Raw genomic sequence first — 56,102 nt, forward strand, 5'->3', positions numbered from 1 at the left:
CGGCGTTCTGACCGTCGAAAGATTTGGTCAGGTTACGGATTTCCAGCAGCGGGGTCAGCGCTTTACGGGTTTTCGCCTGCGGGCGGGGGATCGCGTCGTTCACGGGGTGCTCTCCGGCATCAATCAAAATGGTGCAGGCGCACCAGAACGGTGCGCCTGTAGCCGGGGGCGCTGGGCTTTCCCGGCCTGGGACAAACGTTTATTTACCGCTTTTCACTTTGGTCCACGCGCGGGTACGCACGCGGTCGATCTTCGGCTCCTGCACGCTCAGGGTAAACATCTTGGCGCGCACTTCAGCCGGTGGGTAGATGCCCGGATTATCACGCACTTCGGCGCTGACCAGTTTGGTGGCCTCTTTGTTGCCGTTGGCATAGAAGACGTGGTCAGAGATGTGGGCGATAACCTCCGGACGCAGGAGATAGTTCAGGAACTGATAGGCTTCGTCTTTGTTTTTCGCATCAGCCGGCATGGCGAAGACGTCGAAGAAGGCCATCGCCCCCTCTTTCGGGATTGAATAGGCGATGTTCACGCCGTTTTTCGCTTCTTTAGCACGGTTAGCCGCCTGCCACACGTCCCCCGCCCAGCCGATAGCGACGCAGATATCGCCGTTCGCCAGGTCGTTGATGTACTGGGAGGAGTGGAAGTAACGGATATTTGGACGCAGCTTCAGCAGCAGATCGGTGGCCGGGCCGGTGTAATCATCCGCTTTGGTGCTGTTCGGATCTTTGCCGAGGTAGTTCAGCACGGTGGCAAAAATCTCTTCCGGAGCATCGAGGAAGGAGACGCCGCAGCTTTTCAGTTTTTCCAGATTCTCTGGCTTCAGCACCAGATCCCAGCTGTTGACCGGCGCATCGGCACCCAGCACCTGCTTCACTTTTTCGACGTTATAGCCGATACCGGTGGTGGCCCACATATACGGCATGGCGTATTTGTTGTCAGGATCGTGTTTAGCGATAAGCTTCAGCAGCTCAGGATCGAGGTTTTTCCAGTCCGGTAGTTTGCTTTTATCCAGCGGCTGAAACACGCCGGCGGAGAGTTGACGTTCCAGGAAGCTGGCTGAAGGCACGACCAGGTCAAAGCCGGTGCTACCCGCCATCAGTTTGCCTTCCAGAACTTCGTTAGAATCGAAGACGTCGTAGACGACTTTAATCCCGGTCTCTTTTTCAAAATTGGCCACCGTGTCCGGGGCAATATAATCAGACCAGTTGTAGATATGCAGCGTTTTTTGCTCTGCCGCCAGCGTACCTGCGGAGACCGCCATCAGCGCGCCCGCAACCAGACCCGATAACCATTTTTTATTTAAAGCGATCATAGCGTTAATCCTTCTGAAAGCGCGTTAACAAACGCACCAAAAATGAACACTCTTAGTCTATGCAAGAAACGTGCATGATTTATCACTCCGCCAACAGCAGAAGATGTTACTCAGGTGGCTGTATCTGCTCGCGTTTAACGGCATCGCAAGAATAAACTGTAGCTTGTCTCCGTAGCTATAGCTCAGATTAAAAAACGCCTTTTAACAATTTTTTATGCAAGAAGTATCTATGTGATAAGCCGAATTGGCGGGATGGCGGTGAATAATTCTTTAAAGAAAGGTTAAATCCAGCAGAAAAGAGGGTGTTATGCAGCCGCCACGACAGCGACTGCCTAAATGTCAGACAGGTTTAGTGCAGAAAATTGCCCGCCGATTCAGGCGGCTCTGCGCCCTCTTCCGCGTTGTAGAGCAGATGATGGGCGCTGGCTTCAAGCATCACCATGGATATCTGCTCTTCGCTCTGCTGGATAAAGGCCGCGAACTGCGGGAAGGTCAGCCCTACGGATGCGGAGAAAGACTGGCAAACCACCAGCTTTGGCAGATTATCATCCTGAATATCGAGAAATGCCTTCACCGTCAAAGAACTGGCATTGATGGCGGACAAATCCGATGCTAACGCCAGCAGCGCCGAGGGTTTGACCTCTGCCAGCGCGGAAAAAAGAATGACATCATTGATCAGATCGAGCTTGGCATCGAACACGCCGTCAAAGTTTTGCATATGCGGCAGATGCAGCGCCTGGCAGGTGTCGCATTCAAAAAAGCTGACGCCCATGTTATCCAGCCACTGGCGTAACGTATCAAGTGTCGGTACTACGAGTGAATCCATAACGGTGGAACCCCTTTAAAAAAATAGTGCCTGGCCCAGGCATCAATGCGCGGCAGGCCAGTTATCCGCCCGTTTTCAGGCAAAACTCCGGCGTGGCATGGCGTTCAATCCAGCCGATCATCTTCCCGGCGATATCAATCCCGGTGGTTTTCTCAATGCCTTCCAGCCCTGGCGAGGCGTTCACTTCCATCACCAGCGGCCCACGGTCGGCGCGCAGGATATCGACCCCGGCTACGTCGAGCCCCAGCGTTCTGGCGGCCAGCAGGGCTATCTCACGCTCGCGCGAGGTGATCTCCGCTACGCGGGCAACCCCGCCCCGATGCAGGTTTGAACGAAAATCGCCCTCTTTCGCCTGACGCTCGATGGCGGCGACCACTTCATCGCCCACCACCAGGCAGCGAATATCGCGCCCTTTCGCCTCCTGGATGTACTCCTGCACCAGAATGTGCGCATTCAGACCGCGAAACGCATCCACCACGCTCTCTGCCGCCTGGCGGGTTTCGGCCAGCACCACCCCAATCCCCTGGGTGCCCTCAACCAGCTTGACCACCAAAGGCGCGCCGCCGACCATCTCAATCAGATCGTGCGTGTCGTCGGGGGAGTGGGCAATGCCGGTGATTGGCAGGTCGATCCCCTGGCGGGCCAGCAGTTGCAGGGAGCGGAGCTTGTCGCGCGCCCGGGTGATCGCCACGGATTCATTCAGGGGATAGCTGCCGAGCAGCTCAAACTGGCGCAGCGCGGCGGTGCCGTAAAAGGTGATTGCCGAGCCAATGCGCGGAATAACCGCGTCGAAATGCGGCAGCTGGCGCCCTTTATAGTGAATTGAAGATGCCGCCGGGCTGATATTCATATAGCAGGACAGCGGATCGAGGATTTCCACCAGATGGCCGCGCTGCTGCGCCGCTTCACGCAGGCGTTTACACGACCAGAGCGTTCCATCCCGGGACAATATGGCAATTTTCACCCTGCACCTCTCAGACATTACCTGGTAAAAGCCTGCGTATCATACACGCAGGCAGGCGCGGGATGAATGGACTTATCGCGTAGCCCAGCCCTGTTTGTGCAAATAGTCGAGAATAAACGGACGATTCTCTTTAATGATGGTGCGACGGATATGGTCGCTCCAGGTGTCGCGACGGTTGTTGGTGGCGCGGCTGAGGTAGTAATTCGCCAGCTCTTCGTCGTACTCCGCCAGCACCTCCGGGTCCACAGGCTGGTAGTGATTTTCATGCACCACCATCGCCGCAGGCAGGCGCGGCTTGACGTCCGGGTTATCCGACTTCAACACCAGCGGCGCGCAATTCCTTGATCATTCGTTTCCTGGTGAACTTGCCGAAACGCTTCGACTGATCAAGAACAAACGAAGGATGGATCGGCTGTTCGCTGTAGTCCTGTTCCCAGTAATCAGCAAGCTTACGTAACACCGTTGGGAGATCGGTTTTGCCTTTCAAGCCTACCCGCTACATCAGGCCAGCAACCTTACCTTCGAGGACGCTATTACAAAGGCCGTGTAAGAGTCCTCGCATATGGCCTGGGTGGTGATTGTGGTCGGCGTTAGCCTTGCCTACAGAGTCCAAAGGGAGGTCACACAGAGTGCATTTACCGCCTTGCTTGTCGTATTGAGTTACTTACCATGCTTGAAGTAATGTTTGAGTGAGTACAGCCATCAGGTGAGTTCCTTGTAATGATGGCTGTATTTAGAATGTTAAAATTCTTAATGTGTCGATATGTCTCGTGTCTGTATGGTGTAACTTTGATCACAAAGTTTTTCTTGAACATCACTTTCAGGAATATTCAATAACTGCGCTGTCAAGGTAACATTTAGAGGAATGGTTCTTTTTTGTAATTCTTTTGCTGCATCAGAGATGTTTTTATAAACACTAATCATTTTATAATGCTTTGATAAGTTTTTTCCCATCAATTGCTTTGCTAGATGAGGGAAGTTATTCAAAAAATCATTCGATGATACAATCATATTATCAATCATGTTAATAATGACCTCTGTTAGCTCAATATATTTCTGCATAGCTATTGGGTCAACCCCTTGTAAAACCTCCAGAAAAGTGAAGTTTTTTCGACCATACTTTGTAGCTAAAGCATCCTTAACTTGGAAGTCTACTTCATTTCGGGCTTCTATTATTTTATTCAATTGATTAAACTGATCTTGCATTGATATATATGACGCAATGTGTAACCACGGGTTTTGATATAAATTTTCATCTGTAGACATTATTACTTGAATCAAATGTTCGTAGTTTAAAGCAACTGGGTTATATGAATAAATCAGTTTCGGCATTGCACAGGCGCGTTGTAAGGGATCGGCTGGTAGTGAACTAGCGTAATTTGATTTCAGACTCAATAACGTACCTTGCATGTTTTGAAAGGTCATAATGGTTTTGTTAACAGTATCGACTTTTAGCTTGTTCACTTGAAACTTGTCTTGCCATTTGTAACCTGAAATAGCACTAAAATAAGCGATTCCGGCAGAAAGCAATAGAGTTCCGATCGGCATACCATAATCTTTAAGCCAGTCAACATTGCCTGCCTCTTTCGCTATTTCCTGTATCTGCTGAACGACGTCCGATAGATGATTGATTGAAACAGTTATAGAAAATAGATCTGTGGTCTGCATGGTTGGTTCCAGTTGATTTTTGCGTGGTTCAAGGTAGTTGCTAAACAGAATTCAAGTGTTAGCATTAAGCGCCTTCCCGGCTGGTTTGGGGTTTGTACGTTTGTTTGTTCGGCTGGGAAGAGTTCAATCACTCACAATCCGGTTTTGGATTGTTTGCACGCCACCTTTTCCAGAATCCATATTCTTGCTTAATGTTTGAAGCAGATGTAACAACACTATGTTTGGTCGTTGGTGGATTCGCAATGATGCTTTCGAGCGACTCCCCAGAATCAAGCCGTGAATAGATTTTGTAATCAGCAGCGTTAGTGTTAGTTGGTTCTGCCTTACCATGACTCATAGATACTCCTTATCTGAAGGTTTGGGTTTGCTGTTACTTCTGGTTGCGGGAACGATATTAACTTTAACTGGATTAAAAATCACTTTTTAAAAAAACTATTCACTTAGAATTAATATCCATTCAGTTATAAAAATCCACTTGTTACTTTAGATACCCTGAGAGGCCCGGTATCACTGGTTTCGCCACCTATAAATAAACATAACTAGTCGTTACTAATTATTCATCGAATAACAAATAAAAAGAAATGATCACGGTGCGCAGGACCGACCGCGAAGCGGCAACGTAATACTTCGTAATCTATGAAGTGATCTAATTACCATTACTTCGAAGTGATCATGTTTACGTAACGATAGTGTTTAAGGTTAGCATCTGCGCTACGCTTGATGCCTCGCTTCGCTCGTGATCTCGAAGTGATTTATTCTTTGAATGGATCTTAGTAAACCCTTCAAATGATGTGTGTGGTTAAACCTTTCTTAATCTAGTTTCAAGAGTAAAAGTTAAAAATATACTTCGTAGATAAATTTGATTTTGTATTTTGTTTTCATATACCAGCCTTACTCGTCTGATGTAGCCAATATGGACATTCAACTAAGGGTCATTGACCCTTAGTAAAAAACTGCTTTTAAACATCAGAAAGGCAAGCGCATTTTAATTTGCGCTTTTCTTTCCATCCTTCGCAATGCCCCTCTCGATTTGATACGCCAGATATGGGCTTTACTTCTAAGTAAACTATCTTTAGAACTCCACCCGTGATCAACGTCGATCTTCAGTTTTGCACGGATATCTGCTGACAATTGCACAACCGTTAAGCCAACATCAGCGTATAGTTCGCGTCTAAGTAAGATGTACTTATCCATGATTTCCGCGCCGAAGTTTGGATTACTGGTCATTTCACGAAGTCGCTGTTTAACTTTCAACAATTCCACATCAATCGATTGCAGCCTGTAAATCAATGAGGGTTCCAAGTATTTGTATTCACCTTTCACAGTGCTCATATCGAACACAGGGGGGTCAACTTGGATTTCGAGATATTCGGGTGAATCTGGTTCAGGGCCGCTTTCATCAAATCCCCTATCCCATGAAACCTCCTCACAATCCCCCGCAAACTTATCCAATAAGAATACAAGCTGAACACTGATGTACGCGCGTTCGGCATTGCGTTTTCTTCGGTCAAAGCACACTTCTTTGATCAAATTGAAAACTAGTGGAATACCGATAGCAGCAGAAGCACCTAAAAGAGCAGCAGCTTCTGAACTAAGACCTAGCATAGTTTTTCACCCGAAATGAATGTTTAACCGATTGTAACCTTGACTAGGTCATCATTGATACAAGCCACATGAATGTATTGGGGAAGTATGAAGCGGTAATAAAGGAGGCTTGATCGCAGTCAAAAAGTGATTCGTCTTCATGAGAAAAAGTTCACTTAGGGGCATCAGGACATCTAAGGCGGCGAGATCATCACCGCCCTAGAGCATTTACCGGGTAGCCCATCCTTGTTTATGCAGGTAGTCGAGGATGAACGGGCGGTTCTCTTTGATGATGGTGCGACGGATATGGTCGCTCCAGGTGTCGCGACGGTTGTTGGTGGCGCGGCTGAGGTAGTAATTCGCCAGCTCTTCGTCGTACTCCGCCAGCACCTCCGGGTCCACCGGCTGGTAGTGGTTTTTATGCACCACCATCGCCGCAGGCAGGCGCGGCTTGACGTCCGGGTTATCCGCGGGCCAGCCCAGGCACAGGCCAAACAGCGGCAGAACGTGCTTCGGCAGTTGCAGCAGTTCGGTCACCGCCTCAATGCTGTTACGGATGCCGCCTATGTAAACCCCTCCCAGCCCCAGCGACTCTGCCGCCGTCATGGCGTTTTGCGCCAACATGGCGGTATCCACCACCCCCAGCAGCAGTTGCTCAGCAAGGCCGAGCTGCGCCTCAGGGCAAATTTGCAGATGGCGGTTAAAGTCGGCGCAGAACACCCAGAACTCCGCCGCCTGAGCCACGTGCTTCTGCCCGCCGGTGAGGGTCACCAGCTGTTCGCGCATCGCCGGGTCGGTAATGCGGATGATGGAGCTGCACTGCAGGAAGCTGGAGCTGGAGGTTCCCTGCGCACCGGCAATAATCGCCTCGCGCTGGGCATCGCTGATGGGTTGGTCGGTAAAGTGGCGAATAGAACGGTGGGAACGAAGAAGATCAATTACTGGCGTCATGCGGTCTCTCTGTACAGGCGTTACTGACAATATCGCCAGTATAGGCAAAGAACCGAAGGCTGTAATTGGCCAAACATAGCCTGAAGATATCAATCTGAGAGGCAGAACCTGCTTTTCATTACCGATAGTTATCGGCAATATAGCGTCATTCGCCGTCTGGCTTAGTTTCAGGAGAGAGAACATGTTTGCAGTAATTTTTGGACGTCCGGGTTGCCCATACTGCGTGCGCGCAAAAGATCTGGCAGAAAAGCTGACCGCCGAGCGTGATGACTTTAACTACCGCTACGTGGACATTCATGCGGAAGGCATCACCAAAGCCGATCTGGAAAAAACCGTCGGTAAGCCGGTTGAAACCGTACCGCAGATCTTCCTCGATCAGAACCACATCGGCGGCTTTACCGATTTTGAAGCCTACGCCAAAGAGCACCTGGGGCTGTTCGCTGCCCAGTAAGCCTTTCGCGCCCTCACTCTGAGGGCGCTTTTAGTCTCAGGCGGCGGTTCTCCAGCGCCCGACGCACAAACATAAAGAACAACGCCCCCAACGCACACCAGAAAATTCCACTCAGCAACCAGGCCATCTCCTGCACTATCGTGCGCGACGGGATAAACAGCAGGCGCATCACCACCAGACAGATTGGCGCGGCGAGCATCGCCCCCACCAGCGGCCGGATGACCTCCCCTCCACGGGAAAGAAAGCTGGCGGCAGCGCCCGGCAGGGTAAAGAACAATAATCCCAGCTCAGGACGCCCGGCGGCAATAAATGCCCCTCTGACGTTAAACCTCAGGCAGACGCATACCCCGGTAAAAAGCAAAAAACAGCAGGCCACCCCAAACCAATTACGTTTAATATTCAAATCGTCCCCCTACTTCGCGGGCAAATTCATTTATCGTCCGATGGACACACAGTCAGATGAGTTATATGGCATTCCCTGCCCGAACGGCGCGTCGAAACGCAATCGCTGTCAGATGTTGCTGTCTGTTATAAATAAAGTAATAGTTTGGTATTATTTTGCGATATATATTATAGTGTGCGGTCAGGAGCCAGGCGCTCCTCAACGCTGGGCAAACAGTAGCCTAAATCACCTGTCCCTTCAACCACTTACTGGTAAACAAGAAGTTATCCTTCGTGAACATAAACGTCGCAGAATTGTTAAACGGCAATTACATCCTGCTGTTATTTGTGGTGCTGGCACTGGGCCTCTGCCTGGGTAAATTACGCCTGGGGTCAATCCAACTGGGTAATTCTATTGGCGTTTTAGTCGTCTCATTATTATTAGGCCAGCAGCATTTCAGTATTAACACCGATGCGCTTAATTTAGGCTTTATGCTGTTTATTTTTTGCGTCGGTGTTGAAGCTGGCCCCAACTTTTTTCTATTTTCTTCCGCGACGGCAAAAATTACCTGATGCTGGCGCTGGTGATGGTCGGCAGCGCCCTGCTGATCGCCTTAGGCTTAGGCAAAGTGTTTGGCTGGGATATCGGCCTGACGGCGGGGATGCTGGCCGGTTCGATGACCTCCACGCCGGTGCTGGTTGGCGCAGGGGATACGCTGCGTCATCTCGGCCTGGATAACGCCCAGCTGTCGCTGGCGCTGGATCACCTCAGCCTCGGCTATGCCCTGACCTATCTGATCGGTCTGGTGAGCCTGATCGTCGGCGCACGCTATCTGCCTAAACTGCAGCATCAGGATCTGCAGACCAGCGCCCAGCAAATCGCCCGCGAGCGCGGTCTGGATACCGACAGCAAACGCAAAGTCTACCTGCCGGTGATCCGCGCCTACCGCGTCGGCCCGGAGCTGGTAGCCTGGGCCGACGGCAAAAACCTGCGCGAGCTGGGCATTTATCGCCAGACCGGCTGCTATATCGAACGCATCCGCCGCAACGGTATTCTGGCAAACCCGGACGGCGACGCGGTACTGCAGATGGGCGACGACATCGCCCTGGTCGGCTACCCGGATGCCCACGCCCGTCTCGACCCCAGCTTCCGTAACGGTAAAGAGGTTTTCGACCGCGACCTGCTCGACATGCGCATCGTCACCGAAGAGATCGTGGTTAAAAACCACAACGCCGTTGGCCGCCGCCTGGCACAGCTCAAACTGACCGACCACGGCTGCTTCCTCAACCGGGTGATCCGCAGCCAGATTGAGATGCCTATCGATGACAACATCGTCCTGAACAAAGGCGATGTGCTGCAGGTGAGCGGCGACACGCGCCGCGTTAAGACCGTTGCCGACCGCATCGGCTTTATCTCTATTCACAGCCAGGTGACCGATCTGCTCGCCTTCTGCGCCTTCTTTATCGTCGGCCTGATGATTGGGATGATCACCTTCCAGTTCAGCAACTTTAGCTTTGGTATCGGCAACGCTGCCGGTCTGCTGTTTGCCGGGATTATGCTCGGCTTCCTGCGTGCTAACCATCCGACCTTCGGCTACATTCCCCAGGGCGCGCTGAACATGGTGAAAGAGTTCGGCCTGATGGTGTTTATGGCGGGCGTCGGCCTAAGCGCGGGCAGCGGCATTGGCCACAGCCTGGGCGCGGTAGGCTGGCAGATGCTGGTGGCCGGGTTGATCGTCAGCCTGGTGCCGGTGGTTATCTGTTTCCTGTTCGGCGCCTATGTGCTGCGCATGAACCGCGCCATGCTGTTTGGCGCGATGATGGGGGCCCGTACCTGCGCCCCGGCAATGGAAATCATCAGCGATACCGCGCGGAGCAACATTCCCGCGCTGGGGTATGCTGGCACCTATGCTATCGCTAACGTGCTGTTAACCCTCGCGGGCACGCTAATCATCATCATCTGGCCGGGGCTGGGATAAAAAAATTTGCGCAATGGCGAAAAAATTTTCGCTATGCGCAGAACTTTTCCCCCAGACGTCAGTCATAACTATTGCCACTGCTTTTCTTTGATGTCCCCAATTTGTGGAGCCCATCAACCCCGCCGTTTTGGTTCAAGGTTGATGGGTTTTTTGTTGCCTGAAATCCGTCAACTTCAACCATTTTCAGTAGATACGGTCCTTCCGGGCATCCACTTCCTGCATCGTTACCTTTAAACTCAGCATTACCCATCACTAAATCAACTCATCCCATCGCGCGATCCCCTAAACTACCGGAAATCAATCTTCCCGGAGAATATCAGTGTTCAAGTTTTATCCTGAAAAAACATTCAGCAGGACAGAAGTCATGAGCCGACCGACGCCTGTTCCCGCGGTCAATGGAGTCTATTTCTGGTGGTTTAAAGAAATACCTCCAGGTGTTCCTACGGAAGGTTGTCTGACGCAGGATGGTTACACGCTGCTCTATGTTGGTATTTCACCGGATAAGAAAGGAAAACCCAACAGTCGTGCCAACCTGAAAACACGCATCAAAACGCATTACAGCGGGAATGCAGAAGGCTCGACGCTCAGGCGCACGCTTGGCGTTCTACTTGCTACGGAAAGTAATTATCCGCTCCGCCGGGTGGGCTCTGGAACCAGAACAACATTTACCCATTCAGGTGAGCAATGGCTGGATCGATGGATGGAGAAGAATGCAAAAGTATATTGGGTGGCAGATGAAGAGCCCTGGATACTGGAAGAAACGCTGATTAGCAGCATCTCACTGCCCTTAAACATTCAAGGAAATAATCATCCCTTTAAGCCAATCCTTTCGGCTATGCGTAGCAAGGCCATGATGGAAGCAAAAATGATGGAGATCGCGGACGAAAGAGGCTTTAGCAGGAGCAAAGTTGCAGAAGTTGTTGAGCAAGCGATGCAAGTGGAATGAGATGAGCATAACTCATAGACAGAGTCAGCCTAATCGTTTAGAAATCAACTAAGTATTGATGGGATTGCTTGCTTAATTAAAACAGCATCTTCAAATCACTAATGTAAAGGATTATGTAATGGATTCACTTTTTACAGCCCTATTATTGGCAGTTCTAATTTCTTTTGTTTTGCTGATCATGCATATCAAACAGAAAAAAAAGTACAAAACTGATGTGGATGCTCTTACTCATACCAATGCATCCTTATCAAATCAGTTGAGCCAAAATCAAGAGAAGCTCAGCCAGACTGAAGAGAATTTAGCGCAAGCTTTAAAAGAACACTCCGAACTGGAAGGCAAGGCGTCATCCTTATGGAAGTATCAAGAATTGCATGATGCAGTACTGGTTGCTGATAATAAGATAAAAATCGCTGATTCTTTAGCGAAAGAAAAAATTGAGCAAGCCCAAGTTAAGTCTGCAAGAACCATCAACGAAGCGCATAGCCAAGCTCAATTTATTATTAGCAATGCAAACAGGGAAGCAACTGCACTCACTAAGGATGCTCGCGACACTCGTTTGAAAGCCAGAGAGCAGCTAGACAAAGCCAGTAACAGAGCCGATGAATTGATCTCCAATGCGAACGATAATGCAATAAAAATAATTGCAAATGCAGAAGCCCGTGCGAAAGAAATTGCTGGTTCTGCATATGAAGCAAAAGAGTTTGCTAAGACTTATGAAGCAGTAGCTAAGTCTATGAAAAATAAAATAGAGGGATACGGTGATGAATGGATAGTTCCTAACCGTAGCGTTTTGGACGAACTGGCAGAAAACTATGAATTTACGGATGCTGGGAAAGAGCTGCAAAAAGCGAGGGAGTTAACTAAGTCTCTTATCAAAACGAGCAAAGCGGCGAGCTGTGAGTATGTCGAACAGAACAGACGAAACACCGCAATTAAATTTGTACTAGATGCTTTTAATGGAAAGGTCGACAGCACCCTTTCAAAAATTAAACATAATAACTACGGTAAATTATCCCAAGAAATAAAAGATGCATTTGAGCTGGTGAATTTTAACGGTTCAGCCTTTAGGTCTGCCAGGATCACCGATATATACTTACAGGCCCGACTCAACGAGCTTAAATGGGGGGTTGGTGTAAATGAAATTATGCTCGAAGAAAGAGAAGAGCAAAGACGAATCAAAGAGCAATTGCGTGAAGAAGAAAAAGCTCGTCGTGAGTATGAGAAAGCGATAAAGGAAGCTGAAAAAGAAGAAAAGGCAATTCAACAAGCCATTGATAAAGCAACAAAAGAACTGATGCTCGCAGGCGAAGAACAACGTATAGCCCTCGAACAGAAACTGGCTGAACTACAAATTAAATACGAAGAAGCTGAAGCCAAAAACCAACGAGCCATTTCGATGGCGCAGCAAACACGCTCAGGTCACGTCTATGTGATAAGTAATATCGGTTCATTTGGTGAAAATGTTTATAAGATTGGGATGACGCGAAGACTCGAACCACTTGATCGCGTTCGTGAACTTGGGGATGCTAGTGTCCCATTCTCGTTCGATGTCCATGCAATGATCTACAGTGATGATGCCCCTACACTTGAAAACCATCTTCACAAAGTGTTTAACGATAAGCAGGTAAACAAAGTTAACTCTCGCAAAGAGTTCTTTAACGTAGGCATTAAAGAGATCAAATCCACGATTCAAGAAATGAGTATTGATGCACATTGGACGATGTTTGCAGAAGCTAAAGAGTACAGAGAATCGTTAGCCATTGAGAATGAACGTAATATGGCCATAAAAGAAAATGAGGAGTTAGTGGTCGCTTAGTTATGTACGAATCGTCGTAAGCTTACATTGATAACTGGGCGACACACAGTTAAATATAGCCCTCAGAGATGAGGGCTTTTTTATGGCAGTAAGAAAACTCACCAAAGGAAGATGGTGAAAACTTTCATCGTTCTTCCGCACGCGCAACTCACCTACGTTCTGCGCCAAACATTTGCAGCACACTTCATGATGTCGGGCCCATCATTCTTGCTTTGCAGAACATCTTGGGGCATCAGGAGATAAAATGACTATGCGCTATGCGTACCTGGCCCCCTGAAAATGCCCTGCGTTTATTTCGTAAGCGACATTACCGTTCCACATTCAACCAATATGTTGTTCATGACAACTTAAATCTCGCATGTATAATTCCGCATAACACTCTTTAAATCTCTCATTTAGGCAAGAATGCTGATGTCTCAGATCGTTCTTTTTCTCGTTGCTGTTGTCTTGGTTATCGTTATTTGGCGTCTAATCGGGCAACACAAAAAAACAGTGTTACGTATCTCATTAATTTTACTTTCCGTTGTAGTTCTGCTCGTAGGCTCGGTTGCAGGCTGGCTTCAATATAGCGCCTGGAAAGATAACCAGCAGTACCAGAAAGATGTCGTGAGCTATTTCATTTCCTATGATGAATGGGCTAGAAAATCCAAGAAAGATAATGGAGACAAGTACTACACGCTGGATGTGATGGAAAGATATGCAGAAGACCTTGCTAACGCACGTGGACACTCGTATTGGTATACACAAAGACCCCTTACTACTGGCGCTGATGGCTTACCTGTGTTTCACGATACGTTAATAATGACTTTAGCTGAACCTCTGGATGGTGTGGCTGAAATTAAGGTTAGTTATAACCGAGGTTTAAGCGGAGGTGTCGTCAAAGACGCAATTGAGGGAGGTTATCGTGGGGGTACTCTGGTAGCCCTACTTACTCTGGATATGACCAAACGATGGAACCCTAACAAAAAAGCTTGGGTACCGATCAAAGATTGAGACGCAATTTATTAAGGCTACATATTCAGAGTGGCGGCAACGGTTGGCACTGCCTGTAATCGCCACTCCTTACCACCAATCTAACTTATTGATTATCTTACAAGTGATTGTTTTCACTAACCCGTTTACATAAATGGGTTTTTTGTTGCCTGAAATCCGCCCCCTCAACATTCACAACGTCGCTTCCCATCTGCCTTCCCACCCTTTCCCCAATTAGGTGTTACGCTTAACTGTCAGCTAAATTCATCCCGAGCCCAAGGAGCCCCAATGCTCGCGTTGTACAACACAGTGATTGTGCTTTTAACCGTTGCCGCCATGGAGTTAATCGCTGCCCTTGCCCACAAGTACATCATGCACGGCTGGGGATGGGGATGGCATGAATCGCATCACGAGCCGCGCACGGGCTGGTTTGAGGTGAACGACCTCTACGCCGTGGTGTTTGCCGTGCTGGCGATTGTGCTGATTGCGCTGGGGACCTGGGGCATATGGCCGCTGCAGTGGATTGGGGCCGGGATGACGGCATACGGCGCGCTCTACTTTATAGTGCATGACGGGCTGGTGCATCAGCGCTGGCCGTTTCGCTATATTCCGCGCAAGGGTTATCTCAAGCGTCTTTATCTGGCGCACCGTCTGCACCACGCGGTACGGGGCAAGGAGGAGTGCGTCTCCTTTGGATTTCTGTATGCGCCGCCGATAGACAAACTGCAGGCCACCTTACGCCAGCGCAAGGCGCGTCGCGCGACTAGCGAGGGCGCTGCCAGAGCCCGGACGGGCGCGGCGTCGGCGTCGCAAAACGAGAAGTAAGCGCCAGCCCGGCGCCTTTCAGCAGTAAGCCTGCTTTTTCAAGGTCGCTGGTGCCCTGCCTTGTATCCCAGGCGCGGGGCCCCGCCGCGCTCACCTTCACGCCAATTTCGCGGTACACCCCGTGCGCCGAGGCAATCGCCCATGCGGATCGCAGAGGCAGCCCGGCCAGCCCTTGCCGGGCAGAGGCATAATAAGGTTCGGCTTCCGCCACCAGCCTCTGGGCAAGAGCCGCCAGCGGTTCGCGGGTCTGCGATGCGGCAAGCGCCTGCGGGTCGATTTTCGCCTCTGCCAGCCATTGAGCGGGCAGATAGCAGCGGCCAACCCGGGCATCATCGACAATATCCCTTGCGATATTGGTCAACTGGAACGCCAGGCCTAAATCACAGGCGCGATCGAGCACCGCCTCGTCGCGCACGCCCATCACCCTCGCCATCATCAATCCGACCACGCCCGCCACGCGATAGCAGTACTGCAGGGTGTCGTCTAACGTCTCGTAATGAGTCTCGCGCACGTCCATAGCAAAGCCGTCGAGATGATCGTACGCCAGCTGGAGCGGGATGTTGTGGCCCAGCGCCACCTCCTGAAAAGCAGCAAAGGCGGGCTCGCTCATCTCCGCCCCCTCCCAGGCGCGTCGGGTCTGGTTTTTGAGCATCTCCATACGTTCTTCTGCCAGGGCGCTGTCGACAGGCGCGGCGCTAAACCCCAGCTCCTGCCCATCGATCACGTCGTCGCAGTACCGGCACCAGGCGTAGAGCATCAGCACGCTGCGTCGGGTGGCGGGATCAAAAAGCTTCGCCGCGGTGGCAAAACTTTTCGAGCCCACGGCGATGGTGTCGGTGGCGTGATCCATCAGGGTCGTGTTCATCGGGAGAGCGCCTCCAGCATCAGTCCTGCCGTCGCTTTTGCCGAGCCGATCACCCCGGGGATACCGGCTCCCGGATGCGTACCGGCGCCGACCAGGTACAGATTGGGGATCCGGCTGTCGCGATTGTGCGGCCGGAACCAGGCGCTCTGGCGCAGGATCGGTTCGACCGAAAAGGCGGATCCCAGATGCGCACCCAGCTGGTCGCGAAAATCAAACGGGGTAAACATGCGGTGGGTCACCAGCTGGCTGCGCAGCCCCGGCATGTAGTGGGCTTCGAGATAGGCAAAAATCCTGTCGCGCAGGCGCGGCCCCTCGACGGCCCAGTCGAGAGCCGCCGTGCCTAAATGGGGCACCGGGGCTAACACGTAATAGCTGCCGCAGCCCGGCGGTGCCAGGGAGGGATCGGTGACGCAGGGGGCGTGAAGGTAGAGGGAAAAATCCTCCGCCAGGGCGTTTTTATTGAAAATTTCGTCGATCAGCGCTTTGTAGCGCGGCCCGAAACAGACCGTATGATGGGCCAGATCGTGCTGCTTGTTCAGGCCAAAATAGAGCACAAACAGCGAATTACTCATGCGTTTGCGCTTAAGGGACGCCGCACGCGCCGCCCCCGTCGGATGATGCCCCAGCAGCTTTTCATAGGTATGCACCACGTCGGCATTGGAGGCCACCGCCGCGGTCGGGATCGTCCGGCCATCTTTCAGCGTGACGGCGCTAATGCGATCCCCCTCGGCCTCCAGCCGGGTCACCTCTGCATTCAGCTGCAGTTCGCCGCCCAGGTCCTGATAGAGCTTCACCAGCCCCTGCACCAGCGCCCCGGTCCCGCCGCGGGCAAACCAGACGCCCCACTCACGCTCAAGGGCGTGGATCAGGGTATAGATCGACGAGGTGGCAAACGGATTGCCCCCCACCAGCAGGGAGTGAAAGGAGAACGCCTGGCGCAGCTGTTCGTTCTCGATAAAACGCGAGACCATGCTGTAGACGCTGCGCCAGGCCTGCAGACGGGTAAGCTGCGGCCCGGCGCGGAGCATGTCGCGAAATGAGAGGAACGGCACCGTGCCGAGTTTGAGATACCCCTCGTTAAACACCTCCCGGGAGTAGGCGTGAAACTTGCGATAGCCCTCCACGTCGCGCGGATTGAAACGGCGGATTTGCTCTTCCAGCCGGGTCTGCACGTTGTCGTAATCAAACACTTCGCCCGTCTCCCAGCACAGGCGATAAAAAGGCGTTACCGGCAGCAGCTCGACATAATCCGCCATGCGTTTGCCGGCCAGGGTGAATAACTCTTCGATGGCGCTGGGATCGGTTATCACCGTCGGCCCGGCGTCAAAGGTGAAGCCGTTATCCTGATAAACGTAGGCGCGCCGCCGGGCTTATCCCGCTGCTCCAGCAGAAGCGTGTCGATGCCCTGCGCCTGCAGCCGAATGGCCAGCGCTAATCCGCCAAAACCGGCGCCAATAATCACTGTTTTATTCATGGTGAAACGCTCGCATCCGGGGAGTGAGTTTCAGTATGGCGAGCATCGCTTCGCCGACGGGAACCGGGGGCTTACCTGCCAGGATCCGCGCTTTATCGGCCAGGGTTATCTGCCCGGCGTAAAAGCGGGCGATCAGCCCTTCGTTAAGAGAGTAAAACCGCTGCATCACCTGCCAGCGTTTATCGGCATCCCCCGCCAGGAACAGCATGCGGTTAAGGGTGCGGAAAAAGCGCTGCTCGCGCCACTGGCGCAGGGCGTAGCGATGGATAACGGAAAAAAGTGTCGCCGCGTCGATCTCCGCGCTTGCGGCAATGGCCTCGGCCAGCGCCACCGCGTGGGGCAGCGAATAGCCGGTGGTGGCATGAAACAGCCCGGCGCGCAGGCCGCTGCACGGCTGTTTATCCTTCGCCTGCCAGCTGGCCTGGAAATCCCCCGCCAGCATAATCGGCAGATGGCCCTGCTCTTCACGGTTGAGGCGCTCCAGCGCCCAGCCCTGCTGACGGGCATAGTCAGCGATGTTTTGCCGGGAGACGTCCAGATCCAGGCGAGCGGCGTCAACGTAGTGGGTGTCTTCGATTAAGAGCTCAGTGGCGGAAAGCGGCAGCGTGTAGACAAAGCGATACCCGCCCTGCTGGTTGACCGTGGCGTCCATCAGGATCGGTCGCGTCAGGCCGTGAGGCTGGCTCAGACGCCACTCTTGCCCGAGAAAGGACTGGCTGCCGGTGTGGAGATGCCTGTCCGGCCTGTAGCCCCGGCCATCGATGACCGCCCGGGCCTGCAGCGTTGTGCCGTCGGCAAGCGTCACCGACGTCGGGGTGAGCGCGGTGATAACGGCGTGGGTATGCAGAGTGTCGCCACAGGTCCCGGTCAGCACATCGGCAAAACGTGTGGAGGTGATGCTGAGATACTCCCCGGCAAGGGTGCGGCTGAGTCCGGGAAAGCGGACGTCGTAGCCCTGCCAGCGATGGGCCACCAGCGGGGCCAGCCACTGATGCTGTTCCGGGGTGAGGTCGGCCTCATGAAAGGACCAGGTGTGATTCCCCCCAGGCTGGCTGTCGGCCTCGAGGAGCAGCACGCGCAGTTCGGGGCGCTGCTGTCGCAAGCGTAAGGCAATCAGCCCGTTTGCCAGCCCGCCCCCTGCCAGGATGAGGTCCCACGCTGGCGCCATCAGGTCTGGGCCACCAGCGTGGCATGGCGCAGTTGCGCCAGGTTTGCGCTCCCGGTGCAGAAACAGGCGACGCGCAGCTGGTCGATGATCACCTGAAAATGGTCGATAACCGCCTCGCTGGAGGTCAACGCGCTGTGCAGCACTCCGGCGGCCTGGCCCACTACGCTTGCGCCTAAGCGGATCGCTTTTGCCACCTCGATGCCGTTGGCGATCCCGCCCGAGGCCACCAGCGGCATGTCGGGCAGCGCCTGATGCAGATCCTGCAGCGCCGTCGCGGTGGGAATGCCCCAGTCGGCAAAGGCCATCGCCACTTCCCGGGCATGCGCAGTGACGGCGCGTTCGCCCTCCACCGCCGCCCAGCTGGTGCCCCCGGCACCGGCAACGTCGAGCATCGCCACGCCCGCTGCAGCCAGTTGGCGGGCCACCGGCACCGAAATCCCGTTGCCCACCTCTTTGACTACCACCGGGACATGCAGCGCCTCCACGGTGCGATGGATAGCGTCGATAACCCCGTACCAGTTGCGATCCCCGCCGTGCTGCAGCGCCTCCTGCAGCGGGTTGAGGTGGATAATCAGCGCATCCGCCGCGAGGGTCTCGACGGCGCGCTGAGCATAGTCGAGCCCCTGTCGCCCGGCGATTTGCGCCGCGCCGAGGTTCGCCATCAGCACAATGTCCGGGGCAAAGGCGCGCAGCTCGCGCGTCAGGCCGTGCCTGGCCTCGCTCTCAAGCGCCACGCGCTGGGAGCCTACCCCCATCGCCAGGCCCAGCGCCTGCGCGGCGGTGGCCAGATGTTGGTTGATCTGGCTCGCCCGGCGGGTGCCGCCGGTCATGGAGCTTATCAACAGCGGCGCGTTGAGGGTCCGGCCAAACAGTGAAGTCGAGAGGTCAATCTCATCAAGATGCAGTTCGGGCAGGGCGCAGTGCCCGAAACGCCATTTTTCGAAGCCGCTGGTACACTTTTTTGTGCCGGGCGTGCCGTTCAGTACGATATCGAGATGATCGCTTTTACGTTGCGACAGGCTGCTCATTGACACTCCGACAGGGATAACGACAGGCTCTGGCTGATCAGCGTCAGCTGTTTTTCAAACCAGGCGTGAACATAGTGCCGGGTGGTATCTCCCGGCTGACAGGCGGTCGCGAGATGCTGATCGGCGCTGCGCACGTGCTCGCGCAGGCGCAGGAACACGCTTTCAGCGCCGAGCACGGCGACCAGCGTCGATTTATCTTTATCCTGATGGGGATCTTTGCCGTTGGCGTTTGAGCCATCCGTCAGGTCATCAATCAGCTGGAAGGCCTGGCCGAGGTCGCGGGCGAAAAAGCGCAGACGCTCACTCACCTGAGGCGGCGCGTCGGCCGCAATGGCTGCCAGCTGCAGGGTGGCGTTGAACAGGCTGCTGGTTTTGAGCTCGTTGGTCAGCAGGATCTCATCGGCATTTCGGCTCTGACGGCTCTCGCTCAGATCGCGAAACTGCCCCTGCACCAGCCCCATATGTCCAACCGACGACGAAAGCTCAGCCGTCGCGCGCGCTTTAACTTCATGGGTCAGCAAAGGCGCGCGGGAGATAACGCAAAAAGCGTGGCTGAGCAGCGCCACTGCCGCCAGGATCGCCACATGTTCGCCATACTGATAGTGAATCGTCGGCCGCCCGCGTCGGAGCGTGGCATTGTCCATGCAGGGCATGTCATCGAGGATCAGGGAGGCGACGTGGACCATCTCAATGGCGCAGGCCAGATCGAGAAGGCCCGTTAAATCGATTTTATAGCCCATATCCCGCGCCGCCAGCAGCAGCAGCAGGGGGCGCATTCGCTTACCGGCGACCAGCGTGGCATCGCGCATGGCGGCATAGACCTGCCCTTCCTGCTCCCCCGCGGGCAGAAGGTGTTCGAGACGTTGCTCAAACGCAGACAACAGCATTTTTACATCATCTTCATGACTAAGGGTCATAGTGGCTTCCCCGGTGTTTGGTGGCGACGTCCGCAGAAGAGGTAAAAAACGCTTGCCGCAGGATGGTTTACAAAGCGTAGCGTATCCTTCTGCGTTTTGTTGCCCGGCGGGAGAAGAGAAACCAAAGATGAAATTTAATTGCATTAAAATCAAATGACTACAATTAACACTTCGCAGTAAATTGCACAAAAATTTACATTTGTAGAGATTTTCAGCTACCCGGACTCTCCTCGTCTTTCCCAAAGGCTAACCGCAGCGCGTACCGGCGGAGATCCTCAGGCCAGCCGGCAATACACGCCGTAAACGCCGCCTCATCGTCGGCAAACAGCGCGCGAATGCCCTCCTCATAGCCAGGAAGATCCCCCGCCATCTCGTACATAAAGTGATAGGCGCGATCGTGCCGCTGACGCTTGTTATCCACCGGTTTGGCGGTTTTCCTCGCCTGATCGATAAGCCTGCGCAGCGTGGCGGACGCCCCGCCGGGTTGCGTGGCCAGCCACTCCCAGTGACGGGGCAACAGGGTCACCTCTTTCGCCGACACGCCCAGTTTTGGCCGTCCGCGGGATTTAACAACGTTGCTTTCCGCCAGCTCCGGGTAAACCGCCAGGGCGCTGGGGATATCCCCATTAACGTGAATATCGAGGCGTTTTCCGCTGCGATCGTTAAAGATGAAAACGGTTTCACTGCCGATGTTAGCGGATTGTAGCTGCTGCAACAGTTCGCTCAGGCTGCCGTGCGCGATTTGCTGGTTCCGCCAGAAGGCGGTAAGGGTGATGGTGGACATGAGTTACCTTTTTATCCGGGTAAAAACAAAAAGGTATACTGGCAGGTAATTACCGTCAAATTATACCCGGGTAAAATACAGAAAGTGGCATTTTCCCGCCCTTTGCGTCCCGCATAATCGTGCATAAAATTTGAACAACTTGCGCTCAGCCGCCCTCCCCCGCAATCCGCCCCACCATCGCTCTCAACTGTTCCCTTGAAAGCGGCTGTCGGTCGGTAACAAAGTGCAGCGTCATCCCTTCGATAAAGGCATCCAGCGCGCGGGCGGTGACCGGATCAAACCACTGCTCCAGCACGGTCTGGCTGGTTTTCATCCAGTCCTGCATCACGGTTTTTAACGACGGGCTGCGGTTCATAAAGGCGTACAGCTGGTACATCAGCTCCATATTGTGCGGCGTGGTGACTTCAGAGCTGTAGATCAGCGTGGTGATGGAATCACAGGCCATTTCCGGGCCCGTTACACCGGCAAAAAACTCGCGGTACTGCACCGACATCTGCTGCGTAAACCAGGTGAAGGCCTCCTCGAGCAGCGCGTCCATACCGGCAAAATAGTAGGTCATCGACCCCAGCGGCACTCCGGCGCAGCTGGCGATTTTGCGATGGGTGACGGCGTTCAGGCCGTGTTCGGCAATGGTGTCCAGGGTGGCCTGCAGGATCCTTTCCCGCCGTTGCGGATCGTTAGGTCGTCTGTTCATATTTACCTCAGCGAATTTATGTACAAATGTACACAACCTTGCTAGTGTTGTCTCCTGTGTTGTCCCTCTGGTACAGAAATCATGACCGTCATCTCATCGCGCAAAATTCTGCAACGCCGCCTGTGGGCGCTGTTTATGTTCTTCTTTATTCCCGGCCTGTTAATGGCCTCCTGGGCCACACGTACCCCCGCTATCCGCGACATTTTGTCGGTCTCAACGGCAGAGATGGGCATCGTGTTGTTTGGCCTGTCGATTGGCTCCATGAGCGGCATTCTTTGCTCCGCCTGGCTGGTTAAGCGCTTCGGCACGCGGAAAGTGATCCGCACCACCATGTGCTGCGCGATTGTGGGTATGATTATGCTCAGCGTTGCGCTGTGGTTCGCCTCCCCGCTGGCGTTTGCCCTCGGGCTCACCGTCTTTGGCGGCAGTTTTGGCGCCGCCGAAGTGGCCATCAACGTGGAAGGTGCCACCATCGAGCGCGAGATGAACAAAACCGTGCTGCCGATGATGCACGGCTTTTACAGCCTCGGCACGCTGGCAGGCGCGGGTGTCGGCATGGCGCTGACCGCCTCCGGCATTGCCGCGAATCTGCATATTTTGCTGGCGGCGCTGGTCTGTATCGCCCCGGTCCTGCTGGGTATCACCGCCATCCCGGACGGCAACGGCAAAAACCAGGCGGGCAAGAGCAAAACCGGTGAGAAAGGATTGCCGTTCTATCGCGATATGCAGCTGATGCTGATTGGCGTGGTGGTGCTGGCGATGGCCTTTGCCGAAGGCTCCGCGAACGACTGGCTGCCGCTGCTGATGGTGGACGGTCACGGATTCAGCCCCACCTCCGGCTCGCTGATTTACGCCGGGTTTACCCTCGGCATGACCGTCGGGCGCTTTACCGGCGGCTGGTTTATTGACCGCTACAGCCGCGTAACGGTGGTGCGCGCCAGTGCCCTGCTCGGCGGGCTGGGCATTGCGCTGATTATTTTTGTCGATGTCGACTGGATTGCCGGCGTGTCGGTGATCCTGTGGGGACTTGGCGCTTCGCTCGGCTTCCCGCTCACCATCTCGGCGGCCAGCGATACCGGCCCGGATGCGCCGACCCGCGTCAGCGTGGTTGCCACCACCGGCTACCTCGCCTTCCTGGTGGGCCCGCCGCTGCTGGGCTTCCTCGGCGAACATTATGGCTTACGCAGCGCCATGATGGTGGTACTGGGATTAGTGATGATTGCCGCCCTGGTTGCCCGGGCGGTCGCCAAACCGGCCGCACAGGCTGGATCTGTCATGGAGAATGGATATGAGCGTTAAAATGATTGCGGTTGATATGGATGGCACCTTCCTGAACGATGCGAAGGAGTACAATCGCGCGCGCTTCCTGCGCCAGTATGCGCAGATGAAGGAACGGGGCATTCGGTTTGTGGTCGCCAGCGGCAACCAGTATTACCAGCTGATCTCCTTTTTCCCGGAGATAGCCGATGAGATTGCCTTTGTGGCCGAAAACGGCGGCTGGGTGGTGAATGCCGGTGAAGACGTCTATAACGGCGAGCTGACCCAGGCGCAGTTCGCCACCGTGGCGGAATTTCTCTGTTCAATTCCCGAAGTAGAAGTGATCGCCTGTGGCAAAGGCAGCGCTTATACCCTCAAGCACTATGGCGAGGCGTTCCATGACGTGGCAGCGAAGTATTATCATCGCCTGGAAAAGGTGGATAACTTCGACAACTTCAACGATATCTTCTTTAAATTCGGGCTGAATCTGCCGGACGAAGAGATCCCGCGCATCCAGGCGATGATCCACCAGAAGCTGAGCGATATTATGGTGCCGGTCACCACCGGGCACGGCAACATCGACCTGATCCTGCCGGGGATCCACAAGGCCAACGGCCTGCGCCTGCTCCAGGAGCTGTGGGGCATTGACGACAGCGAAGTGGTGGCCTTTGGCGACAGCGGTAACGACGTGGAGATGCTGAGCCAGGCCGGATTCAGCTTTGCCATGGCCAACGCCCGGGATCACATCAAAGCGGTCGCCCGCTATGAAGCGCCGCACAATAATGAAGAAGGGGTGCTGGAGGTTATCGACCGCGTGTTGAGCCGGGAAGCACCGTTCAACTAAGCAGGGTAATGCCCGGCGGCGCGTTGCTTGCACGGGCCTACGATATCGGGCCGTTTGTTAACACGACGCCCGTTTTTGTAGGCCGGGTAAGGCGAAGCCGCCACCCGGCTTGAATGCTTACTCCGGCTGTAACGAACTCCCCACCCGCTTATCTTTCAGGAACACAAACATCAGCGCCAGCCACAGCAGGCCGTTTGCCAGGTTGAACAGGCTGAACAACCCGTTGCCGCCGCTGCTGAAGGCGTGTTTGCTCACTTCGATACCCACAGTGAAGATCAGCATCTGCAACATGCCCATCGCCGCCGATACCGTACCTTTACTTACCTCGCTGGCAAACAGCGTCAGGCGCACCAGTCCGGCATTCGCCAGTCCAATACCAAACGCGTAAATGCTCAACCCGGCGGTCATCCACAGATAGGCATGGGATGACACCACCGTCGCTACCGCTGCCACCACCAGACCAATGACAATCGGCCAGCCGCCCATAATGATCAGCGAGCGCACGGTACGACGCGAGGTCAGGCGAGCCAGCACGACGTTACCCACAATCAGCGCGCCAAAAATCGGCACCTGCAGCAGGCCATACTCGTAGCTGCTGAGATGTTCACCGCTGATGATGATCACCGGCGACTGGGCGATCCACGCCAGCAGCGGCAGGCAGACAAAGCCAATGGCCAGCGCTCCCGCCACGAAGCGGACATTTTTCAGCACTTCTTTATAGTCGCGCCCCAGCTCCTGCAATGAGAGCTTCTCGCCAATACGGGTGGCGGTTTCCGGCATCGCCCGGTGCAGGCCGTAAAAAGAGATCGCCGCCAGCGCGGCAAACAGCACAAACATCCCCTCCCACGGTGCAACGTGGACCCAGGCCGCCCCCACCAGCGGGCCCAGCAGGGGCGCAATCAGCGCCACGTTAGCCATCAGGGCGGTGATTTTGATGCACACCGCCTCTTCAAACGACTCCTGGATGGCGGCATAGCCGACCGCGCCGATAAAGCACAGGCTGACTCCCTGTAAAAAACGCAGCACCATAAACTGCTCGATGGTTTGCGCCAGCAGGGTCGCCAGGCAGGTGACGATAAACCACGCCACCCCGGTGAGCATCACCGGACGACGGCCAATACGATCCGACAGCGGCCCAAGCAGCCACTGTAAAAACATTCCCCCCGCCAGATAGGCGGTCATGGAGGTGGGAACCCACTCGATCCCGGCGTTGTACTGCTCGACCACCGCCAGCATGCCGGGCTGGATCATATCGTTGCCGATATAGGTGGAGAATTCGTAAAGCACCAGGCACAGGGGGAACAGCAACGCCTGACGCCCCAGGCGAGTGCCAGAAGAAGAACGGTTTAACATGGAGTCTCAATATCCGATAAAAAATCGCGCAGAGTGTAATGAAATGGCCGCGCCAGATATAGCAGATTCACGCGGCAGTTCAGAAATAAGGCACAAATCGCCGTCGTTTAAGGTTTCCTTAAGTTGGCATCCGTATGCTTGGGCTTTTCCAGTCATTGACCTTAATTATGACACAGATTTCCTCCGCTTCAGAATTGTCTAAGTTAAAGAGTTCTAAGACAAAACCCCTTTACCGCTTGCCGGTACGTTTTTATGGTTATCAGCTTATTGCGCTGCTGGTTCTGGCCGGGATTTTCACGTGGCTTTCACGGGATGAGACCCTTGACCGGATGCTGACGGGCTACTGGTTTGACGCGGCGACTCAGCACTTTCCGCTGCAGCAGAACGCGCTGCTGGATCTGCTCAATCATCGACTGGCGAAATACCTGACCATTGCCCTGGCCGCCGGAACGCTGCTTTACGGCGCGTACCGACGCAACGCCCGGCTGGTAACCGGGGCTCTGTTAATGGGGCTGGGCACGGCGGTGGTTGGTGTGATGAAAGCCATCAGCCATCACAGCTGCCCCTGGGATCTGGTTGAGTACGGTGGCAAAGCGCTGTCGTATCCCTTGTTTGATACCGCCCCCGCCGGCAGTGGCCCTGGCCGCTGTTTCCCGGGCGGACACGCCTCAAGCGGCTTTATGGTGATGGGGCTGTTCTTCGCCTTCTGGCGCGAGCGTCCGCGCCTGGCCTGGGGAATGGTGGTAGCGGGTATTGTGCTCGGGCTGGTCATGGGCTATGGCCAGGTGATGCGCGGGGCACATTTCTTCTCCCATAACCTGTGGGCAGGTTGGTGGGTGTGGTTTTCACAGGTGGTGGCCTACGGCCTTGTTTCCGCCTGGTTTGCAAAAGAGTGACGAGGGTATGTTAGAAAATCTGAACTACGGACTGTTTGAACTGATCAACGCCACACCTGCTTCACCGGAGTGGAGCATCAAACTCGCCACCTTTGTGGCGAAAGATATGATTAGCATCGTTCCGGCGCTGATTGCGATCCTCTGGCTGTGGGGGCCGCGCAAGCAGGTAAGTGCCCAGCGCCAGCTGGTGATTAAGATCGCCATGGCGCTGCTGATTAGCCTGGCGGCGTCCTGGCTGCTGGGGCATATGTTCCCGCATGACCGCCCGTTTGTCGATCGTGTCGGCTATAACTTCCTGCATCATGCCGCCGACGACTCCTTCCCGAGCGATCACGGCACCGTCATCTTCACCTTTGCGCTGGCGTTCCTGTTCTGGCATCGCGTCTGGTCGGGCATCGTCCTGATGATAGTGGCCTGCACCATCGCCTGGTCCCGCGTCTACCTTGGCGTGCACTGGCCGATGGACATGCTGGGCGGACTGATGGTCGGCATGCTGGGCTGCCTGAGCGCGCAGATCCTGTGGAATCTGTGCGGTGACGTTATCTATCAACGTCTTTCGCAGCTGTACCGGTTCTGCTTTGCCCTGCCTATCCGTAAAGGCTGGATACGTGACTAATTCGGGTTTAGCGAGTTAAACTTGAGCCCCCGGCGTAACGGGGGTTCATTTATGGCTCCGAGGATCTATGGAAACACGACGTGACGAACGGCTGGCTCAACTGATTAATGCGCTCAAGCGCAGCGACAAATTGCACCTGAAAGAAGCCGCCGCGCTGCTGGGTGTCTCCGAGATGACCATTCGTCGCGATCTCAACAGTGAAAGTGGCCCTGTGGTGCTGCTTGGCGGCTATATCGTCCTTGAGCCCCGCAGCGCCAGCCACTATCTGCTGAGCGATCAAAAGACCCGCCTGGTGGATGAGAAGCGCAAAGCCGCGCGTCTTGCCGCGTCGCTGGTACAACCCCATCAGACGCTGTTTTTCGATTGCGGCACCACCACGCCGTGGATCATCGAAGCCATTGATAACGACCTGCCGTTTACCGGCGTCTGCTACTCTCTGAACACCTTCCTCGCGTTGCAGGAAAAGCCCGAATGCCGGGTGATCCTCTGCGGCGGTGAGTTCCACGCCAGCAATGCGATTTTCAAACCGCTTAATTTACAGGACACGCTCAATAACCTGTGTCCGGATATCGCCTTTTACTCCGCGGCGGGCGTGCATGTCCGTCAGGGGGCGACCTGCTTTAATCTCGACGAGCTGCCGGTAAAACAGTGGGCGATGAATATGGCCCAGTACCATGTGCTGGTGGTGGACCACAGCAAGATTGGCAAAGTGCGCCCGGCGCGAATGGGTGAGCTGACGCGCTTTAACGCCATTGTGAGCGACTGTCGCCCGGACGAGGAGCTGGTTTCTTATGCAAAGGCGCAGCAGATTAAGCTGATGTACTGAGTGCGGGTTATTGCCCGGCGGCGCTACGCTTGCGCGGGCCTACGATTTGGGCCGGTTGGCGACCTGACGCCCGGCGGCGCTGCGCTTGCGCGGGCCTACGGTATTGGGCTGATTGGTGGCCTGATGCCCGGCGGCGCTGCGCTTGCGTGGGCCTACGATTTGGGCCGGTTGGCGGCCTGACGCCCGGCGGCGCTGCGCTTGCGCGGGCCTACGATATTTGTAGGCCGGGTAAGGCGAAGCCGCCACCCGGCGTTGTTTTCAACTACTTAAACCAACCACCAAACCACTCGTGGAATTTCATCATTACGTAATCCCACATCCGGCCGAAGAAGCCGCCCTCTTCCACCGCTTCCATCACCACCAGCGGACGCTGTTCAATGGATTTGCCGTTTAGCTGGAAGTCGATGGTGCCCACCACCTGGCCTTTCTTCAACGGTGCGGTGAGCTGTTTATCGGTCAGGGTGTAGCTCGCTTTCAGGTTTTTAAGCTGGCCGCGCGGAATGGTCACGGAACCGCTTTCGCCGGCACCGAGGCTAACCTCGCTCTTATCGCCAAACCAGACGCGCTGGCTGACAAAGGTCGCGTCCGGCTTAATCGGCGTGACGGTTTCGAAGAAGCGGAAGCCCCAGGTCAGCAGTTTTTCCGACTCGTTAAAGCGGATGCGGTCGGTTTTGGTGCCCAGCACCACCGAGATCAGACGCATATCGCCCTGAGTGGCTGACGCCACGAGGTTATACCCTGCCCCTGCCGTGGTACCGGTTTTCATGCCGTCGACGTTCACGTTGCTGCTCCAGAGCAGGCGGTTACGGTTCGGCTGGCGGATCTTATTGAAGGTGAACTCTTTCTCTTTGTGGATCGCATACTCTTCCGGCACGTCATGAATCAGCGCCTTACCGAGCAGCGCCATATCGCGGGCAGTACTGAACTGACCCGGCGCATCCAGGCCGTGAACCGTTTTAAAGGTGGTGTTAGTGAGGCCTAATTTTTGCGCATACCCATTCATCAGACCAATGAACGAATCCTGGCTGCCGGCCACATAATCGGCCAGCGCGATGCAGGCATCATTCCCCGACTGAATAATTACCCCTTTATTCAGGTCGGAAACCGCCACCTGATCGCCGGGCTTGAGGAACATCACCGAGGAGCCACGGAGCGCCGGGTTGCCGGTCGCCCAGGCGTCTTTGCCGATGGTCACCATGTCGGTGAGCTTGATTTTGCCCGCTTTCAGCGCCTGCCCCACCACGTAGCTGGTCATGATTTTTGTCAGGCTTGCAGGGTCGAGTTTCTCGTCCGCATTGCCTTCGGCCAGCACTTTGCCGCTGGCATAGTCCATCAATATCCAGGCGCGCGCATCAACCGGCGGGGCCTCTGGCGCCGCCTGTTCCGCTGCGTACAGCGAAGGTGCAAAAAGGACCAGCAGCGCAGAACCTGCCACCAGACCGCGTAAAGAAGAAGTTTTTCGCATCATGTTGCCACCCGAATTTCCATTCCAAAAATCACGTCACACTACCGTGCCGTAAGAAGCGATGAGTAATAACGTACTAAAGCCTTAAAAAAACCAAATCCTGGTAAAGTTTTTAAAGTTTATGCAATAACAACCCGATACGCTTTGACCTCATCGATTTTTTTCGCCTCTGTTGCGTATTTGTTGGGTTTATCTCACCATGTGAAGCCATACACTCGGATGTTATCTTAAGATCGGCTTTAATTATAAGGGGTTATTATGATTACGTTGTGGGGCAGGAACAATTCAACCAACGTCAAAAAGGTGCTCTGGACGCTGGAAGAGCTCGATTTACCCTTTAACCAGATCATGGCGGGACTGGAGTTCGGGGTGAATAAAGACGCGGAGTATCTGGCGATGAACCCCAATGGCCTGGTTCCGCTGCTGCGCGATGACGAAACCGACCTGACGCTGTGGGAATCCAACGCCATCGTGCGCTACCTCGCCGCACAATATGGCCAGAACCGACTCTGGATCGATGCTCCCGCAAAGCGTGCCGTTGGTGAAAAGTGGATGGACTGGGCCAACCAGACGCTGTCGCCTGCCCACCGGGTGATCCTGATGGGGCTGGTGAGAACCCCGGAAGCCGAGCGTAACTACCCGGCCATTAATGCCGCAAAAGAGAGCTGCGAATCCCTGCTCGCCATGCTGGATGAAACCCTGGCGACACAGCCGTGGCTGTCGGGCGACGACTTTGGCGTGGGCGACATCGCCGTCGCGCCCTTTGTCTGGAACCTCACCAACGTTGGCCTGGAGTGGACTTCGCGCCCGCATCTGGAACGCTGGATGGCTAAGCTGAGCGAACGCCCTGCCTACCGTAACGTGGTGATGATCCCGGTTACTTAAGCTATTTCCCGGACGGGCTGACTTTTAACAGCTGCCCGTCCGACTCATCGGTCAGCACGTATAAATAGCCATCCGGCCCGACCCGCACATCGCGGACCCGTTGCTCGCGATCCCCCAGAATGCGCCCCTCTTCGGTTACCCTTTTGTCGTTAACGTTCAGTACGATCACATCCTTGTCCTTCAGCGCGCCGATAAACAGTTTGTTTTTCCACTGCGGGAAAACATCGCTGTTATAGAAGGCCATCCCGCTCAGGGCCGGGGACTGCTTCCAGACAAACAGCGGCGGCTCGGTGCCTTCAACATGCTCACCTTTGGCCTCCGGGATCGGCAAGCCGCTGTAGTTGATGCCGTGCGTCGCCAGCGGCCAGCCGTAGTTTTTGCCTTTTTCCGGGATGTTGATCTCATCCCCGCCGCGCGGGCCGTGCTCGTTAAGCCACAGGGTATCGCTCCACGGATTCATCGCCATCCCCTGCGGGTTGCGGATCCCGTAAGACCAGATTTCCGGCCGCGCATCGTTACGGTTTACGAAGGGGTTATCGCCCGGAACCGCACCCTGATCGGTCAGGCGCACCACCTTGCCCTGCAGCTTGTCCAGATCCTGGGCGGTAGGCCGCTGGTTATTCTCGCCCAGCGCGATATAGAGATAGCCTTTGCCGTCGAACACCAGCCGACCGCCAAAATGATTACCGGTAGAGAGTTTTGGCTGCTGGCGGAAGACCACCTTAAAGGCCTCCAGCCGCGTATTATCGTCGCTCAGACGGCCATACCCCACCGCCGTACCTGCTTTTCCGTCATCCCCCGCTTCGGCATAGCTCAGCCAGACCCGGCGCGAGGTCGCGAAGTCAGGTGCCAGCACCACGTCGAGCAGTCCGCCCTGGCCGTTAGCCCAGACCTTCGGCACGCCGACGATGGGATCGGAAAGCCCCTTACCCGCCTGCCAGCGCTTAAGCTGGCCGCCTTTCAGGGTGATCAACATGCCCTGATCTCCCGGCAGGAACGCCAGCGACCAGGGGTGATCGAGTTTATTTTGCAGCACTTCGACCTTCACGTCGGCGGGTGCCGCACACAGCGAGGCGGATATCAGCAACATTGGCAGGGAAATAAGCGAGGATCGACGCATAATGCACTCCTTTTCGACATATGCCTTAAAGGTAGCCACTCAGCGCAGGGGCACTCTTACTTTTACAAAAACTTAAACAGTTGGGGGAGTTGCCTCCCCCGGGGTCAGCTCCGAATCAGCGGTGCATGCGATTTCAGATACTGGATGCAGAGAGTGAGATCGTTCAGACAGTTTTCCAGCTTCTCTGCGTTGACGGCGATAAATGTCGGGCAATCGTGGTTGCCGGTCATCATACAGACGCCTGCGGTAGTGAGCGAACCGGCGGCGCGATAGAGCATAGCCTGCTCCTCGGGATTACAATAGGCTCTCAGTTCAGGCGCTTTTTCACGCATATAAGTACAAAGTTCAAAGAAGTTGTCACGCAGATGGTCGCTTTCGCTGACTGACATGTACCCCTTCGCTTTCCTCAACTGCAGATAGGCCGCGAGATCAATTCGGGCGTTGATCATCTTGTTCAGAAGATCGCGTTTTAGTCTGTCAACGGACATGCTATTTCCCCCCTTGTCAGCTTAGAACACCTTTAGATTATGGCTGTTTTTTGTACAACTTAATGCGTCAGGTCAATAATACGCGACTGTTTTGCATAATTTACAATGTTAAATCGCCGCGTCCAGGCAGCAGCGAGAAGGCCTGCAGCGCGGGTAAATTCAAAATCATACTTCTCCCTCACAGCAGCGGGCGCGCAACCTGCTATTTTTCAGAGGGTCGCGCGGTGATACAGAGGGCGTATGCAAACCTTGCCGGTATCAGAAAAGATCGTCTCGTTAACCCGGATCGACCTGAATCTGCTGACCCTCTTTTGCCTGATTTACAGCGTGGGCAGTATCTCCCGAGTGGCCGATATGCTGGACATATCGCCTTCCGCCGTCAGCCAGTCGCTGCGAAAACTGCGCGAGCAGATGGGCGATAACCTGTTTGTGCGCAGCGGCAATATTCTGCTGCCCACGGTCTATGCGGATGAGCTGTACGATAATATCCTGCCGATCATCGATAAACTTGCCACCCTGCTTCCGCTCTCGTCACAGATTAAAAAGAGAAGGCTGACGCTCTATACCGAATCCTTTATTTCGCCGCTGGTCGTACCCGATCTCACGGAAAAGATTGTCAGGATGAATTCGGATATCAGCCTGCTGCACCGCACCGCCGATCTCAACGAAGCGAAAATTACCGAACTGCTGAATATGCGCCAGGCGGATGTGGTGTTCTCCACCTTTTCTGTTGAGAGCAGTAATCTTTCTTGCCAGAAGATGAGTGATATGACGCTGGTGTTGATTGCTGCAAAAGATAATCCTCTTTATGGGGATACGGTAACGGAAGAGATGTTCAGGGAGGCCAACCTTGTGGGCTACAACACCAAAAACGAAAAGATTATTTATCACCGGAGCATCGTTGATAAAAAATTCCGTTCCAGCGAGCGCTGCCTGCTGACGACCTCTTTCGCGTCCATCCTGCTGATTGTTTCTCAGACCGACTGCCTGGGCATTATCCCCGAAAAGGTCTTTTCGACCTATGCCGGGATGTATAACCTGAAGAAACTGGATACGCCCTTCACGCTACCGCAATTCAGTATTTACTCTTCTTTCAGAAAAGAGATGAATAAACTGCTCTATTCTCTGCTGGCCGATTTCTCAGTAAATAACCCGACCTGAATGTTCAGAGAATAATAGCCGGGTTAGTATTTTTTGATTTTGTGCTTACCGAATTCGCTGTCATCGGCAATTTTTAATTCATTGACTAATTTGGACTGGGTCAGACCTGTGGCAACGGAAATACAGGATAATTCGACGCCGTAGGTGTGGAGGGTTTTGGCCATTTCTAATTTAGATTGCAGATAAATATCTCTCATAACGTACCTCATTTAAGTAATCGACGAGGTAAAAGATAAGTTATCTGTTTAACCAATCCAATAAGGGCCCCTTAAAGCCGGGATAAGAAAATCTTAGCCGCTGCCTGCACAGCACAGGGATCTGTATAAATCCCTGCAAGAACCCTGTACAATCCCTGCCCTTACAACTCCACAACTGACTACTTTTTAATCTATGAGCAATGTTACCCACCAGCCGAAAATCGGCTTCGTCTCCCTGGGCTGCCCGAAAGTCAAAAATTATACATTGCTGCCTTTGCTCTAATCCCCGACATCGCCGGTCTGAACGAAAAAACACCGGGATTCACTAATCTGTGCAAGCCGCATACCCTGACCCGCATCGGCTAATAAGGTGCCATTAAGGTGCCAATAAACTTTTGGCCTTTGCCTGTGACTTGCCAGGATTGTTGCGTATGTAGTTATAAATCTGCGGGATATCCGATATCTGCGGCGCTGGAGTTGTCTTGTGTCGCCGAAGGTATCCCACTTCGTGTGACAGATAAAGCAGGTTAAAAAGCAACAGAAAGGCTGGGACAAATCCAGCCATTCCGCTCACAGATGAAATCCACCAAAGCAGGCTAACTGACTTTTCGGCCTTGCCGGAATGCTTGGCGCGCTTCGTTCAAACTCATAACATTAGCCCCACCTCTGTAATCTGGTTCTTCAGCCTGAACAGGATCATCCTCCCAGTTGCATACCGGGCAAATCTCATAACTTCCCTCTTCGGGGAATTCATACTGACAGCAACAAGAGCATGAGTGTACAAGATCCATCATTTTCAAACTTCGCCACCTGAAATTTGATAGTCGAGATCTTCCTGATAGAATTCTTGGCCTAAAATCCCTTCAATGGCTCTAACTTTTTGTTCGGTCAGATTCCACCCTCCAAGCCCCGCAGCAAAATCGTTATAGTCCTCTTCGCTCCACTCCATAACCTCACTAACTTCAGGAAGTTTTTCTTTAGGTACTTCAACCTCAAAAACAAGTAGTTCATCTACACGATCAAATGCATCAACAGTATAAATAATTGTCATTTTTCTACCCTTCTGGTTGGATCCGCTGGCTTGGTCTGCTCTCCTGATACAGGATCAAACTCCCCGAGATGGTTTCGGCCTGATCGATCATACATTTCAACCGTACCGTGCTGTGAGTCCCACTCGAAAATACGCCCTTTAGAATCCTTCCATCTTGAACGTAATGTTCCCCCACCTTTTACTGGGGTTCTTTTCTTAGCCGTTTTAGCATCGGGAAATGCGGGTAATGGCGGTGTACCTCGCGGAGCCACGTGATACTTATGATCCGCATTCAGATAGATATAAATCGGCGGAATATCCGATACAGGCAGGATCAGAATATAATCCGCGAAACTCTTCTCCTCTGGTGCAGGAGTTGTCGTACTGGTGATCTGAGTTCCATCCGGCAGCGGGTTAACAAGGATCGTTCCCGGTAGCCTGAGTGGGGTTTGATTACCTGTATTTGACGGAGTGCGCACACCAGAATGGTCCGGGGTCCAGATGATTGTTACCGGGCTTTCTTCCTCGGTGGTGAAGGTGTACGCCTGTCGGGTGATGTCCCACTGCATTTTACGGACCCGCACCCTGTCTTTACCGGATGGGGTGTGCCAGCCATGCGGGACGGGGTTTCCGTTACTGTCATTCTCCCATGTGTAGCGAACGCGCGTGGGCGCTTCACTCATCTGTGCAAGCCGCATTCGGTCGATGAAATCTTGCTCACCGTCGTTCAGCCGTCCGGGCATCATACCCACTAAAAACCCGGCAACGGATGCGCCTGCACCAGCCGTGGCGATTTCAGCACCGCGTACCGCCCATGTGCCATAGGTAGCAAAGCGCCCGCCAATCTGTTCAAGAACATTAACCCCGGCGGTAGCTGTCTGTGCTCTGGTTGCACTGGCTGCGGCTGCAACTGCGGCCTGGTACTCCATTTCTTCATGGTTGCCGTTAAACCACTTGTACAGGGTGCTGCGCTTCTTCGGTTTTGGGATATCCGGGGCTGGTGGCTTTTTCTTTGCTGTCTGTGCGTGCTGTGGTGCATCTGAGTCGGTTGCTGCATCCGTAGCAGGAGCCGCCTTAAACAAGCCCATATCAGCAAAATTGGTATGAGGCTCCTGCTGCGTCCCTGCATCGTTACAGCCTTCACCACGAAGACAGGATTTTGCAAAACCCGGTTATGTTCCCGCTCTTCTGCCCGTCGCTTCTCTTCTGCTTCCTGAGCGGCTTTACGTTCTGCAAATAGTTGTGCTTGCGCGGCAATCGACGGATCCACTCCCGGCCCTACCCACTGCCCGGCAGGTGCGATAATCCAGTTAGACCCTGAAGGGCAGGCACAGCGCACGACTGAACCATCTACCGCGGCTATTTTCCCCATATTGGTATCGCGTGGTTCTCCCGAAACCACAACACCAGGTTCGCCACATTTGGGACACCGGGTCGTTTTATCACCAACACGCATGACTCTGCGCCCGTGCTCGGTATCGTTGGACATAGAAGCAATACAGACAGCGCCAGTGGTCGTTTTATCACCTTCCAGCGCCGTTCCCCGTCCGTAGCAATCTGAACGATGTCCCATTACGCTACCTCATGGGCAGATAAAAAATCCTCCGGAACAGGATCATCTTCATACTTAACAATAAATCCGCAGTTAGCAGGCGTGCTGATAATTTCATCCCCGTTTTCCAGAAGGCTTCCGACCAGCCCCATTCCTTTACCTGCCACGGTGTGAGACTGACCTGCGCTGGTGGCAATCCTGCTCTTTGTGCCATCTGCATAGGTAACGGTGCAGCCTTCATACAATATACTGGCATACTGACCATTACTGAGCAGGGCTTTTGCGCCTTTGTTCGGATCGGGTTCAAATTCATCAGCAATACCTCCTCGCCGTGTCAGACTCCCTGCAACAGCAGGCCGATAAACGGCAGCGACGGGACGTTGCTGTAACGCCAGCTGTTTCATGACAATTTTACGGGCATCTTCGGGCATTTCAGCGATTTGTTCAGGGGTGAATGCTGGCTCTTTCAGGCTTGCCAGAATTTCCGGGGTAAGATCGTTGTTGTACTGTTTCATAAGTCCCTCTACTTGTTATAAAAATAATTCCGATGGTCATTTTACAAACAATAACCACATAATCAATAAGCATAAAATCTAAACGAACATCGTTTCGTAATAGCAAGAATGGACTTGCACCGAAAAGCCGTACCGACCACAATTCTTCAGTACAATTTTCTCCTCAACCTCTGTACAATCCCTGCCCTGATAACTCCATAACTGACTACTTTTTAATCTATGAGCAATGTTACCCACCAGCCGAAAATCGGCTTCGTCTCCCTGGGCTGCCCGAAAAACCTGGTGGATTCCGAACGTATCCTGACCGAACTTCGCACCGAAGGCTATGACGTGGTGCCAAGCTACGACAACGCCGATATGGTGATCGTTAACACCTGCGGCTTTATCGACAGCGCCGTGCAGGAGTCTCTGGAAGCCATCGGGGAAGCGCTCACCGAGAACGGCAAGGTGATTGTCACCGGTTGTCTGGGCGCCAAAGTCGATCAAATCCGCGAAGTGCACCCTAAGGTGCTGGAAATCACCGGTCCGCACAGCTACGAGCAGGTGCTGGAACATGTGCATCACTATGTACCAAAACCAAAGCACAACCCGTTCCTGAGCCTGGTGCCGGAACAGGGTGTGAAGCTGACCCCGCGTCACTACGCGTACTTAAAAATTTCCGAAGGCTGCAACCATCGCTGCACCTTCTGCATTATCCCGTCCATGCGTGGCGATCTGGTGAGCCGTCCGATTGGCGAAGTGCTGGCCGAAGCCAAACGTCTGGCGGATGCGGGCGTCAAAGAGCTGCTGGTGATCTCTCAGGACACCTCCGCCTACGGCGTGGACGTGAAGCACCGCTCCGGTTTCCACAACGGCGAGCCGGTGAAAACCAGCATGGTCGGCCTGTGCGAACAGCTCGCTAAGCTCGGCATCTGGACCCGTCTGCACTACGTCTACCCGTATCCGCACGTGGACGACGTGATCCCGCTGATGGCGGAAGGCAAAATCCTGCCGTACCTGGATATCCCGCTGCAGCACGCCAGCCCGCGTATTCTGAAGCTGATGAAGCGTCCTGGCTCCGTTGACCGCCAGCTGGCGCGCATCAAGCAGTGGCGTGAAATCTGCCCGGATCTGACCCTGCGCTCCACCTTTATCGTTGGCTTCCCGGGTGAAACCGAAGAAGACTTCCAGATGCTGCTCGACTTCCTGGTCGAAGCGCGTCTGGATCGCGTGGGCTGCTTCAAGTACAGCCCGGTGGAAGGCGCGACCGCCAACGAACTGGCGGATCAGGTGCCGGAAGAGGTCAAAGAAGAGCGCTGGAACCGCTTCATGCAGCTGCAACAGCAGGTCTCTGCTGAACGTCTGCAGGAGAAAGTGGGCCGCGAAATCATGGTCATCATCGACGAAGTGGATGAAGAAGGCGCCATTGGCCGCAGCATGGCCGATGCCCCGGAAATCGACGGTGCGGTCTACCTGAACGGTGAAACCAAAGTGAAACCGGGTGATATCGTGCGCGTGAAGGTTGAGAACGCCGACGAGTATGACCTGTGGGGTACGCGGGTTTAATTTCGTTTTGCTCACTCTCCATTCAGGGAGAGGGATGGGGTGAGGGGAACACATCGCACCGTAATAACATCGCCGGGTGGCGGCTGCGCCTTACCCGGCCTACAAATCGGTATCCGTTTGTAGGCCCGTGCAAGCGCAGCGCCGCCGGGCGGTTCCTGGCTGTTTCCATGTAATATTTCACGTTGCTTTAAAACTTTGCGAGGCGGATTCCGGGAATGGTTTTTCCAGGTTGTCGCCTCGATCTCCTCGCAGTATCTTCCTGTTGCGCCTGCAAAAACAGGCGTCGGGATTGGCCTCTCGCGAAGATGACAGGGTTTCTTAATTTTGAGGAGATTCCCTATGTCTACAAACCATGCTCACCCAATTTTCACCGTCCACTTCTCCCACAACACTGACTTCACCGTGCTGGCGAATCACTGCGAGCGTTTTGCTCAAACCCTGCTGGAAACCGACGAACCTGCCGAGAAGCTGGCGCTGTGCGCCCGACGCAACACTGCCGGGTGGCGGCTCCGCCTTACCCGGCCTACGAAACAATCACGCCGCGCTGGCTGCACATGGCAATTGATGCGCTGATGGACTAAGACCCCAGGCCGGGCAAACGCAGTGCCGCCCGGCGCAACAATGCACTGCCGGGTGGCGGCTGCGCCTTACCCGGCCTACAAAACTTCATTATTTCGCCCCTCCCCTCTCTGTATACCCACAACCTCTCATCTGTGAGTCACCTCTTATTTACATCATTTAAACCTTCCATTAACTGGATAAAAAGAACGCGTCACCGCTATAGTGGTTTTGTTTGATAAAACCATGTTGTACAGAGTACAACAAACAAAAAGCAGCAAGCCGGTTAACAACAAGAAGGGCTGCTTACTTTGCTGAGAATTTCCTGATAAACATAATGAAACCCTGCGAGGAAATAATGACAGAGCACACTCGTAACCCCGTTACGGCCACTGAAGCCATAGAAAGAGAGACCATGCGCAAGGTTATCTGGCGCATCCTCCCGTTTCTGATCGTCAGCTACCTGGTCTCGATTATCGATCGCGGAAACATTGGCATGGCGTCGCTGCAGATGAACGAAGATCTCGGCCTCAGCAAAGCCGCGTTTGGCTTCGCCAGCAGTCTCTACTTTGTTGCCTATTTCCTGTTTGAAGTGCCCAGCAACCTGGCAATGCAGAAGGTCGGCGCGCGACTGTGGATCCCGCGCATTATGATTAGCTGGGGCGTGGTATCGATGTGCATGTCGCTGGTTGAGAGCACCACGTCGCTCTATATCGTGCGTTTTCTGCTCGGCGCGGCAGAGGCAGGCTTTTTCCCGGGCGTGGTGCTGTATCTCACCTGGTGGATCCCGTCCCGCTACCGGGCACGGATCATCGCCTCGTTTATGGTGGCGATCCCGCTGGCCAACTTTATCGGCTCTCCCCTCTCCGGCCTGATCCTGACGCTGGATGGCTGGATGGGTCTGCGCGGCTGGCATCTGCTGTTCATCATTGAAGGCTTACCGGCCGTGCTGTTGGGGATTGTGGCCTGGTTTATTCTCCGCGACCGCCCGCATCAGGCCAGCTGGCTGAGCACTGAACAAAAAGAGTGGCTGGAGTCCACCCTGGAAAGTGAACGTCAGCAGTCAAAAAATATCGGCCACCAGACGACCTGGCAATTGCTGAAACACCGTCACATCTGGCTGATGGCGCTGATCTACACCGGTGCGTCCTCGGCAGGTACCACCATCAGCGTCTGGTCACCGCAGCTTCTGAAATCGTTCCACCTCGATAACTTGACCACCGGTCTGCTCAACGCCATCCCTTACGGTCTGGCATCGGTGCTGATGATCGTATGGGGACGCAGCTCAGACCGCAGCAACGAGCGTCGCTGGCATACCGCGCTGACCCTGTTCTTAATTGCAGCAGGCGTGTTCGCGGCGTTTGTCAGCATCTCTCTGCCGGTAACGATTGCGATCCTCAGCGTGATGCTGATTGGGGCGTACTCGATGAAAGGTCCATTCTGGGCGCTGGCGTCGGGCTGGATGAACAGCACGTCGGCAGCTGCGGGGCTGGCTGCCATCGGGGCCATTGCTAACCTGATTGGCGGTGTGGTGATGGTGAACGCTTACGGCATCATCAATGAACGCACCGGCAGCCATACGCTGGCGATGCTTCCACTGGCAGGTCTGTGTATTGCGGGGGGCATTGCGGTGCTGGTAATGGGGCGTCAGGCTCGCCGTCACGTGAGCCAGGAAAACCAGCTGACCCATTAAGATGGCCACGCGGGACTGCGGTCCCGCGTGCAGGCATCAGCTCTCCGGCTCTTCTGTTTCGCCGTAGAACGCAATGCAAAATGGCTTGCTGGCTCCCATCTTCAACGAAAGGCGGCTGGCGGTGGCCTTCATCAGCTGGCTTACTTCCCGATCCCGGCGATCTTCGGTCAGCCTTGACGACGGCCCGGTCAGCGCCAGGGCAGCAATAAGTTTGTCATGCACGCCAAACACCGGCATTGCAAAGGCGGCGGTGTGGGGATCGCGCGCCCCTGAGGTGTAGAGCGGCACCGACGGCTCACCTTCCGGCAAGGCTTCATTCAACCCCCAGTGGCGGAGCACCTTGCTGATGGCGGAATTATCCAGCGGGAACTGGCTGCCCGGCAGATTGCTGTGGCGCAGCCCGTGAGAGGCTTCTGCACGAAACAGACAAAGACGCTGCCCGCCCTCCAGCACGTACCAGCTTGCGCTCTCCTGTGATGCCATGGATAAGGCCTGTAACTCCGGCTGCACCACGCGTGAGAGGTGGAACGACTGCTCGTAGAGCTTACCCAGATAAAGCAGACGCGGACCCAGGGCATAGTTGCCATCATCATGTCTGACGACGTAATTCATGCGTTCCAGAGAATTCATCAACCGGTACACGGTGGTTTTATGATATCCCGACAACTGTGCCAGCGCGGTCAACGTCAGGCTCTCGTCTCCGGGACGAAAACAATCCAGTAAAGCCAGTGCCTTTTCAACCGCCACAACGCCTTCATTACCCATCATTTTCTCCTGTTCTGGTCGGCAAAGAGTGTACCGCAAATTTTGTGAGTCACTTCGTGTTTACATCACAAACGCCAATGTAGCTCTGGCTAAAAGCAAATCAACACCGCTATAGTTGTTTTGTATTGTACACCTACATTGTACACAGTAAAACAATATGGAGGCATTCATGTCCGCTACAGAGAAACCAATGATCAATCGCGAGTTCAGTCGTGTGTCAGAAGAAGAGGTCCGCCAGGCCGCCGAGTATCAGGCCGCCATCCTTGCAGACGTTGCCGGGCGTCGCGGGACGCTGCACGGACGTATCAAACCCCTGGCGCCGCATATGGCCGTTGCCGGCCCGGCCATTACTGTTGAAGTACGCCCGGGTGACAATCTGGCGATTCATGCCGCAATGGCGGTTGCCCAGCCCGGCGATGTGCTGGTGGTGGATGGCAAGGGCGATATCAGCTGCGCCCTGTTGGGTGAAATCATGGCGACTCAGGCCGAGGCCAGCGGCATTGCCGGGATCATCATTGACGGTGCGGTGCGTGATGCCGACACCCTGAGTAAAGGGAATTACCCCGTGTTCTCCGCAGGCCTTAACCCGTGTGGCCCCACCAAATCGATCCCGGGCCGGGTGAACCATGCCATCTCCGTTGCCGGTGCGACCGTGCGTCCCGGGGATCTGGTGGTGGCGGATATTGACGGGGTGGTGGTCATTCCACGCGATGAAGTGCAGCAGGTTATCACCCTGGCCAAAGAGAAGCTGGAGACCGAAACCCGCCGCCTTGAGGCCATTCGCAAAGGCGATCTGCGCCCGCACTGGCTGAATGACGCGTTGCGCAAAGCAGGAATGTTAACCGACGGGGAGACGCTGTAATGGGCAATAAAAAGGTCATTCTGGTTACCGGAAGCGATCTGGCTGAGCAGGCCGTCGCGATGCTGGGTGACTATGAGATGGTGTATGCCGGTCGCCAGCCCACGGAAGCGCAGCTGATCGCGCTCTGCGAGCAGTATAATCCTGTGGCGATCCTGGTGCGTTACGGCAAGATCACGGCCCGTATTATGGACGCAGCCCCGGGCTGAAGGTTATTTCAAAGCATGGCAGCGGCATTGACATCATCGATCAGGCGGCAGCGGCTGAACGGAATATTACCGTCTGTTCTGCGCCCGGTGCCAACGCCGCCGCCGTGGCGGAACACACATGGGCCATGATCCTCGCCTGCGCCAAGTCCGTTGTCTCCCTCGATAAACGTCTGCGTGACGGCCACTGGGATAAATCAACGCATAAATCTCTGGAGCTGGAAGGCCTCACCCTGGGCCTGATCGGTCTGGGGGCGATTGGCTCCCGTGTCGCCACGGTGGGTAACGCGTTCGGCATGCGCGTGCTGGCCTACGATCCCTTTGCGAAAACCCTGCCGTCCTCCTGCGAGCGTGCAGAGACGCTAAATGACCTGCTGTCCAGCGCGGACGTGATCTCCCTGCACTGCCCTTTAACCGCGGACAATCGCGGTATGATTAACGCTGAAACGCTCGCCCGCTGTAAGCGAGGCGCGATTATGGTTAATACCGCACGCGGCGGGTTGATTGATGATAATGCCCTGATTCGCGCCCTGGACGAGGGGATCCTGCGAAGCGCTGCGCTGGACAGCTTTACGGTCGAGCCGCTGGCGGCCCCCCATGTCTGGCAAGGGAGAGAAGATGTGATTATTTCCCCTCATATTGGCGGCGTGAGTGAAGCCTCGTATATCAAAATGGGCACCGTCGCGGCCGGGAATATTTTGCAGGTTTTAAACACAAGCCGCTAAGTTTCCGCTATCGAGCTTAAACCTGGATGATTATTAAACCGTAATCATCCACCGTTGCGAGCTTGTCTTAAAGCGCCCTCCCGGCGCAACAATGCCGGGTGGCGGCTCCGCCTTACCCGGCCTACGAACTTAACGCAATGAAATAATTGCAGAATAATACAAAAGTTACAGCGACTCTCTGGTCCGGCTGAAAATCGCTGAGGCGTTGACCGTAGGCCGGGGCGAGGCGCAGGGATGCGCCGAGAGGGCGTGACCTACAGGGATGTAGGATCACGCCCGACCCTAAGCCTGCGGGAATAAGTCGAAGGCATCGCGAAGCGACGATTTTCTTTGCCGGGAGCCGGGATTGTAAAGGGGGCGCGATAGCCCCCTTTACACGTTCACAGGTAACGCGGTTTACAGAGAAGCAAGGAACGTAAGGTGAACGGAACCACCTCCGGTGCGGCATGTTCCCCCTCACCCCAGCCCTCTCCCCAAAGAGGAGAGGGAGCAAACCGGTGCGGTATGTTTCACTCCCCCCAAAGTGAACGTACAAACACCTAAACCGTAATCCTGTACCGAACGTAATCATCCACCGTTGCCAGCTTGTCATACAGCGCCCGGGCCGGATTACCCTCCCGGGTGACCCAGTAAACCTTCGACCACCCTTTCTCCCGGGCCTCACTAATCACGGCTTCAATCAGCGCCCTGCCCGCGCCCTTGCCGCGCGCCGCGTCATCCACAAACAGATCTTCCAGATAGCACAGCGGCTGCGTCACCCAGGTCCCTTCATGCAGCACGCAAATCGCGAATCCCACCACGCCCTGTTCGGTTTCTGCCAGACGGCAAAACAGCCCCGAATCCGCCGCCAGCACCCGATGCCAGGTCGCCAGCGTCACCGCCTCATCCAGCCTGGCGCCGTAAAAATCAAGATAGCCGTTCCACAGCCGTAACCATGCCTCAAAATCCTCCGCCTGCGCGTCACGTACCTTAACCATCGCTCTGTTCCTTGATGTGTCTGAGATTTACCAGGATTGTCCTCCTTCCCGGACAGGAGAATAAAGCTATTTCTGGTAAATATATTGTTACCTGGATGTTGTACACTCGCGCGCCTTAGATTATAAATCGTCACTTTTGAGTGATATCACTCATTTTTAGTCAACATCAGGGAACATTTATGTCCGTTCAAAAATTGTCCAGAACCGCAGCAGTGCTGCTGGGAATTCTGGGCGTCATAATTCTGGCGATGGGGATATTCTTCGCCTGGTACGGTGGAAAGCTGGTCAGCGTTAAGGGCAGCCCCTATTTTCTGATCAGCGGCTGTCTGCTCATCATCTCGGGCGTGCAGATCCTGCGCCAGCGCCTGAGTGGCGCGGCCCTCTATTTTGTGGTTCTGGCGGGCACTGCGCTGTGGGCCCTGTGGGATGTCGGCTTCGATTTCTGGCCGCTGGTCTCGCGTCTGTTGACCCTCGCGGGCATCGGGATCCTGGTGGCGCTCTCCCTGCCAGCGCTGCTCCATCGTGCCGGTAAATTCCCGTGCTGGAAAGGCGCGGGCGCGCTTGCGGCGGTGCTGGCAGTGGCCTTTGCCGCTACCGTCGGCGGCATGTTTGTCCCGCACGATCCGGTGACGGCGTCGGGCGAACAGCTTCCCCTCACCCCGGTGAAACCTGGCGAAGAACAGAAAAACTGGGCGAACTACGGCAACACGCCGGGCGCATCGCGCTTTGTGGCTCTGGACCAGATCACCCGCGATAACGTCAAAGATCTGCAGGTGGCCTGGACCTATCGCACCGGCGATATCCCCGTCAGCCCGAACGGCGGCGGCGCGGAAGATCAGCAGACCCCGCTGCAGATCGGCAATATGCTCTTCCTCTGCACCCCGCATAACAATGTGATTGCGGTCGATGCAACCACTGGCAAAGAGCTGTGGAAAACCGAGATCAACGCGAAGCAGAAAAAGTGGATGCGCTGTCGCGGTCTGGCTTACTTTGATGCCAGCGCCCCATTGCAGCAGCCCACCCTGCCGGGCTCCTCGCCGGTGGCGGCCGTTTCACTGCCCGCAGATGCCCAGTGCAAACGCCGTATCATCATGAACAGCGTGACGCCGGAACTGGTGGCCCTGGATGCCGATACCGGTAAGTTCTGCGAAGACTTCGGCAACCACGGCCGCGTCAGCCTGAGCGCGCAGATGGGTAAAGGGGCGGATACCGGCCTCTACTACCCGACCTCTGCCCCGACCCTCGCCGGTACGACCATTGTTGTCGGCGGTCGCGTGGCGGATAACGTGGCGACGGATATGCCTGGCGGCGTGGTGCGTGGCTTCGACGTCATTACCGGCCAGCTGCGCTGGGCGTTCGATCCGGGCAAACCGGACGAGCAGCAGGCACCTCCGGCCAATGAAAACTTCACCCGCTCCACCCCGAACGTGTGGGCCCCGATGTCTTACGATCCGCAGTCCAACACCGTGTTTATGCCAACCGGCAGCGCGGCGGTGGACCTGTGGGGCGTGAAGCACAACGCTCTCGATCGTAAGTTTGGTGCCTCGATGGTGGCCGTGGACGCCAGCACCGGTAAGGTGAAATGGGTTTACCAGACTGTTCATAACGATCTGTGGGACTTTGACGTCCCGATGCAACCGACCTTCACTGATTTCCCGACCGGCAATGGCAAAACCACCCCGGCGCTGATCTTCGGCACTAAATCCGGCCAGCTGTTTGTGCTGGATCGCGCTACCGGCAAGCCGCTGACCAAAGTGGAAGAGCGCAAGGTGACTCAGGGCCAGATCCCGAAAGAGATCTACTCCCCGACCCAGCCGTTCTCGGTGGGCATGCCGACCATTGGCGCGGACGTGCTGAAAGAGTCCGACATGTGGGGCGCGACGCCGTTCGACCAGCTGATCTGCCGTATCGAGTTTAAATCCAAACGCTACAACGGCCTGTTTACCCCGCCGGGTGATGACCCGTCGCTGAACCTGCCGGGCTCGTTAGGCGGCATGAACTGGGGCGGTCTGTCGATTGACCCGGTGAATCAGTACCTGTTTATCAACGATATGCGCGTGGGTCTGGAAGTGCAGCTGATACCGGCCTCCCCGGAGATTCAGGGCGCGAAAAACGACGGCAACGAAGCCGCCGCCATCAGCCGCCCGGTGCCGCTGGCCGGTACGCCGTACGCCATCAACGCCAAAGTGCGCTTTATGTCGCCGGTTGAGATCCCCTGTCAGAAGCCGCCGTTTGGCACGCTGACCGCGGTGGATCTGAAAACCCAGAAGATTGCCTGGCAGGTGCCGGTAGGTACGGTGAAGGATACCGGTCCGTTTGGCGTGAAGATGGGGCTGCCAATCCCGATCGGGATGCCGACCATCGGCGGCACCATGGCGACCCAGGGCGGGCTGGTGTTTATCGCTTCTACCCAGGATTACTACCTGCGCGCCTTCGATACCTCGACCGGTAAAGAGGTGTGGAAAGCCCGCCTGCCGGTGGGCAGCCAGAGCACGCCAATCAGCTACAAATCGCCGGTGGACGGGAAGCAGTATCTGTTGATCACCGCCGGGGGCGCGCGGAACTCGCCGGATCGCGGCGATTACGTGATTGCGTATAAGCTGCCGTAATCATTCCGAAACAGCCATCCCTCCGGGGATGGCTTCGCTGAACCAGGCTACCTTTATAGCTATCCACATCACCGGAGATAGCAATGAAAGTATTAATGGTTCTCACCTCTCACAGTGAACTGGGCAACACCGGCAAGAAAACCGGCTTCTGGCTGGAGGAGTTTGCCGCCCCGTACTACGTCTTCAAGGATGCAGGTGCCGACGTGGTGCTGGCCTCCCCGGCAGGCGGTCAGCCACCGCTCGATCCGAAAAGCGATCTCCCCGACTTCCAGACCGAAATGACCGATCGCTTCAAAGCCGATCCGGCAGCTCAGCAGGCTCTCGCCAACACCCTGAAGCTCGACAGCGTGCGTCAGGACGATTTTGACACCGTCTTCTATCCCGGCGGCCATGGCCCGCTGTGGGATCTGGCGGAGTCACAGACCTCCATCGCCCTGATTGAAGCCTTCACCCGCGCGGGCAAACCGACCGGCTTCGTCTGCCACGCGCCGGGCGTGCTGCGCCATGTTAAAAGTGAATCCGGCGAGCCGCTGGTCAGGGGCCGCAAGGTGACGGGCTTTACCAACAGTGAAGAGGCCGACGTCGAACTGACCGACGTGGTTCCGTTCCTGGTAGAAGATGAGTTGAGCGCCCTGGGTGCGCGCTACGAGAAAGGCCCGAACTGGGGTTCATTTGTTGTCGAGGACGGCAAGCTGATCACCGGACAGAACCCGGCCAGCTCCGAAGCCGCGGCAAAAGCGCTGCTCGCTGCCCTGGGTTAATCCCTCCACCCGGCGGCGCTGCGCTTGCACGGGCCTACGGGTGATGTGCGTTCGGCTGGTATTGCCCGGCGGCGCTGCGCTTGCACGGGCCTACGGGTGATGTGCGCTCGGCTGGTATTGCCCGGCGGCGCTTCGCTTGCGCGGGCCTACGGGCTCGCAGGTTTTTGCAGGTTTTGTAGGCCGGGTAAGCGCAGCGCCACCCGGCAAAATGCAGGCGCAACGCCTGAATCAGGTTGGCATTGAGAAGGTGGTGACCTTGTTGGTCTGCGGATCGATAGAGATGATGCAGATAGCGAAGTTGCCGCCAAAACGGTCTTTACGATCGGAAATGCGCAGGTTGTAGGTCTCAGAGAACGAGGTATAACCCGAAGAGTTGGTCTCGTTCAGCTTGAAGCCAACAATCTGTTCAAAATAGTCACGGGATTTCCCCACGCTGGTTTTGCACTGTTCGTTGGTGATGGTACCGGACTGTTTTGCCGCTGCCGCAGTTTGCGTGCCGGTGGAAGATTTCGGCGTCAGGGCCGAATTGACCGCTTTCATCCCGTCACTCATGTTTTTCTGGAAATCGGCGCAAGAGGTAGAAAGTAAAACCATGCCGCATAAAAGAAGCTTTTTCATTGTAATCCTTACAATATTTAACGTTATTCAATCATTAATTATTATAATTTTTACAAATCGTTAACTCCAGCAAACCTTTTACACGGCATTTTATAACTTACTGAATAAAAACCCTTTTCACATTGAGTTCTACAATATTTGGTAGGTTATCCCTTAATTCTCGGATCCAGCGCGTCGCGCAGACCATCTCCCAGCAAATTAAACGCCAGTACGGTGAGGAAGATTGCCATGCTCGGGAACAATGCCACGTGCGGGGCAATCACCATATCCGCCCGCGCCTCGTTGAGCATTGCCCCCCACTCCGGGGTCGGCGGCTGCGCGCCAAGTCCCAGGAACGACAGGCTGGCCGCCGAGATAATCGACACCCCGATACGCATGGTGAAATAGACCACGATAGAGGAGACGGTACCCGGCAGGATGTGATTAAACAGAATCGTCGTGTCGCTGGCGCCAATGCTGCGCGCCGACTCGATAAAGGTCTGCTGCTTCAGCACCAGGGTATTGCCGCGCACCAGGCGGGCAAAGGCCGGAATAGAGAAGATCGCCACGGCGATAATCACGTTGGCCATGCCGTTGCCCATCACCGCCACCACCGCAATGGCCAGCAGAATGCCGGGGAAGGCAAACAGCACGTCGCAGATGCGCATGATGATCCGGTCCCACCAGCCCTCGTAGTAGCCCGCCAGCAGGCCCAGCACCGTGCCGATGGCGGCGCCGATCAGCACCGCAAACACCCCCGCCGCCAGCGAGATCTGCGCCCCCATCAGCACCCGGCTGAAGATGTCGCGCCCTAACGAGTCCACGCCAAACCAGTGCATCATCGACGGACCTTCGTTGAGACGGTCGTAATCAAAGTAGTTCTCGGCATCGAAAGGCACGATCCAGGGCGCCAGCACCGCCACCAGGATCAGCAGCAGCACAAACAGCCCGGCGGCCATCGCCACCGGCTGCTTACGAAAGCGTCGCCAGAACTCATGCCACGGGGTGCGGATCCGATCCGGTTTGAGGCCCGGCATGGCCTTTAACATCGCCTGCCGACGCCAGTTTAACAGTCGCATCTTACTTGTACCTGATAGCCGGATTAATGGCGGCATACAGGACATCCACCACTAAGTTGATAAGAATAAATTCCAGCGAAAAGAGCAGCACTTCCGCCTGGATCACCGGGTAGTCGCGCATGTCGACAGAATCGACCAGCAGACGCCCGAGCCCCGGCCAGTTGAAGACCTTTTCCACCACGATTGAGCCGCCGAGCAGAAAACCGAACTGCAGCCCCATCATGGTCACTACCGGGATCATCGCGTTGCGCAGGCCGTGCTTGAGGATCACCCACTTCTCGCTGACCCCCTTCGCCCGGGCAGTACGCATGTAGTCTTCGTTCAGCACGTCGACGAACGAGGCGCGGGTGAAGCGCGCCATCACCGCCGCCACCGCCGCGCCAAGCGTCAGCGAAGGCAGGATATAGTGCCGCCAGCTGTCCGCCCCCACGGTGGGCAGCCAGCCCAGCTCCACGGAAAAGACCTGCATCAGCAGCATCCCCAGCGCAAAGGCCGGGAAAGAGATCCCGGTAACCGCCAGCGCCATCCCCAGCCGGTCCGGCCAGCGGTTGCGCCACACGGCCGCCACAATACCCGCCATCAGGCCAAACAGCACCGCCCAGGCCATGCTGGCAAGGGTCAGCCAGAAGGTGGGCATAAAGCGGCTGGCAATCTCTTCGGACACGGGCCGCCGGGAGACCATCGAAGTGCCAAAATCCCCCTGCAGGACACTGGTGATGTAGTGCCAGAACTGCCGGTAAAGCGGTTGATCGAGCCCCAGTTGCTTACGCACCAGCTCAATCACCGTGGCATCCGCTTCCGGGCCGGCAATCAGCCGCGCCGGATCGCCTGGCAGCATATGCACAAATAAAAAGACCAGCACCGCGACAATCAGCAGCGTCGGGATCAGGCCCAGCAGGCGTTTAATCACATAATTCAGCATGCACATTCCTCTCATCCCGCAGGCGGATACCTGCGGGAATGAGTGCTTTATTTCAGATCCGCGTCGTCAAAGCTAAAGCCGGTATCCGGCATGATGTAGAACCCGGTCAGCGCCTTGTTGTGCGCCGAAACCAGCTTCTCTACCACCAGCGGCACCCATGGCGACTCCTTCCAGATGGTGTCCTGCGCATCTTTGTACAGCTTCGCTTTCTCTTCCGGCTGGGTGGTTTTCAGCGCATCGGTCAGATCTTTATCCACCTGCGGGTTGCTGTAGAACGCGGTGTTGAACAGGGTTGGCGGCCAGTTCTGGGAGGCAAACAGCGGCGACAGCGCCCAGTCGGCTTCGCCGGTGGAGGCCGACCAGCCGGTGTAGAACATCCTCACCCCGCTCTCTTTCTGCCCTTTGCCTTCCACTTCGGCAGCGCGCTGCCCGGCATCCATCGCCGTCACCTGCACCTTAATGCCCACCTGCGCCAGCTGCTGCTGGGTAAACTGCAGCACCTTCTGGGCGGTACTGTGATTGTGCGACGACCAGAGCGTGGTGCTGAAGCCGTTCGGGAAGCCCGCCTCTTTCAGCAGCGCCCGCGCTTTGGTCGGGTTGTATTCCCACGGATGATACTGCTGGGAGTAGGCAATGGATGGCGGCACCACCCCGGTCGCCGGGGTCGCGTAACCGGCAAAGGCCACTTTTACCAGCGCGTCGCGGTTGATGGCGTAGTTGATCGCCTCGCGTACTTTCGGGTTATCAAACGGCTTTTGCGTGACGTTCATGCTGATGTAGCGCTGCATGATCGACGGGCTGGCTACCAGCTCCAGCTTGCTGTTTTTGCCCAGCAGCGCCGCCTGCTCGTAAGGGATCGGGAAGGCAAACTGCGCTTCGCCGGTCTGTAGCATCGCCGCGCGGGTGTTGTTATCCACTACCGGACGCCAGGTGATGGTGTCCAGCTTCGGCAGCCCCTGCTGCCAGTATCCGGCGAACTTCTTCACCTTCACAAAATCGGTCTGGTTCCAGGTCACCAGCTCATACGGCCCGGTGCCCACCGGATGGAAGCCAATCTCTTTGCCGTACTTTTTCAGCGCCTCGGGGGAGATCATCGCCGTGGCCGGGTGCGCCAGAATGTTGATAAAGGCGGAGAACGGCTCCTTGAGGGTGATTTTCACCGTGGTGGGATCAACGGCCTCGGTGCTGGCAATGTTTTTATACAGGTTATAACGCTTAAGGCTGCTTTCCGGATTGCTGGCGCGATCGAGGTTGACCTTCACCGCCTCTGCGTTGAAGTCGGTCCCGTCCTGGAACTTCACGCCGCTGCGCAGTTTGATGGTGTAGACCAGCCCGTCGTCAGAGACCTTGTAGCTTTCGGCCAGCACGTTTTTCACCTGCATCTCTTTATCAAGGCCAAACAGCCCCTGATAAAACGACTTCGCTACCTGCTGGGAGAGCGTGTCGTTGGCGTCATAGGGATCGAGGGTGGTGAAGTTGGATGCCACCGCCACGACCACGTCTTTTGCTGCGAAAGCCGGCGAGGCCGCCAGGGCTGCCGTTACGCTCGCGGCTAACAGCCATCTGCGAGCAACAAATTTTGTCATTGTACTCTCCTGTTGTTCCCTGCTGTCTGAGTTATAAACGCGAAAAAGCATTGTCCTGCCGCGGCGGCGCAACGAAATGGCCGGGGCTCACCTCCCGCAACTCCACGCGTTCGGTGAATTCCCCTCGCTTGCGGATGTTGCCCGGTAGTTCATCCTGCAACAGCACCCGCCGGGCCTGACGATGCGCCGGATCGGCCACCGGCACTGCCGCCATCAGCTTGCGGGTGTAGGGATGCTGCGGGTTTTCAAATACCGCCCGACGCGGGCCTATCTCGACAATCTGGCCGAGATACATCACCGCCACGCGGTGGCTGATGCGCTCCACCACCGCCATATCGTGCGAAATAAACAGAAACGCGATGCCCATCTCCCGCTGCAAATCGAGCAGCAGGTTGATGATCTGCGCCCGGATGGAGACGTCCAGCGCCGAGACGGACTCATCGGCAATCACCACCTTCGGGTTCAGCGCCAGGGCGCGGGCAATACAGATCCGCTGCCGCTGGCCGCCGGAAAATTCATGGGGATAGCGCCAGGCGTGTTCCGGCTTCAGCCCCACGCGCTCCAGCAGCCACGCCACCCGCCGCTGGGCGGCTTCCCCGTCCAGCAGGTTATGCACCCGCAGCGGCTCCATAATCGAATAGCCGACGGTCTGGCGGGGATCGAGGGAGGCATAGGGATCCTGGAAAATAAACTGAATGTCCCGCCGCAGGTGTTGCAGTTTCCCGGCGGGCAGGGTGTCGATGCGTTCCCCGTTAAAGGTAATGGTGCCCTCCTGGGACTCCACCAGCCGCAGCAGCGCCCGTCCGGTGGTCGATTTCCCGCTGCCGGATTCACCCACCAGCGACAGCGTTTCGCCCGGCCATAAGTCGAAGCTGACGTTCTCCACCGCGTGGACTTCGCGCTTAACGCGGTTCAACAGGCCGCCGCGCAGCGGGAAGCGGGTCACCAGGTCGCGCACCTGCAAGATGGGCTCGCCGGGCACCACGGTATCCTGCTCGGTTTCGGCCTCCTGATGGCCGGGCTCGGCCAGGGAGATCAGCGGAAAACGCCGCGGCAGATCGCTGCCGTTCATCGCCCCCAGGCGCGGTACCGCCGCCAGCAGCGCTTTTGTGTAAGGGTGCTCAGGGGCGTGGAAAATCTGCTCCACGGTGCCGGTTTCCACCGCCTCGCCCTGGTACATCACCAGCACCCGGTCGGCGATGTCCGCCACCACGCCCATGTCGTGGGTGATAAAGATCACCCCCATCTCCATCTCCTCCTGCAACACTTTAATCAGCTGCAGGATCTGCGCCTGAACGGTGACGTCCAGCGCGGTGGTGGGTTCATCGGCAATCAGCACCGCCGGGCGACAGGAGAGCGCCATGGCGATCATCACCCGCTGGCGCATGCCGCCGGAGAGCTGGTGCGGATAGCGCGACAGAATGGTGTCCGCCTCGGGAATGCGCACCTGCTCCAGCATCCGCCGGGCTTCAATCAGGGCATTCTCACGGCTCAGCCCCTGATGCAGGCGAATCGACTCGGCGATCTGCTCTCCCACCGGGAAGACCGGGTTGAGGGAGGTCATCGGCTCCTGGAAAATCATGGCGATGTCGGCACCGCGCACGCTGCGCATCTGGGATGAACTCAGGGTGGTGAGATCGCTTACCTGGCCGTTGCGACGGCGCAGCAGCAGGCGGTCGCACTCGACCAGCCCGCCGGACTGTTCAATCAGGCGCATCAACGACAGCGCGGTGACCGATTTACCGGAGCCGGATTCGCCGACAATCGCCAGGGTTTCACCGCGTTTGAGCGAAAAAGAGAGCTGTTTTACCGCCGGGATCGTCTGCCGCTCGTCGGGAAAGGCGACGTTAAGGTTGTGCACCGCCAGCACCTGCTGACTGTCCAGTTCATCGCTGTGCGGCATCCCTCTTCCCCTTATTCACGGTAAATTCCGGTGCTCGGCGTATCGCCTGCGTATCCCCAGGCACGGTACATGCCTTCACTGTTAAAGGGTAATGCCACGTTACCCTCGCGATCGACGGCAATCAGCCCGCCGCTGCCTTCGAGCGCCGGGAGTTTTTCCATCACCACCCGCTCGCAGGCTTCGGCCAGGCTTAAGCCGCCGTAATCCATCAGCGCGGCGATGTCATAGGCGGCCAGGGTGCGAATAAACACTTCCCCGGTGCCGGTGCAGGAGACCGCCACGCTGGCGTTATTGGCATAGCAACCTGCGCCGGGCAACGGACTGTCGCCCACCCGACCGGGCAGTTTGTTGGTCATTCCGCCGGTGGAGGTGGCGGCGGCCAGATTCCCCGCCTTATCCAGCGCCACGGCACCGACGGTGCCCGTTTTGGTGGACTCATCCAGCGGGGCGGCATGATCGAGCCGGGTTTCCCCCGCACTGCGCGCCGCCAGCAGCTGCTGATAGCGCTCGGGCGTGGAAAAGATTTCTGGCGAGACCGCCTCCATGCCCTGTTCGAAGGCGAATTTCTCGGCTCCCTCGCCCACCAGCAGCACGTGCGGACTCTGCTCCATCACCAGACGGGCGGCCAGTACCGGGTTGCGCAGATGGCTGACCCCGGCCACGGCACCCGCTTTAAGGGTTATGCCGTCCATCACGCAGGCGTCCAGCTCGTGGGTTTCGTCCCGGGTAAACACCGAGCCAATCCCGGCGTTAAACAGCGGACACTCCTCCAGCAGGCGCACCGCCTCGGTGACCACATCCAGCGCGCTCTCGCCCGCCTCCAGCATTCGCTGGCCGGTTTCCACAATGGAAGAGAGCGCCTCGATGTAGCGCCTCTCCTGCTCCTGACTGAGCTGCGCCCGGGTAATAGCCCCGGCGCCGCCGTGGATTGCGATGACTGCATTCCCCATTCACTTCACCTTTGGGCCGATAGTTGCCGCTTTTTTTATAAATATCATTATCGTGGCTTATGATTCATATAATTTTTGAATATAGAAAGACGACACTGTGATGTAAAGGGTAAGCCCATGGTGTCATACAGTTAACGGCACTTTTCTGCCATAATGGCCGCCTTCGTTATTCTCCCGCTGGAGTGACCCATGGATTTTACCGCCGGACTGATGCCGCTTGAGACGGCACTCACCCAGATGCTCGATCGAATTTCTCCGCTGTCAGAGCAGGAAACCCTGCCCCTGCTGCGCTGTTTTGGCCGCGTGACCGCCGCCGACATCGTTTCGCCCCTGAACGTGCCGGGCTTTGATAACTCAGCGATGGATGGCTACGCCGTGCGTCTGGCGGATCTGGCGGCGGGCACTGCGCTGCCGGTAGCGGGTAAAGCCTTTGCCGGTCAGCCTTTCCAGGGTGAATGGCCTGCCGGAAGCTGCATCCGCATTATGACCGGCGCGCCGGTGCCGCCGGGCTGCGATGCGGTGGTGATGCAGGAAGAGACCGAGCAGACCGACGACGGCGTGCGTTTTACCGCCAGCGTTAAGCCGGGGCAGAATATCCGTCGCAGCGGGGAAGACATTACCCTGGGCGCAACCGTCTTCCCGGCGGGCACGAAGCTGACCGTCGCCGAGCTGCCGGTACTGGCCTCGCTGGGTATCCCGGAGATCGCCGTGGTGCGCCAGGTGCGCGTGGCGGTGTTCTCCACCGGGGATGAGCTTCAGCTGCCGGGCCAGCCGCTGGCCGAGGGGCAGATCTACGACACGAACCGCCTGGCGGTGCATCTGATGCTGGAGCAGCTGGGCTGCGAGGTGATTAACCTCGGCATTATTCCTGACGATCCAGAGCAGCTGCGCGCCGCCTTTATTGAAGCGGATCGCGTGGCCGACGTGGTGCTGAGCTCCGGCGGCGTATCGGTGGGCGAAGCGGATTACACCAAAACCATCCTCGACGAGCTGGGGGAGATCGGCTTCTGGAAGCTGGCGATCAAGCCGGGCAAACCTTTCGCTTTCGGCACGCTGCCGAACAGCTGGTTCTGCGGCCTGCCGGGCAACCCGGTCTCTGCGGCGCTCACCTTCTATCAGCTGGTGCAGCCGCTGCTGGCGAAGCTCTCCGGCAACCGGGCGCAAAGCCTGCCTGCCCGCCAGCGCGTTCGCGCCGCCACCCGACTGAAAAAATCACCGGGTCGTCTCGACTTCCAGCGCGGCATTCTGACGCGTAACGCCGACGGCGAGCTGGAGGTGAGCACCACCGGTCATCAGGGGTCGCATATTTTCAGCTCCTTCAGCCAGGGCAACTGCTTTATCGTGCTGGAGCGCGAGCGCGGCAACGTGGAAGCGGGTGAATGGGTCGAGGTTGAGCCGTTTAACGCCCTGTTCGGAGGCTGAGTATGGAACTGAGCGACAACGAGATGCTGCGCTACAATCGCCAGATTGTGCTGCGCGGCTTTGATTTCGACGGTCAGGAGGCGTTAAAGGCCGCGAACGTGCTGGTGGTCGGCCTCGGCGGACTGGGCTGCGCCGCTGCGCAGTATCTGGCCGCCGCTGGCGTGGGGCGCATGACGCTGCTTGATTTCGACACCGTGTCGCTCTCCAACCTGCAACGCCAGACGCTGCACAGCGATGCCACCCTCGGCGAGCCCAAAGTGGTGTCGGCCCGGGCGTCGCTGTCGCGCATCAACCCCAACGTCCAGTTCACCCTGCTCGATGCCCTGCTGGATGAGCCTGCGCTGTCTGAACAGATTGCCCGTCACGATCTGGTTCTCGACTGCACCGATAACGTCACCATTCGCAATCAGCTCAACGCGGGCTGTTTCGCCCATAAAACGCCGCTGGTCTCCGGGGCGGCTATCCGTATGGAAGGACAAATCAGCGTCTTTACCTATGCCGAGGGCGAGCCCTGCTACCGCTGCCTGAGCCGTCTGTTTGGCGAGAATGCCCTGACCTGTGTGGAAGCCGGCGTAATGGCTCCGCTGGTGGGGGTGATCGGTTCGATGCAGGCGATGGAGGCCATCAAAGTGCTGACCCATTACGGCACGCCAGCGGCGGGGAAAATCGTGATGTACGACGCGATGACCTGCCAGTTCCGCGAGATGAAGCTGATGCGTAATCCGGGGTGTGAGGTGTGCGGAGGTTAACGCAAACGCAACCCAAAGGTTGCCGTTTTAGTGTTTGCTCCCTCTCCCTTTGGGAGAGGGCCGGGGTGAGGGAATCAGCGCGCACGAATCAGCTTTTGTAGGCCAGGCAAGCGCAGCGCCGCCCGGCGATACCACTAGATCGACGTCCGTCCAAAGGCGTTCTGCCAGTCCTGCTCAAACTTCGCAATCGCCGCATCCACCGCCGGAGAGGCGATCAACTGCTGGGCAACGTCCAGCGGCAGGGTGATGGACTCGCAGCCTGCCAGCAGGCAGTCCAGCGCCTGTCGCGGGGTTTTGAAGCTCGCAGCCAGCACTTTTGACTGCGGCACGTGGAGCGTCAGCAGCTGCTGTAATTCCGCCACGGTCTGAATGCCGTCCCCGCCCTG

54 protein-coding genes and 7 pseudogenes (2 of these 61 running past the window's edge) are annotated in these 56,102 nt (G+C 56.0%); 23 read left to right on the forward strand and 38 right to left on the reverse strand.

All coding sequences use genetic code 11. The features are described 5' to 3' along the window. From potG to nfsA, 11 genes and pseudogenes are all read right to left on the reverse strand, one after another. Positions 1-103, reverse strand: the beginning of a protein-coding gene (gene potG, locus K5I40_RS17740) for a putrescine ABC transporter ATP-binding subunit PotG (RefSeq protein WP_039029547.1). The gene continues 1,031 nt to the left of window position 1, outside the view; the window shows 103 of its 1,134 coding nt (coding positions 1-103); its start codon is at positions 101-103; its stop codon lies off the left edge, out of view. Positions 104-199: 96 nt separating this feature from the next. Continuing rightward, positions 200-1,312, reverse strand: a complete 1,113-nt coding sequence (gene potF, locus K5I40_RS17745; protein ID WP_223075048.1) for a spermidine/putrescine ABC transporter substrate-binding protein PotF — start codon at positions 1,310-1,312, stop codon at positions 200-202. Between the two features lie 349 nt (positions 1,313-1,661). Next, positions 1,662-2,138, reverse strand: a complete 477-nt coding sequence (locus K5I40_RS17750; protein WP_138369481.1) for a YbjN domain-containing protein — start codon at positions 2,136-2,138, stop codon at positions 1,662-1,664. Positions 2,139-2,199: 61 nt separating this feature from the next. Further along, a complete protein-coding gene (gene rimK / locus K5I40_RS17755; protein ID WP_251931027.1) occupies positions 2,200-3,102 on the reverse strand; it encodes a 30S ribosomal protein S6--L-glutamate ligase in 903 nt (300 codons plus the stop codon). A 72-nt stretch (positions 3,103-3,174) separates the two neighbouring features. Beyond that, positions 3,175-3,417: pseudogene (locus K5I40_RS17760) on the reverse strand (oxygen-insensitive NADPH nitroreductase); the annotation flags it as partial. Beyond that, positions 3,410-3,589, reverse strand: a complete 180-nt coding sequence (locus K5I40_RS17765; protein ID WP_223075047.1) for a hypothetical protein — start codon at positions 3,587-3,589, stop codon at positions 3,410-3,412. The gene K5I40_RS17765 and the pseudogene K5I40_RS17760, both read right to left, overlap by 8 nt. A gap of 9 nt (positions 3,590-3,598) precedes the next feature. Continuing rightward, positions 3,599-3,745 (reverse strand): annotated as a pseudogene (locus tag K5I40_RS24155) (endonuclease domain-containing protein); the annotation flags it as partial. A gap of 107 nt (positions 3,746-3,852) precedes the next feature. After that, positions 3,853-4,770, reverse strand: a complete 918-nt coding sequence (locus tag K5I40_RS17770) for a hypothetical protein (RefSeq protein ID WP_223075046.1) — start codon at positions 4,768-4,770, stop codon at positions 3,853-3,855. 127 nt (positions 4,771-4,897) lie between these two features. After that, positions 4,898-5,107, reverse strand: coding sequence for a hypothetical protein (locus K5I40_RS17775; protein WP_223075045.1), 210 nt, complete (start codon positions 5,105-5,107; stop codon positions 4,898-4,900). 629 nt (positions 5,108-5,736) lie between these two features. After that, positions 5,737-6,375, reverse strand: a complete 639-nt coding sequence (locus K5I40_RS17780) for a hypothetical protein (protein ID WP_223075044.1) — start codon at positions 6,373-6,375, stop codon at positions 5,737-5,739. A gap of 207 nt (positions 6,376-6,582) precedes the next feature. Further along, a complete protein-coding gene (nfsA, locus tag K5I40_RS17785; protein WP_223075043.1) occupies positions 6,583-7,305 on the reverse strand; it encodes an oxygen-insensitive NADPH nitroreductase in 723 nt (240 codons plus the stop codon). 181 nt (positions 7,306-7,486) lie between these two features. On the opposite strand from nfsA, the gene K5I40_RS17790 reads away from it, so the two are divergent. Next, complete coding sequence (locus tag K5I40_RS17790; RefSeq protein WP_039029552.1) at positions 7,487-7,756, forward strand: GrxA family glutaredoxin; 270 nt, start codon at positions 7,487-7,489, stop codon at positions 7,754-7,756. A gap of 13 nt (positions 7,757-7,769) precedes the next feature. On the opposite strand, the gene K5I40_RS17795 is transcribed toward K5I40_RS17790, so the two are convergent. After that, the gene (locus K5I40_RS17795) at positions 7,770-8,159 is read right to left on the reverse strand and encodes an inner membrane protein YbjM (protein WP_223075042.1); all 390 of its coding nucleotides are present in this window, start codon (positions 8,157-8,159) and stop codon (positions 7,770-7,772) included. Between the two features lie 272 nt (positions 8,160-8,431). On the opposite strand from K5I40_RS17795, the pseudogene K5I40_RS17800 reads away from it, so the two are divergent. From K5I40_RS17800 to K5I40_RS17825, 6 genes and pseudogenes are all read left to right on the forward strand, one after another. Then, a pseudogene (locus K5I40_RS17800) lies at positions 8,432-10,116 on the forward strand (aspartate:alanine antiporter). 319 nt (positions 10,117-10,435) lie between these two features. Further along, entirely contained in the window at positions 10,436-11,062 is a 627-nt protein-coding gene (locus tag K5I40_RS17805) for a GIY-YIG nuclease family protein (RefSeq protein WP_251929798.1), read from the forward strand. A gap of 178 nt (positions 11,063-11,240) precedes the next feature. After that, entirely contained in the window at positions 11,241-12,878 is a 1,638-nt protein-coding gene (locus K5I40_RS17810) for a DUF4041 domain-containing protein (protein WP_375540645.1), read from the forward strand. A 111-nt stretch (positions 12,879-12,989) separates the two neighbouring features. Then, a pseudogene (locus K5I40_RS17815) lies at positions 12,990-13,155 on the forward strand (site-specific integrase); the annotation flags it as partial. Positions 13,156-13,289: 134 nt separating this feature from the next. Then, positions 13,290-13,871, forward strand: a complete 582-nt coding sequence (locus K5I40_RS17820; RefSeq protein WP_223075039.1) for a hypothetical protein — start codon at positions 13,290-13,292, stop codon at positions 13,869-13,871. A gap of 267 nt (positions 13,872-14,138) precedes the next feature. Continuing rightward, positions 14,139-14,675: a sterol desaturase family protein gene (locus K5I40_RS17825; RefSeq protein ID WP_039029591.1), complete on the forward strand. Its 537-nt coding sequence runs from the start codon at positions 14,139-14,141 to the stop codon at positions 14,673-14,675. Here the strand turns inward: K5I40_RS17825 and crtB are convergent. The 7 genes and pseudogenes from crtB to K5I40_RS17860 form a co-directional block, all read right to left on the reverse strand. Next, the gene (crtB, locus tag K5I40_RS17830; RefSeq protein ID WP_223075038.1) at positions 14,614-15,540 is read right to left on the reverse strand and encodes a 15-cis-phytoene synthase CrtB; all 927 of its coding nucleotides are present in this window, start codon (positions 15,538-15,540) and stop codon (positions 14,614-14,616) included. The two genes, K5I40_RS17825 and crtB, sit on opposite strands and share 62 nt — an antisense overlap. After that, a pseudogene (locus tag K5I40_RS17835) lies at positions 15,537-17,014 on the reverse strand (phytoene desaturase). The gene crtB and the pseudogene K5I40_RS17835 overlap by 4 nt, the downstream one beginning before the upstream one ends. Next, the gene (gene crtY, locus K5I40_RS17840; RefSeq protein ID WP_223075036.1) at positions 17,007-18,182 is read right to left on the reverse strand and encodes a lycopene beta-cyclase CrtY; all 1,176 of its coding nucleotides are present in this window, start codon (positions 18,180-18,182) and stop codon (positions 17,007-17,009) included. The pseudogene K5I40_RS17835 and the gene crtY overlap by 8 nt, the downstream one beginning before the upstream one ends. Next, the gene (fni, locus tag K5I40_RS17845; RefSeq protein WP_223075035.1) at positions 18,182-19,210 is read right to left on the reverse strand and encodes a type 2 isopentenyl-diphosphate Delta-isomerase; all 1,029 of its coding nucleotides are present in this window, start codon (positions 19,208-19,210) and stop codon (positions 18,182-18,184) included. The genes crtY and fni overlap by 1 nt, the downstream gene beginning before the upstream one ends. Beyond that, positions 19,207-20,127: a polyprenyl synthetase family protein gene (locus tag K5I40_RS17850; protein ID WP_223075034.1), complete on the reverse strand. Its 921-nt coding sequence runs from the start codon at positions 20,125-20,127 to the stop codon at positions 19,207-19,209. The genes fni and K5I40_RS17850 overlap by 4 nt, the downstream gene beginning before the upstream one ends. Before the next feature lie 211 nt (positions 20,128-20,338). Further along, entirely contained in the window at positions 20,339-20,911 is a 573-nt protein-coding gene (locus K5I40_RS17855) for a DUF2239 family protein (protein WP_223075033.1), read from the reverse strand. Positions 20,912-21,056: 145 nt separating this feature from the next. Further along, the gene (locus K5I40_RS17860) at positions 21,057-21,605 is read right to left on the reverse strand and encodes a TetR/AcrR family transcriptional regulator (protein WP_223075032.1); all 549 of its coding nucleotides are present in this window, start codon (positions 21,603-21,605) and stop codon (positions 21,057-21,059) included. A gap of 81 nt (positions 21,606-21,686) precedes the next feature. On the opposite strand from K5I40_RS17860, the gene K5I40_RS17865 reads away from it, so the two are divergent. Further along, a complete protein-coding gene (locus tag K5I40_RS17865; RefSeq protein WP_223075031.1) occupies positions 21,687-22,904 on the forward strand; it encodes an MFS transporter in 1,218 nt (405 codons plus the stop codon). After that, positions 22,894-23,706: a Cof-type HAD-IIB family hydrolase gene (locus K5I40_RS17870; protein WP_223075030.1), complete on the forward strand. Its 813-nt coding sequence runs from the start codon at positions 22,894-22,896 to the stop codon at positions 23,704-23,706. The genes K5I40_RS17865 and K5I40_RS17870 overlap by 11 nt, the downstream gene beginning before the upstream one ends. 117 nt (positions 23,707-23,823) lie before the next feature. Here K5I40_RS17870 and K5I40_RS17875 read toward each other — a convergent pair whose 3' ends face one another. After that, the gene (locus tag K5I40_RS17875; RefSeq protein WP_223075029.1) at positions 23,824-25,059 is read right to left on the reverse strand and encodes an MFS transporter; all 1,236 of its coding nucleotides are present in this window, start codon (positions 25,057-25,059) and stop codon (positions 23,824-23,826) included. 167 nt (positions 25,060-25,226) lie between these two features. Between K5I40_RS17875 and K5I40_RS17880 the strand changes: the two genes are divergently transcribed. From K5I40_RS17880 to deoR, 3 genes are all read left to right on the forward strand, one after another. Next, complete coding sequence (locus K5I40_RS17880; RefSeq protein ID WP_223075028.1) at positions 25,227-25,955, forward strand: phosphatase PAP2 family protein; 729 nt, start codon at positions 25,227-25,229, stop codon at positions 25,953-25,955. Between the two features lie 7 nt (positions 25,956-25,962). After that, the gene (gene ybjG, locus K5I40_RS17885) at positions 25,963-26,571 is read left to right on the forward strand and encodes an undecaprenyl-diphosphate phosphatase (protein ID WP_223075027.1); all 609 of its coding nucleotides are present in this window, start codon (positions 25,963-25,965) and stop codon (positions 26,569-26,571) included. A 67-nt stretch (positions 26,572-26,638) separates the two neighbouring features. Beyond that, positions 26,639-27,397: a DNA-binding transcriptional repressor DeoR gene (gene deoR / locus K5I40_RS17890; RefSeq protein ID WP_139564623.1), complete on the forward strand. Its 759-nt coding sequence runs from the start codon at positions 26,639-26,641 to the stop codon at positions 27,395-27,397. A gap of 262 nt (positions 27,398-27,659) precedes the next feature. Here deoR and dacC read toward each other — a convergent pair whose 3' ends face one another. Continuing rightward, entirely contained in the window at positions 27,660-28,865 is a 1,206-nt protein-coding gene (gene dacC / locus K5I40_RS17895; protein ID WP_039029607.1) for a serine-type D-Ala-D-Ala carboxypeptidase, read from the reverse strand. 255 nt (positions 28,866-29,120) lie between these two features. Here dacC and K5I40_RS17900 point away from each other — a divergent pair, with 255 nt between their 5' ends. Then, entirely contained in the window at positions 29,121-29,747 is a 627-nt protein-coding gene (locus K5I40_RS17900; protein WP_223075026.1) for a glutathione S-transferase family protein, read from the forward strand. A 1-nt stretch (position 29,748) separates the two neighbouring features. On the opposite strand, the gene K5I40_RS17905 is transcribed toward K5I40_RS17900, so the two are convergent. Next, positions 29,749-30,867, reverse strand: coding sequence for a PQQ-dependent sugar dehydrogenase (locus tag K5I40_RS17905; protein WP_223075025.1), 1,119 nt, complete (start codon positions 30,865-30,867; stop codon positions 29,749-29,751). Between the two features lie 104 nt (positions 30,868-30,971). Next, positions 30,972-31,355, reverse strand: coding sequence for a biofilm formation regulator BssR (bssR, locus tag K5I40_RS17910; protein ID WP_039029610.1), 384 nt, complete (start codon positions 31,353-31,355; stop codon positions 30,972-30,974). Positions 31,356-31,595: 240 nt separating this feature from the next. On the opposite strand from bssR, the gene K5I40_RS17915 reads away from it, so the two are divergent. Beyond that, positions 31,596-32,516 carry a LysR family transcriptional regulator gene (locus K5I40_RS17915; protein ID WP_223075024.1) on the forward strand — a complete coding sequence of 307 codons (921 nt, stop codon included), beginning with the start codon at positions 31,596-31,598 and terminating at the stop codon, positions 32,514-32,516. 23 nt (positions 32,517-32,539) lie between these two features. On the opposite strand, the gene K5I40_RS17920 is transcribed toward K5I40_RS17915, so the two are convergent. From K5I40_RS17920 to K5I40_RS17945, 6 genes and pseudogenes are all read right to left on the reverse strand, one after another. After that, positions 32,540-32,713 (reverse strand): glycine cleavage system protein T, encoded by a 174-nt coding sequence (locus tag K5I40_RS17920; RefSeq protein ID WP_138369502.1) that lies wholly within the window; start codon positions 32,711-32,713, stop codon positions 32,540-32,542. A 596-nt stretch (positions 32,714-33,309) separates the two neighbouring features. After that, the gene (locus K5I40_RS17925) at positions 33,310-33,507 is read right to left on the reverse strand and encodes a CPCC family cysteine-rich protein (protein ID WP_223075108.1); all 198 of its coding nucleotides are present in this window, start codon (positions 33,505-33,507) and stop codon (positions 33,310-33,312) included. Positions 33,508-33,509: 2 nt separating this feature from the next. Continuing rightward, positions 33,510-33,764 carry a pyocin S6 family toxin immunity protein gene (locus K5I40_RS17930; protein WP_166181814.1) on the reverse strand — a complete coding sequence of 85 codons (255 nt, stop codon included), beginning with the start codon at positions 33,762-33,764 and terminating at the stop codon, positions 33,510-33,512. Next, positions 33,761-34,831, reverse strand: a complete 1,071-nt coding sequence (locus K5I40_RS17935; RefSeq protein ID WP_251929868.1) for an S-type pyocin domain-containing protein — start codon at positions 34,829-34,831, stop codon at positions 33,761-33,763. Before K5I40_RS17935 ends, K5I40_RS17930 begins: the two co-directional genes overlap by 4 nt. 293 nt (positions 34,832-35,124) lie before the next feature. Beyond that, positions 35,125-35,316: pseudogene (locus K5I40_RS24035) on the reverse strand (PAAR domain-containing protein); the annotation flags it as partial. Then, positions 35,316-35,810 (reverse strand): hypothetical protein, encoded by a 495-nt coding sequence (locus K5I40_RS17945; RefSeq protein ID WP_223075022.1) that lies wholly within the window; start codon positions 35,808-35,810, stop codon positions 35,316-35,318. The pseudogene K5I40_RS24035 and the gene K5I40_RS17945, both read right to left, overlap by 1 nt. Positions 35,811-36,029: 219 nt before the next feature. Between K5I40_RS17945 and rimO the strand changes: the two genes are divergently transcribed. The 3 genes from rimO to K5I40_RS17960 all read left to right on the forward strand — a co-directional run bounded on the left by rimO (position 36,030) and on the right by K5I40_RS17960 (position 39,606). Beyond that, positions 36,030-37,355 (forward strand): 30S ribosomal protein S12 methylthiotransferase RimO, encoded by a 1,326-nt coding sequence (rimO, locus tag K5I40_RS17950; RefSeq protein WP_223075021.1) that lies wholly within the window; start codon positions 36,030-36,032, stop codon positions 37,353-37,355. Positions 37,356-37,694: 339 nt separating this feature from the next. Beyond that, positions 37,695-37,928: a hypothetical protein gene (locus tag K5I40_RS17955; RefSeq protein WP_223075020.1), complete on the forward strand. Its 234-nt coding sequence runs from the start codon at positions 37,695-37,697 to the stop codon at positions 37,926-37,928. Positions 37,929-38,271: 343 nt separating this feature from the next. Further along, the gene (locus tag K5I40_RS17960) at positions 38,272-39,606 is read left to right on the forward strand and encodes an MFS transporter (protein ID WP_039029628.1); all 1,335 of its coding nucleotides are present in this window, start codon (positions 38,272-38,274) and stop codon (positions 39,604-39,606) included. Between the two features lie 36 nt (positions 39,607-39,642). Here the strand turns inward: K5I40_RS17960 and K5I40_RS17965 are convergent, their stop codons facing one another. Continuing rightward, positions 39,643-40,371, reverse strand: coding sequence for an IclR family transcriptional regulator (locus K5I40_RS17965; protein ID WP_139565462.1), 729 nt, complete (start codon positions 40,369-40,371; stop codon positions 39,643-39,645). Between the two features lie 169 nt (positions 40,372-40,540). Between K5I40_RS17965 and K5I40_RS17970 the strand changes: the two genes are divergently transcribed. Together K5I40_RS17970 and K5I40_RS17975 are read left to right on the forward strand one after the other, a co-directional pair. Further along, entirely contained in the window at positions 40,541-41,233 is a 693-nt protein-coding gene (locus tag K5I40_RS17970; protein WP_039029630.1) for an RraA family protein, read from the forward strand. Next, positions 41,233-42,161, forward strand: a pseudogene (locus K5I40_RS17975) (NAD(P)-dependent oxidoreductase). The gene K5I40_RS17970 and the pseudogene K5I40_RS17975 overlap by 1 nt, the downstream one beginning before the upstream one ends. 539 nt (positions 42,162-42,700) lie before the next feature. Here K5I40_RS17975 and K5I40_RS17980 read toward each other — a convergent pair. Then, a complete protein-coding gene (locus tag K5I40_RS17980; protein ID WP_223075019.1) occupies positions 42,701-43,138 on the reverse strand; it encodes a GNAT family N-acetyltransferase in 438 nt (145 codons plus the stop codon). A 179-nt stretch (positions 43,139-43,317) separates the two neighbouring features. Here K5I40_RS17980 and K5I40_RS17985 point away from each other — a divergent pair, with 179 nt between their 5' ends. Both K5I40_RS17985 and K5I40_RS17990 read left to right on the forward strand, forming a co-directional pair. Beyond that, positions 43,318-45,747 (forward strand): membrane-bound PQQ-dependent dehydrogenase, glucose/quinate/shikimate family, encoded by a 2,430-nt coding sequence (locus tag K5I40_RS17985; protein ID WP_223075018.1) that lies wholly within the window; start codon positions 43,318-43,320, stop codon positions 45,745-45,747. Between the two features lie 83 nt (positions 45,748-45,830). After that, the gene (locus tag K5I40_RS17990) at positions 45,831-46,508 is read left to right on the forward strand and encodes a type 1 glutamine amidotransferase domain-containing protein (RefSeq protein WP_223075017.1); all 678 of its coding nucleotides are present in this window, start codon (positions 45,831-45,833) and stop codon (positions 46,506-46,508) included. A 228-nt stretch (positions 46,509-46,736) separates the two neighbouring features. Here K5I40_RS17990 and K5I40_RS17995 read toward each other — a convergent pair whose 3' ends face one another. The 6 genes from K5I40_RS17995 to iaaA form a co-directional block, all read right to left on the reverse strand. Continuing rightward, positions 46,737-47,126 carry a hypothetical protein gene (locus K5I40_RS17995; protein ID WP_138369515.1) on the reverse strand — a complete coding sequence of 130 codons (390 nt, stop codon included), beginning with the start codon at positions 47,124-47,126 and terminating at the stop codon, positions 46,737-46,739. Positions 47,127-47,272: 146 nt separating this feature from the next. Then, positions 47,273-48,184: a glutathione ABC transporter permease GsiD gene (gene gsiD, locus K5I40_RS18000; protein WP_039032683.1), complete on the reverse strand. Its 912-nt coding sequence runs from the start codon at positions 48,182-48,184 to the stop codon at positions 47,273-47,275. Position 48,185: 1 nt separating this feature from the next. After that, a complete protein-coding gene (gene gsiC / locus K5I40_RS18005) occupies positions 48,186-49,106 on the reverse strand; it encodes a glutathione ABC transporter permease GsiC (protein ID WP_039032684.1) in 921 nt (306 codons plus the stop codon). A 47-nt stretch (positions 49,107-49,153) separates the two neighbouring features. Continuing rightward, on the reverse strand, positions 49,154-50,692 hold the full coding sequence (gene gsiB, locus K5I40_RS18010; RefSeq protein ID WP_039032685.1) for a glutathione ABC transporter substrate-binding protein GsiB: 1,539 nt from the start codon (positions 50,690-50,692) through the stop codon (positions 49,154-49,156). Between the two features lie 31 nt (positions 50,693-50,723). Next, a complete protein-coding gene (gene gsiA, locus K5I40_RS18015; protein ID WP_139564614.1) occupies positions 50,724-52,595 on the reverse strand; it encodes a glutathione ABC transporter ATP-binding protein GsiA in 1,872 nt (623 codons plus the stop codon). Between the two features lie 11 nt (positions 52,596-52,606). After that, entirely contained in the window at positions 52,607-53,545 is a 939-nt protein-coding gene (iaaA, locus tag K5I40_RS18020) for a beta-aspartyl-peptidase (protein ID WP_223075016.1), read from the reverse strand. A gap of 189 nt (positions 53,546-53,734) precedes the next feature. On the opposite strand from iaaA, the gene moeA reads away from it, so the two are divergent. Together moeA and moeB are read left to right on the forward strand one after the other, a co-directional pair. Further along, positions 53,735-54,967, forward strand: a complete 1,233-nt coding sequence (moeA, locus tag K5I40_RS18025; RefSeq protein WP_223075015.1) for a molybdopterin molybdotransferase MoeA — start codon at positions 53,735-53,737, stop codon at positions 54,965-54,967. Next, positions 54,964-55,716 (forward strand): molybdopterin-synthase adenylyltransferase MoeB, encoded by a 753-nt coding sequence (gene moeB / locus K5I40_RS18030; RefSeq protein ID WP_138369520.1) that lies wholly within the window; start codon positions 54,964-54,966, stop codon positions 55,714-55,716. Before moeA ends, moeB begins: the two co-directional genes overlap by 4 nt. Before the next feature lie 134 nt (positions 55,717-55,850). Here moeB and fsa read toward each other — a convergent pair whose 3' ends face one another. Further along, positions 55,851-56,102, reverse strand: the 3' end of a protein-coding gene (fsa, locus tag K5I40_RS18035; RefSeq protein WP_223075014.1) for a fructose-6-phosphate aldolase. Its footprint extends 411 nt past the window's final position; the window shows 252 of its 663 coding nt (coding positions 412-663); its start codon lies off the right edge, out of view; it ends in the stop codon at positions 55,851-55,853.

Origin of the sequence: Leclercia sp. LTM14 (assembly GCF_023736175.1) — a bacterium.
Taxonomy (GTDB): domain Bacteria; phylum Pseudomonadota; class Gammaproteobacteria; order Enterobacterales; family Enterobacteriaceae; genus Enterobacter; species Enterobacter barmai.

Bases quoted from the DNA above. Each gene is read 5' to 3' on its own strand.
- K5I40_RS17875 (WP_223075029.1), bottom strand. From the start codon at position 25,059: ATGTTAAACCGTTCTTCTTCTGGCACTCGCCTGGGGCGTCAGGCGTTG.
- moeA (WP_223075015.1), top strand. From the start codon at position 53,735: ATGGATTTTACCGCCGGACTGATGCCGCTTGAGACGGCACTCACCCAG.
- gsiC (WP_039032684.1), bottom strand. From the start codon at position 49,106: ATGCTGAATTATGTGATTAAACGCCTGCTGGGCCTGATCCCGACGCTG.
- iaaA (WP_223075016.1), bottom strand. From the start codon at position 53,545: ATGGGGAATGCAGTCATCGCAATCCACGGCGGCGCCGGGGCTATTACC.
- K5I40_RS17870 (WP_223075030.1), top strand. From the start codon at position 22,894: ATGAGCGTTAAAATGATTGCGGTTGATATGGATGGCACCTTCCTGAAC.
- K5I40_RS17945 (WP_223075022.1), bottom strand. From the start codon at position 35,810: ATGAAACAGTACAACAACGATCTTACCCCGGAAATTCTGGCAAGCCTG.
- ybjG (WP_223075027.1), top strand. From the start codon at position 25,963: ATGTTAGAAAATCTGAACTACGGACTGTTTGAACTGATCAACGCCACA.
- K5I40_RS17990 (WP_223075017.1), top strand. From the start codon at position 45,831: ATGAAAGTATTAATGGTTCTCACCTCTCACAGTGAACTGGGCAACACC.
- deoR (WP_139564623.1), top strand. From the start codon at position 26,639: ATGGAAACACGACGTGACGAACGGCTGGCTCAACTGATTAATGCGCTC.
- K5I40_RS17995 (WP_138369515.1), bottom strand. From the start codon at position 47,126: ATGAAAAAGCTTCTTTTATGCGGCATGGTTTTACTTTCTACCTCTTGC.
- K5I40_RS17935 (WP_251929868.1), bottom strand. From the start codon at position 34,831: ATGGGCTTGTTTAAGGCGGCTCCTGCTACGGATGCAGCAACCGACTCA.
- fni (WP_223075035.1), bottom strand. From the start codon at position 19,210: ATGAGCAGCCTGTCGCAACGTAAAAGCGATCATCTCGATATCGTACTG.
- K5I40_RS17980 (WP_223075019.1), bottom strand. From the start codon at position 43,138: ATGGTTAAGGTACGTGACGCGCAGGCGGAGGATTTTGAGGCATGGTTA.
- K5I40_RS17770 (WP_223075046.1), bottom strand. From the start codon at position 4,770: ATGCAGACCACAGATCTATTTTCTATAACTGTTTCAATCAATCATCTA.
- K5I40_RS17865 (WP_223075031.1), top strand. From the start codon at position 21,687: ATGACCGTCATCTCATCGCGCAAAATTCTGCAACGCCGCCTGTGGGCG.
- nfsA (WP_223075043.1), bottom strand. From the start codon at position 7,305: ATGACGCCAGTAATTGATCTTCTTCGTTCCCACCGTTCTATTCGCCAC.
- K5I40_RS17920 (WP_138369502.1), bottom strand. From the start codon at position 32,713: ATGAGAGATATTTATCTGCAATCTAAATTAGAAATGGCCAAAACCCTC.
- K5I40_RS17860 (WP_223075032.1), bottom strand. From the start codon at position 21,605: ATGAACAGACGACCTAACGATCCGCAACGGCGGGAAAGGATCCTGCAG.
- K5I40_RS17965 (WP_139565462.1), bottom strand. From the start codon at position 40,371: ATGGGTAATGAAGGCGTTGTGGCGGTTGAAAAGGCACTGGCTTTACTG.
- K5I40_RS17820 (WP_223075039.1), top strand. From the start codon at position 13,290: ATGTCTCAGATCGTTCTTTTTCTCGTTGCTGTTGTCTTGGTTATCGTT.
- K5I40_RS17985 (WP_223075018.1), top strand. From the start codon at position 43,318: ATGTCCGTTCAAAAATTGTCCAGAACCGCAGCAGTGCTGCTGGGAATT.
- K5I40_RS17825 (WP_039029591.1), top strand. From the start codon at position 14,139: ATGCTCGCGTTGTACAACACAGTGATTGTGCTTTTAACCGTTGCCGCC.
- crtY (WP_223075036.1), bottom strand. From the start codon at position 18,182: ATGGCGCCAGCGTGGGACCTCATCCTGGCAGGGGGCGGGCTGGCAAAC.
- K5I40_RS17880 (WP_223075028.1), top strand. From the start codon at position 25,227: ATGACACAGATTTCCTCCGCTTCAGAATTGTCTAAGTTAAAGAGTTCT.
- K5I40_RS17790 (WP_039029552.1), top strand. From the start codon at position 7,487: ATGTTTGCAGTAATTTTTGGACGTCCGGGTTGCCCATACTGCGTGCGC.
- K5I40_RS17960 (WP_039029628.1), top strand. From the start codon at position 38,272: ATGACAGAGCACACTCGTAACCCCGTTACGGCCACTGAAGCCATAGAA.
- potF (WP_223075048.1), bottom strand. From the start codon at position 1,312: ATGATCGCTTTAAATAAAAAATGGTTATCGGGTCTGGTTGCGGGCGCG.
- K5I40_RS17780 (WP_223075044.1), bottom strand. From the start codon at position 6,375: ATGCTAGGTCTTAGTTCAGAAGCTGCTGCTCTTTTAGGTGCTTCTGCT.
- rimO (WP_223075021.1), top strand. From the start codon at position 36,030: ATGAGCAATGTTACCCACCAGCCGAAAATCGGCTTCGTCTCCCTGGGC.
- gsiA (WP_139564614.1), bottom strand. From the start codon at position 52,595: ATGCCGCACAGCGATGAACTGGACAGTCAGCAGGTGCTGGCGGTGCAC.
- gsiD (WP_039032683.1), bottom strand. From the start codon at position 48,184: ATGCGACTGTTAAACTGGCGTCGGCAGGCGATGTTAAAGGCCATGCCG.
- K5I40_RS17900 (WP_223075026.1), top strand. From the start codon at position 29,121: ATGATTACGTTGTGGGGCAGGAACAATTCAACCAACGTCAAAAAGGTG.
- K5I40_RS17775 (WP_223075045.1), bottom strand. From the start codon at position 5,107: ATGAGTCATGGTAAGGCAGAACCAACTAACACTAACGCTGCTGATTAC.
- dacC (WP_039029607.1), bottom strand. From the start codon at position 28,865: ATGATGCGAAAAACTTCTTCTTTACGCGGTCTGGTGGCAGGTTCTGCG.
- gsiB (WP_039032685.1), bottom strand. From the start codon at position 50,692: ATGACAAAATTTGTTGCTCGCAGATGGCTGTTAGCCGCGAGCGTAACG.
- K5I40_RS17850 (WP_223075034.1), bottom strand. From the start codon at position 20,127: ATGACCCTTAGTCATGAAGATGATGTAAAAATGCTGTTGTCTGCGTTT.
- K5I40_RS17905 (WP_223075025.1), bottom strand. From the start codon at position 30,867: ATGCGTCGATCCTCGCTTATTTCCCTGCCAATGTTGCTGATATCCGCC.
- bssR (WP_039029610.1), bottom strand. From the start codon at position 31,355: ATGTCCGTTGACAGACTAAAACGCGATCTTCTGAACAAGATGATCAAC.
- K5I40_RS17810 (WP_375540645.1), top strand. From the start codon at position 11,241: ATGCATATCAAACAGAAAAAAAAGTACAAAACTGATGTGGATGCTCTT.
- K5I40_RS17855 (WP_223075033.1), bottom strand. From the start codon at position 20,911: ATGTCCACCATCACCCTTACCGCCTTCTGGCGGAACCAGCAAATCGCG.
- K5I40_RS17970 (WP_039029630.1), top strand. From the start codon at position 40,541: ATGTCCGCTACAGAGAAACCAATGATCAATCGCGAGTTCAGTCGTGTG.
- K5I40_RS17925 (WP_223075108.1), bottom strand. From the start codon at position 33,507: ATGATGGATCTTGTACACTCATGCTCTTGTTGCTGTCAGTATGAATTC.
- K5I40_RS17915 (WP_223075024.1), top strand. From the start codon at position 31,596: ATGCAAACCTTGCCGGTATCAGAAAAGATCGTCTCGTTAACCCGGATC.
- K5I40_RS17750 (WP_138369481.1), bottom strand. From the start codon at position 2,138: ATGGATTCACTCGTAGTACCGACACTTGATACGTTACGCCAGTGGCTG.
- K5I40_RS17955 (WP_223075020.1), top strand. From the start codon at position 37,695: ATGTCTACAAACCATGCTCACCCAATTTTCACCGTCCACTTCTCCCAC.
- K5I40_RS17930 (WP_166181814.1), bottom strand. From the start codon at position 33,764: ATGACAATTATTTATACTGTTGATGCATTTGATCGTGTAGATGAACTA.
- crtB (WP_223075038.1), bottom strand. From the start codon at position 15,540: ATGAACACGACCCTGATGGATCACGCCACCGACACCATCGCCGTGGGC.